Genomic DNA, 57,671 nt, shown 5'->3' with positions numbered 1-57,671 from the left:
AACTGGATCAAGGCTGAACAGCGGAAAACGCCGCTAACGGCCACCTTGGCTGAGCTCCAAGAAGCCGATACAGCCACGGACCATTCGCTTCTTTACCAGGAACTGTTATCAATTCACGATGAGCTCATCGACCGATTTACGCCAGCGCAACAGGAAATTTATCACATGCGCTTTCGCGATGACCTTACCACCAAAGAAATTGCCGATAAGCTGGGCATTTCACGCAAGACGGTTCAAAACCAGGTACACCTTTGCGTTACCAAACTCAAAAAAGCACTTTCCCTATTGTATACGATATTTTAAGTTGTCTTATACCAGTTGAAAAAGCCGGTAACTGGCAGAGAAGCGCAAGCCAACGAAGTATAAACAGGAAGCTTCATTAACACGTCGGCACACGCCACATCCATCGGAAAAGGCGAGGATTCTTGCTGCGCAAATATTTTCCAGCTTCGGGATTTCTGCAGGCCCTGACGCTAAGTGTTCTCCCATTTTTCGCGGAATAATTTTTCCAGCATGCTCAGCTCGTTCTCGTACATTGTTTTCTTCCTTGTACCGAAATACAGGATATTCTCCACCGGCACGTCGCCAGACCATATCCACTTGATCTGTCCGGCATCGATCGCCTCCCGGCAGAGGAACTCCGGGATGATGGAAAAGCCCGTGCCGGCGCTCAGACACCGGATGATAGAGCAGATATTCGGCACGATGTAGTTCGGGCGGAAATCGGGATGCTCGCCGAAATTCTTTAACCAAAAAGTTTTCAGGTGTTCCATATCAGCCGCCGTGCTGTACCACAGCTGGTGCTTGAGGTATTCGGCAACCTCCGGCCACCGGCTATCTTCCAGCAGCACCTCCACCGGGGCGGTATCCGTATCACTACCGGCGACCAGGATGATACGTTCCTTTGAAAATGGTACATACTGCAGGTTTTTCTGGCTTCCTTTCTGCGGGGTAATGATCAGATCCAGCAAACCGTTGTCCAGGTCCCTTTGCATCTGCGGATATTCCCCGAATTTAATGATCAGGTTAAACGGCAGGCTGGCGATATGCTCCTCCAGCGTATACTGGAACGTTTCGAAACACATGCCTACGCTGATCGTCGGCCGTTCGGACTGCGCACGTTTGTGGAAAAACTGTTCGGCCGCTTCCAATTTGCGCAGCGGCTCCAGGATAACATTATAAAGCATTTTACCTTTTTCGGTGGGCACCATGCGACGGGCGGCTCGGTCAAACAGTTTGCTGCCGGTATAAGCCTCCAGCGAATTGAGGTGCAGGCTTACGCCCGGTTGGGAAACGTACAGTTCCTGCGCTGCGGCGGAAAGGGTTCCTGTTTCGTAGATCGCCTTAAAGGTGCGAAACCATTCCAGATTCAATTGCATATCTATAATTATTATGATACAAATATACAATTTAAGTTATTTTAATAATAGACATTACTTACCCATCTTTGCATCAGTTTGTAAAGACATAAAGCATTATAAAGACATCAAGCATGAAAAAAGTATTTATCATAAACGGTGGGCAGCACTTTGCTCATTCCGGCGGGGCATTCAATACAACGCTTACTCAATGGACCGCCGCCCTGCTCAGGGAGCGTGGATACGACGTCCGCATTACCGATATCAATGATGACTATGATCCGATTGCCGAGGCAGCGCACTTCAAGTGGGCAGATACCATCATCTATCATACCCCTATCTGGTGGTTCCAGGTACCGAACCGGCTGAAACGGTACATAGACGAGGTATTTACCGCAGGGCATAACAACGGCATTTATGCCAGTGACGGGCGCTCGCGGAAAGACCCCGCGATCAACTACGGTACCGGCGGACTGATGCATGGCAAAACCTACATGGTGACTACCAGCTGGAATGCGCCGGACACTGCCTTTACGCTAGCGGGTGAGTTTTTCGATCAGACCTCTGTGGATGACGGCGTGCTTTTCGGTTTCCATAAAATGAACCAGTTTACCGGCATGGCACGTATTCCCGGATTCCACTTTCACGACCTCGAAAAAAACGCCACTTCTGAACGGATCGAAAATTACAGCGTACAATACCGGCAACATCTCCACACACATTTTAATGGACAATAGTATGCAAACTGTATTTTATCTTCAGTCATTGCTGTTTGCCATGGAAAGCACCGGAAAGTTTTTTACTGCACCCACGCCAACTTGAGTTGCGGATTCAAAAGGTACTCCGCTACCGGTTACTTTATAAAAAGTCGATCAAACTGACTATCCAGCTGGACGTACCGGACGCCCAGCGACTTGAGGTGTTCAGCTACCCCGCGGTAGTGTGCTGTTGTCTGATTAGTCCTGGCGTTCAACACCCCTACCACCATCACGCCCTGGGCGGTTGCCCACCGGAGGTCTTCCGCGGTGGGGTTGGCAAACAGGTAGTAATGAGACGGATGGTAGTCCGCCCGCTGTTGGTAGGTTTCGATCTGCTGCCGGGTACAGCTGAGCCTAATCTTGCCCCGGAAGAAGTCGGTGACGGCTGCGGAAGGGATGATTAGCGCCGAATCGCGCAGGGACCGCGCCTCGAGCATGCTGACCAGGGCGCGGCATGGCCGCAGGTCATCGCCGCGGATCTTCCAGTCGATCATCACCTGCATGCCGTAACGCCTGCAGGTATCCAATAGGGTCTCCAATCGCTGCACGCGGTTGCCACGGACTGAAACCAACGCGTGGAGTTCGGGCCAGGTCATCTCGCCAACCTCCCGATCACTGTTGAAATACCGCTTCAGATGCCGGTCGTGATGGGCTACTAAGACCGAGTCGCGGGTCATCCGCACGTCCAGCTCGACCATATAATAATCGCGGGCGGCTGCGGCAACCAGCGACGGGAGGCTGTTTTCTTCCAGCGTGTCGTTGACCACACCGCCGCGGTGGGCGATGAGGCGGTATGGCGCATGCTGCGCCTGTAGCAGCGGCACTGCCGCACACAGGAGAAGCAGGCAAAGGAAATGGGTTTTTACGTTCATAGATATAGCGGATTCTGAACTAGCACACCGTAACTTTTGTCAATTTTGATCTGCGGCAGCGGGAGGAAATAATTCCTCGGCCGCTGGAAGTTTATCCGTCCGAAGTCTGCGTGTTACACCGCGTCAGGGTCTTCCAATAGTTCAGCGGTGTCTACCCATCCAAGGCGGTCCCAGCGCACCAAGTCGAAAAACCGCCGGTTTTCGCCGCCAGCTCGAACCTCGTGATCATGTTCGATGTAATCGGCCACGGCATCCTCGGCCACGGTTATCTGGCTAACATATTGATTCGCAAAATACAGCAAACGATCATACAGCAATTCGAACAGCTGCTTTAAGACGCTTTCATCGCCCATATGCAGCGACTCGGCAATAGCACAAAGGGTTTCACTGTCGATTTCCATATCCTGCCGATCAAAATCACCGCAAAGCTAGCATTCGAATATTAAGACAAAATGAAATGTAAGCCCGGTTCCTCCTCCACATTATACATTGGTTGAACCGATTGCCCACTATACGGGCAACGCCTTTCCAAGAACAAGGGAAAATCACACAGTCACTCCCCCGAAATACTCCGCGAACCGAAGGTCAGCAAGACCGCAGACTAATACGGTGACAACAATAAAAAAATCTTATGTTTGAGTGTCCCTTTCGACGGGAGCAAATTGTTATTGGGGTGTAGTTCAAACAATACGTAACCATTTAACAACAACAAAATGAAAGAGTACATTCTTCTTTTCAGGCACGAGAACATGAACGGAAAGGTTTCACCCGAGCAAATGCAGCACTGGATGAAACAACAAATGGAGTGGGTGGATAGCATTGCTGCAAAAAACAAATTTGTGGGCGGTACCGGGCTGTTATTTGACGACGCCAAAGTCGTCAATCACCAAAAATTCGTAACCAATGGTCCCTTTGGCGACATCAAAGAAACGCTCGGCGGCTACATTGTCGTCAAAGCGGAATCGGCAGACGAAGCCGCTGAATTTGCCAAAGGCGCACCCATTCTACAAGGAGAGGGCAATACGGTAGAAGTCCGTCAAATCGTAACCCATTAAAGCCAAAGTAAGCTCCCGATTCTTCGGGAGCTTATTCGTTAAAAAAATGGATAAGACCGATATCATTCCGCACCTGTTCAAAACCGAATATGGTAAAATGGTGGCTGTTCTCAGCAAAACCTTCGGTATGGAATACCTGGAAACCGCCGAAGATGTGGTCAGCGAAACGTTTCTATCAGCACTGAATACCTGGCCATACAAAGGGCTGCCCCCAAACCCCACCGCCTGGCTTTATACCGTAGCGAAAAACAAATTGAAAAACCACCTGACACGAAAACATACACTCCACAAAATCGTAAGCGAGCAATTAGCCAATACCCATCGATTTGATGAGACCTCGATCGACTTTTCGGACAAAAACATCTCGGACAGCCAACTGCAAATGCTTTTTGCGCTGTGTCATCCGGCCATTTCAACGGAAGCCCAAATTTGCCTGGCGTTACGCATACTTTGCGGTTTAGGATTAGGTGAAATAGCAGACGCTTTTCTATCCAACAAAGAAACCATACATAAGCGCTTGCAGCGGGCAAAAGAAAAACTCTATGCCGCCAAGATCAAGCTCGAAATGCCCGATGAACATGAAATCCACAAACGACTCGACAGTGTGGTCCAAACGATCTACCTGTTGTTCAGTGAGGGCTATTATTCGGAAAGCAACAATTCCATTATTCGAAAAGAACTTTGCGTTGAGGCATTCAACTTGGCCTATTTATTATTAGATAACCGGCTTACAAACAACCACACAACCAATTCGTTGATGTCGTTGATGTGCTTTCACGCCTCCCGGTTAGACGCGAGACGTTCGGGAAATGGCGATACCGTTTTATATAACGATCAAGACCGCGCCCGCTGGGATACGGAATTCATCGAAAAAGGATTTTATTATCTGCAGCAGGCATCCCAATGGGATATCTCGTCACCGTATTACATCGAAGCAAGCATCGCTTATTGGCATACCGTTGACAATACCCACCCCGATAAGTGGACCTGCATATTGAAGTTGTATGATGCTTTGTTACTGGTAAAACCCGCTCCGGTTGTAGCGTTAAACCGAATATGGGCATTTTCAAAGGTGCATGGAAACCGGGCTGCCATACCAGAGGCCGAGCAGCTCGGCCTGCATACCAATCATTTCTATTACATCCTGTTAGCGGAGCTTTATAAACCCGTTGATGCAACTAAAACCACCGAGTTTTTGACAAGGGCGCTTCACCTTTGCAAGACAGACACCGAAAAGGAAATGATACGCCATCAATTGTCCATCCGCTCCTTCACTTCATCGACCACATAGCCACTTTTGAAGTACGCATAGATATCCTCCCCCGGGCAGGCTGTTTGCTGGCTATGGTCGCGGTGGGTGGAGATAGCCGTGGGTGATATCTTATATTTTATGCACGAGTCAACCAACAGGTCGATCAGTACCTGCAGGAGCTTCTCGTCCAGCTGTTGCTCGTTGTAATTTCCCAGAAAACAGATGAGCAGGTGCCCTGTGGGATCATAGTCGGTATTCGTTTCCCCCATGGTCAGCGGATTCCGCCCTTCGTATACCGTTCCATCGGCGGCAATCAAGAGGTGGTAGGGTATATCAGCCCAATTGCGGTCGGGCCCCATGCACCAGCGCTGGATATTGTTCAGTCGCTGCCTGGCATCATCCGACGGCATCAACCGCTTTCCCCCTTCGTGGTGAACCGTAATCTGCACCGGTACGTGTTGCTTAAACGGCTTCGCGGGCTGGGCCTCCCAACTGCTTCGCGGTACGATCGGCACCGTGTCTCGCCGGTCCGTAGGCTGGCCGTGGGCCCAGATCGCTACGGCGAGCATCAAAAACAAGGCAACGCTATTTTTCATGGGGCAAGTTACTTTGGCAGCCCAAGGTAACCAATATCAGGCCAAGCTCCAAACGTGTACCGAACAATCTGGCTTATTATCGGTTAACTCATTTGTGAAGCCATCCGATAAACAAGTTGTTTACACCATCGGACATTCCGATCATCTGCTGGACGAATTTATGGCGATGCTGCAATCCTTTTCCATCAAAAACCTGGTTGATATCCGAAGGCTTCCGGGCTCGCGTAAGTTTCCGCAGTTTGATCAGGGTAACCTCGAACGCTCCCTGGCGGAAAGCGGAATAGCTTATGTACATTTAAGCGGACTTGGTGGCAGGAGGAAAGCAAACAAAGACACGCCAAACAACCGATGGCGAAATGACTCGTTCAGGGGTTATGCGGACTATATGGAAACCGAAGCCTTTGAACAGGCCGCCGCCCAACTTGAACGGCTCGCTTTGCAACATCCAACCGCATACATGTGCGCCGAAGCCGTTTGGTGGCGTTGCCATCGCGCTATGGTATCTGACTACCTCAAGGCCAGGGGCTGGACAGTGCTGCATATTATGGGGCCGGACAAATGCCAGGAACACCCATATACGTCACCCGCCAGGATCGAAGGCGATCGAGTTTTTTATTCAGACGAAGATTTGCAACGCCGATAAAAACTCCTCATCGGCGCTGACAAAAAGGTGACTTCGAAACTAGGGCAACACTGGTTGAGGTTCGTACAATGCCTGCATCTGCACGATGCGTTTTGCCACCCGCTGTTGCAGGTCGCGCGGCGACAGCACCTTTATGGCCTCCCCGAAGCCTAACAGCTCACGCTCCAGTTCGAAGTTGAGTACCACGCATATGCAGATAATCGCACCCGTCTCGTCCTGTTTCAACAGCTCCTGCGATGCATGCAGCGGCTTGGTGAGCACATATGGTGCATGGCGTGGATGCACCCACAGCACCACCTTACGTCCGCGGTCGCGCCCCGATTTGGTCACCCCAATCGTATCGGCATAGTAACGTTCGAAATCCACCCCATCGTATTCGACAAACCCATTGGCAGCCATTTCCTGTATATCTACCATACGGTCGAGTGCAAGGGTAGCCAGGGTTTTTCCTTTTTTCGGTTTAGCAATCAGAAACCAGCGGTTCCGGTATTCCTTTAACAGGTAGGGATAATAGACCCCCTGCGAGGGTGCGACCGCCTTGAACGATTGGTATTCGATGAGCAGCGGTATTTTGCGCAAAATCGCTTGATGCAGGGGCGTAATGAATTGCAATCCTTTCAGCTGGCCGTTTCCCTCAAACTGAATATGGCTTCGGCCACCCGTCGAGCGCTGTTGCACGGTATTTTCCAATCGCGCCACCAAATCACTCATGTCTTCGAAATACTGGAACCCATTCAATTGCCGGAGCACCGACACTACCTCACGCATCTTCTCCATATCCGCATCGTTGATGGGCGAGTTGGAGATGCTATAGTTCGCATCGGCATACGTATAGTATTTCCTATCCTTCACCACGATGGGCGCATTGTACCCGAGCTTATCACTTCGCATCAGCTGGATATCCGCTTGGATCGTACGCCGGCTTACGCCGTCCTTGATGCCTTCGTATTCGTACAGTGCATCTGAGACCTTTTCAATCAGGCTGTCCAACGTCCATTTGCGGTAACGGTTACGCAAGCAGTTATCGATGGTCTTATAGCGGATAAGGGCAAGTTTATTGGTCGCCATAGCGAATGGTATTGTTTTCGTGCTTCAAATATAAATGTTCCACTGGCAACTACGCAATACAATTGCGCAGTTACGATCCGCATTCAAATTGATCGACATAAAATTAAATTTATAACATTAACAACCAATCAATTACAATAAAATCAATCCTTTTATCAAGGTACGCAAAAGCACTGCGCAGTACCCCCCGCATCTTTGTACCGTCAGGAATGACAATTGTTCTTTGATAGCGATCCGAGTTGACACGAGGCCCTGGGGCGCACGTTTCACCAGGCGTGGCAGTGTGGCCGCCGATGGCACGTCACATACTGGCCGAGCAAGACCCGGATGGTTCCATTACGCTGCGGACGTGGGTTCGAATCCCACTGCCGGCCGAGGCCGGTATAACTCAAGTGGTTAGAGTACAGCCCCTATGCAGGTTCGAATCCTGCTTCCAAGTTAGGTTTGGAATAGCAAAATGGAAATGCAAGTAATCAATAAGTTGGGCAGGCACGGCATCCGTGGTGCATCGGGCACCGCAACTGCCGTTGAGCCTGCAGCCGGACAACGCAATGGAAGAGGCCCCAGGACCTTGGATGACCCACGTCCGCTGTGCTAACCGTCACGCCTCCGGGCGCCGCGGGCATAACGGCAACACGTCTTTCAGCACGGGGATACGCCAGCGCCGCATCCGGCTCCGCCGCAACGACGGGGACACCCGGCATGCCCAACTTTTTAAATGAATGGATTAATTTAAAACAATAACACCATGAAACGAGTAAACATCACCACCAACACGGTTGGTTTGGTTTTCAAAAACGGCGAACTGAAGCGCGTGCTGCAAAAAGGTGCACACTGGCTCTACTGGGGCGAGCGGGTGCAATATTTTGATATGACCAAGGCATTTGCGCCGGAGCAGGAGCTGCGCACACTGCTCGCCCACGATGCCCTGGCCGCGCTGCTGGAGGTGGTGGATGTCGCTGACAATGAACTGGTTCTGGTCTATCAAGATCAACGCTTTGCCACGGTGCTCACTGCCGGCAAATATGCGTTCTGGAAAGGTGTTGGCGGCTATCGTTTCATCCGTGCCGCCACCGACCAATTGGAAATTACGGAAGCGGTCGATCGCAACCTGCTGAGCAGGCAGCCGCTTTACCAATACGTGCGGGCATACACCGTCGATCCGTTCGAAAAGGGCCTTCTGTTTGTAGACGGCAAGTTTGATCGTGTGCTGGAATCCGGCAATTACGTGTACTGGAAAAACACGATCACCACCACGGTGACCAAGGCAGACATGCGCCAGCTAAGCATGGAAATTCTCGGTCAGGAAATCCTCACCAAGGACAAGGCGCAGCTGCGCATCAACTTCACGCTCACGTACCAGGTGGTAGACCTGACGAAAGCCGTGGTGCACAACAAGGAGTTTGAAAAACAACTATACGTGCTCGTACAACTGGCCCTGCGGGAGTTCATTTCCACCAAAGGCTTCGACGAGCTGATGGAAGGCAAGGAAGCCATGGCTACAGCCGTGAAAAACACCTGCGCCGCCAAGGCCGAAGCGCTGGGCGTGCGGCTCATCGACTGCGGCGTGAAAGACATCATCCTGCCGGGCGATGTGAAAGACATCATGAACCAAGTGCTGGTGGCCGAAAAACGCGCACAGGCCAATGGGATCACCCGCCGGGAAGAAACCGCCGCGATGCGCAGCTTGCTGAACACCGCCAAGCTGATGGAGGACAACGCCATGCTCTGGAAGATGAAAGAAATGGAGCACGTAGAGAAAATCGCCGAAAAAATCGGCGAGATCACTCTCTCCGGTGGCGGCAACATCGTCGGACAATTGAAGGAACTGTTTTTCAAATAACTATAATCACGTATCTTGCCGGGAGAAAAAATGGATACACCAACAAATCACCTCATCAATAGCGAAGAACTGATGGCTTTGGGATACACCCCCGGCCGCGCCTTCGGCATAGCGCTGCGCACCGCCAACAAACACGAGCACCTTGGCAAAAAAATGCTGCTTGCACAGCTTGCCGACGTGCTGGTCAAGCCGCAGGCTTATACGGCCGACGCCACCTTCGGCAAGCTGGCCAAGGCCCTCATCGAAGAAGCTGCGATTCCCGAAGACCCCTACATCCCCCTGCGGGATGCCGATGCCGACTATGCGATCTACGGTGAATCACACATCGAAGCCGGCGCGCGCACGCAAATGGACGTGGCCATGCAGCTGCCGGTCACGGTGGCCGGCGCGCTGATGCCCGACGCGCACCAGGGATACGGCCTGCCCATCGGCGGGGTGCTGGCGGTCGATAATGCTGTCATCCCGTACGGGGTGGGCGTGGATATCGGTTGCCGCATGGCATTGTCTATCTACGATATTCCCGAGGCATTCTTCAATGCCAATCAAGCCCAATTCAAACGGGAGCTCATCGCGCAGACGCGCTTTGGGGCTGGGCACGGCTTCAAGCCCCACGAGCGGGCGGACCACGCCGTGCTGGCCGATGTGGCTTTCGGGATGAATTCCTTCGTAGCTGGTCTGAAAGACAAAGCCTGGGCGCAATTAGGCACGTCCGGTGGCGGCAATCACTTCGTGGAATTCGGTATCATCGAATTTGCCGAGGCCGACGAAGCGTTGGGCCTACCAGCCGGTAGGTACCTGGCCCTCCTCTCCCACTCCGGCTCACGGGGCTTGGGTGCCACCCTAGCCGGCCATTATACCAAGCTGGCCAAGGAGCTGTGCCGCCTGCCCCACGAAGCACAAAACCTGGCGTACCTCGGCCTCGATACTGAAGCCGGGCAGGAATACTGGCAAGCGATGACACTGGCCGGCGACTATGCCTCTGCCAATCACGAGATCATCCACCGCAAGATGGCGGCGGCATTAAGCGCGGAAGTGTTGGCCAGCGTCGAAAACCATCACAACTTTGCCTGGAAGGAACAATGGAATGGGCAGGAGGTGATTGTGCACCGCAAGGGCGCTACGCCTGCCGGTGCGGGCGTACTTGGCATAATCCCCGGCTCCATGACTGCGCCGGGCTTCCTCGTACGGGGAAAAGGCGAGGCTGCATCCATCAATTCCGCCTCCCATGGCGCGGGGCGGCAGATGAGCCGCACGCAGGCCATCAAGACCATCAGCCGGGCAGCCATGAAGGCTACGCTCCAGCATCACGGAGTTACACTGGTCGGTGCCGGCCTAGACGAAGCACCAATGGCCTACAAAGACATTCATACCGTGATGGCCGCCCAGACCGACCTGGTGGACGTATTGGCCACCTTCACACCCCGCATCGTGCGCATGGCCGATGACGGTAGCCGGGAAGATTAAAAATAATTGTCCCAAAAAGCAGGCGGCAGTGGGTTAGCATAAAATATTTATCTTTAACCCGTCGCTGGAGCACGGCCTCGGCAGTATACGAACAATAAACGTCGAAGTATGAAATCCCTCAAGCTGGCCAAAAGCTACCAACGTATCCTGTTATACGGGATGGTGTTGGCCGTGCTCGTGTTTTTCTTGAAATGGATACAGTGGAATTTCCTAATCATCGACCATGCTATTGACATCTACATCGGTATCATCGCCCTCCTTTTTTTGGTGCTTGGCGTATGGGTCGCCAACCAGCTGGGCAAGCCGAAAATCGTTACCATCGAGCGGAAAATTCCCGTTCCGACTGCGGATACCTTCTCGGTCGACGAAGACACCATCAAGCAACTAGGTATTAGCAAACGGGAGTATGAAGTGCTCCAGCTCTTGGCTGATGGGCGCAGCAATGCGGAGGTAGCGGCCGAACTGTTCATTTCGCTGAGCACCGTAAAAACCCATGTCTCGAACCTTTTTCATAAACTGGATGTAAAGAGCAGGACCCAAGCCATTGGGAAAGCCAAAGAACTGCGTATCATCCCCTAATCACACTCGTACTTAGGTACGATTTTCCGTTATCCACCTGCAATTTCATCCTAAAGTATGAACGGCACCGCCCTTACCGCCCCTATATTTGCCATCTAAATCAATTGAAAAAAAGCAATGAAAAGGAACGTACTGTTATTCGGATTAATCATCGGGGTCATCCTGTGTGCCAACATGGTCATTATGGTCAATATGATGTACAGCGACACCGACTTCAAAGGAAACGACGTCGTTGGGTACGCAGCGATGATTATTCTGTTCTCGCTTATATTCTTCGGCGTCAAAAATCACCGCGACAAACAACTTGGAGGTCACATTTCATTTGGAAATGCCTTCAAAATGGGAAGCTTGATTGCTTTGGTCGGATCGACGCTATACGTCGTGGTCTGGCTGTTCTACTACTACCTGTTTGTGCCCGATTTTATCGATGTCTACACCGACCATGTGCTCACCACTTGCTCACCGGAAGACCTGCAAGCCAAGACCGTCCAGATGGCCAACTTTAAGGAAATGTATAAAAATCCGCTTTTCGTTATCCTCATCACCTATTCGGAGGTCTTGCCCATTGGGCTGGTGGTTGCCCTGGTAAGTGCATTGCTCTTGAAAAGGAAGCCGAAGGGAAGTCTGGCTTAATTTTCGTTTCTTTGTAAACAGACCGAATGGTATCTTTTATGAAGAAGGCGGCAGCGACCCGATTAATGATTTTAACGAAAGCTTTCGAACTGATTTACGTCAAGGGTTACCAGACAACAAGCATCGATGACATCATCGCGACCACGAAAGTGACCAAAGGAGCGTTCTATTACCACTTCAAAAACAAGGATGAAATGGGGCTAGCCATCCTGCAGGAAATTCTGAAACCGGCACTTGCCAACAGCTTTATCCAACCGTTGCAGCTCCAAGCAAACCCTTTGGACGCCATTTTCGACCTCGTGCACGCGCTTTTGATGGAAAATGAATTCCTGAAAGTGGAATACGGCTGCCCGGCAGCTAATTTTACCCACGAGATGACGCCTTGGAACGCGGACTTCCGGCAGGTGCTAGACGAGATCACCCAGGAATGGGAAACCGCGATGGTAGCGGCGATCGAACGCGGCAAGGAAATGGGGTTTATCCGAAAAGATGTGAGCGCGAAGCAAGTTACCTTATTCGTGATGTCTGGCTATTGGGGCATACGGAATTTCGGGAAACTGGAGAACAGCAAATCTATTTATTTACCTTACTTAAAGGAACTTAGAAACTACTTAAACAACCTAGCTTAATTTTTCCCGCAAAAACATACCAATTAGTATGTTTTTACATTACCTTTGGCGCAGCAAACAGTAAGTCGTCGAAGCTATGTATCCTACCCTATTGGTACTTCATTCCCTCTTTCGCTGGCTGGTCTTAGCCTGCCTCTTGTATTCCATCTACCGCGCAGCAGTTGGCCTGATCAGAAACAGACCATTCGCTAAGACTGACAATGCCTTCCGGCATTGGACTGCAACGGTGGCTCACATTCAGTTGATGATCGGCATATTGCTTTATACGCAAAGCCCGTTTGTGAAATCCTTTTGGCGTCACCCACAAACCGCCTTTCAGGATTTGAACCTGACTTTTTACGGCCTATTCCACCTCCTTTTGATGCTGGTGGCCATTGTACTGTTGACCATCGGTTCGGCCATGGCGAAACGGAAAACTGCTGACCGGCAAAAATTCCAGACCATGCTGATCTGGTTCTCCATTGCACTTGTTCTTATTTTCGTCGCTATTCCCTGGCCATTTTCGCCGCTCTCGGGAAGGCCCTACCTTCGAACATTTTAATCATGAAAACGTTGCTCACCACCACCATCGGACGCCTAAGGCTCTGCGCCTTCTTAGAGGGCGTTTCCCTGCTTATCCTCGTTTTTGTTGCCGTGCCGCTGAAATACGGTTTCGGCCTCCCGTCGCTGGTCAGTTCCATGGGACCAATCCACGGGGCTTTATTTCTGCTTTTTGTATTCAGTGCACTGCGCGTTGGCGTGGAGCAACGATGGAAATTCCGGGAAACGACATGGAAGGTGCTGTTGGCGTGCATTATCCCCTTTGGGACGCTCTACCTGGATTACATATTGCTGCGAAAGCTGCAATCGCGGGCTACCTAGCGGCACGCTAAGAGAGACCTGGCATCAATGCGTTGCTCCGACTGATAGCCGATCAATCCAACAAGGCCATCAAGCCCCTATAACAATTGCAGCGCCCTGTCGAATCGGTATTGCAATCCGATTTCATGGGTGGTGTTGCTGATGCGCCGGTTCAGCGGCTCATTGCCCGGGTTAAACTGGTAGCTGTAACCCAGCCCGAAGCCCGAGAAGTTGAACTGCGCCATCCCCGCCACCTCACCGTAGCTCCGGATGTTCGCACCGATGCCGAACACCTGCTTGATGAACACCAGCGCCGAGGCCTCCGCCTGCGGACGCAGGCTCTCCGAATACGTCACCAGCACGCTCGGACGGAGGTGGAAGTCCCCGCCCAGACCGAACAGCGCCCCCGCCGTCAGGTGGTACAGGTTGCGGAAGTGGTAGCGGCTGTCGCTGCCCACACCCAGGCTCCCCAGCATCAGGCGCGGAAGCGACAGCCCCACGAAGTACCGCTCCGGGCGGTACAGCACCACACCGAAGCCGATCAGCGCATCCGTCTCCCGCACATCCTCCCGGAACGCCGGATCCATCGGGTCCAGCTGCGAAAAACGGCCGTCCATGTAGCTCAGCCCCGCATTCAGCGATACCCCCACGTACTCCGTCTCCGATATCCGCACGCGCTTGGCAAAAAACGCCGAGGCTTCCGTCAGCTTCTCCACCGCCAGGCTTTCGTGGCGGAGGTTCAGACCAGCCGTCGCCCCGAAGCGCTCGAAGCCCATGTGGCCGCTGCCCCAGAACACCGTGGGCGCTCCGTCCATGCCCACCCACTGCCGCCGGCCGATCACTGAAACCTCGCCCCCCATCTGCATCAGGCTCGCCGCCGGGTTGACCACCGTGCGCAGCTGTCCATGCTGCGTATGGGTAAGCGGCTGCTGGCCATACAGGGCAGTGCCTACCAGTATGCTCCCCAACAAAAGAATCAGATTTCGTTTCATTTTATTGCTGTTTCCATTAATACTTTTCATCAATCACCGCGCCCCCCAATCTTCCACCCCCCGGTTTTACGACTGTTGCAGACACGGCCTAGGAGACGGAAGCACTGCGCCCCGGATCCAGACGTGGAGCAACAGGCGTAAAACCCTTCCACCACCACCCAAAACCAATCTTCCACCCCCCGGTTTTACGGCTGTTGCAGACACGGCCTAGGAGACGGAAGCACTGCGCCCCGGATCCAGACGTGGAGCAACAGGCGTAAAACCCTTCCACCACCACTAATACCGCAGCACGAAGTATCCCTTCCGGTATTCCGTACCGCTGCCCGTACCGATTTCCACGATGTAGAAGTACGTACCCGCCGGAAGCAGCTGCTGCCCGGTGCCAACGCCGCGGAACGCCACCCGGTCATTGTCGTAGCCCGAGGCCTCCCACACCACCGAACCGTTGCGGTTGATTATGCTCACCCGGTTGTCCGGGTAATCGCGGATGCCCTCGATCATCAGGAACTCGTTGATGCCGTCCCCGTTGGGCGACACCGCCTGGTGCACGCACACGGCAAAGTCCGAAGCCGGATCCACCGCGCGCACCGTCACCGTCACCGGTTCGGCCGCTTCGTGGTTCCCATCGCCCGACTGTGTGGCCGTGATCGTCACCGTGCCCAGCCGGAGCACGTTGAGTGCCGTGCCGCTCAACGTCGCCACCTGTTCGTCGTTGACCGTCAGGCTTACCGGCAGCCCGCTGCTGGCCGTTACGTCCAGCTGCACGGTGCCCGCGTCCCGGTTCACTTCCGCCGGGGCGTTGAAGCTGATCGATTGGACGGCTTTGTTTACCACCAATGTCCGGCTGATTTCCGGGCGGCCCGTGTAGTTCCCGTTCTCCGGTACAGTGGCCGATATGGTGGTTTCACCCGCGCCCATGATGCGGATCTGCCCATTCGCACCAATCTCCGCAACCGCCGCATTGCTGCTTGTATAGCTTACTGGCTCTCCGCTGCTGGCCGTGGCGCCAGCATTGAAGTCGTCATCCCCGTAGGTCTTCTCCGGCAGTGCGGGGAAGGCTATTGTGCGCTCAGCCGGTGTTATTGTGAGCTCCGCCGTCAGCACCAGTGTGTCATAATTGTCACCGCTGATCATAGCCGTTACTTGCTGCGTACCCACGTCCGTACGGCTGTTGCCGGTATAGCTCACCGACGTGCCTTCCGGCAGCGTGTCCGTGATGGCTAGTGATTTAGCCGCGCCGTCGTACACAAAGCTGCCGTCCGGAAGCGTAAGCCGGGTGATGGTAGCTTCGGTGACCGCCAGCTCCGCCGTCAGCACCAGTGTCTCATAATTGCTGCCACTCATCGTAGCCGTCACAACCTGGCTGCCCACATCCGTACGGCTGTTGCCCGTATAACTCACCGACGTGCCTTCCGGCAGGCTACCCGTGATGGCTAGTGATTTAGCCGCGCCGTCGTACACAAAGCTGCCGTCCGGAAGCGTAAGCCCGGTGATGGTAGCTTCGGTGACCGCCAGCTCCGCCGTCAGCACCAGTGTCTCATAATTGTCGCCGCTGATCGTAGCCGTCACAACCTGGCTGCCCACATCCGTGCGGCTGTTGCCCGTATAACTCACCGACGTGCCTTCCGGCAGGCTACCCGTGATGGCCAGGCTGTGTGCCGTGCCGTCGTACACGAAGCTGCCATCCGGAAGCGTAATGCCGGTAATGGTGGCTTCGGTGACCATCAGCTCGGCCGTCAGCACCAGCGTCTCATAGTTGCCGCCGCTGATCGTGGCCGTCACTTGCTGCGTACCCACGTCCGTACGGCTGTTGCCCGTATAACTCACCGATGTACTTTCCGGCAGGCTACCCGTGATGGCTAGTGATTTAGCCGCGCCGTCGTACACAAAGCTGCCGTCCGGAAGCGTAAGCCCGGTGATGGTAGCTTCGGTGACCGCCAGCTCCGCCGTCAGCACCAGTGTCTCATATTTGTCGCCGCCGATCGTAGCCGTCACAACCTGGCTGCCCACATCCGTGCGGCTGTTGCCCGTATAACTCACCGACGTGCCTTCCGGCAGGCTACCCGTGATGGCTAGTGATTTAGCCGCGCCGTCGTACACAAAGCTGCCGTCCGGAAGCGCAATGCCTGTAATGGTAGCTTCGGTGACCGTCAGCTCGGCCGTCAGCACCAGTGTGTCATAATTGTCGCCGCTGATCGTGGCCGTTACTTCCTGGCTGCCCACATCCGTACGGCTGTTGCGCGTATAACTCACAGACGTACCTTCCGGCAGGCTACCCGTGATGGCCAATGATTTAGCCGTGCCGTCGTACACAAAGCTGCCGTCTCTCAGTGTAATGCCGGTGATGATACCGTTGAACTGGAGACTCAACATATCCGATGCATCGTTTCCGTTGTTTGCTATATTAACCGCCGCATCGGCAGCAATCGACAGCTGAACGCCACCATGTACGGTAGGTGTAACCAAAAACGTGTAAGAACTATTATCTATTGTCTGCAAATCGCTCAATGTGCCGTTGGTAACCGTAATGTCACTGATCGTAAATCCAGCGACTGGCTCGCTGAACGTTGCAGTCACGGTAAATGGCTCGTTCACGGGCGATGTGGCTTCCGTAGACAAGCTAACCGAAGGCTTCACCGAGTATACGAAGACTTGATCTGTCGGTGGCACACCCTTTAACGCAAGCAACGCATCGTTGCCCGCATTATCTCGGATGGCTCCTCCGTTCGGATTGATTGTTCCACCAAGGACAATGCCGTTTAGATCCAAATCTGCCGCCTGCACGGTATAACTGAACGTGAGCGCATCGCCGCCGGAACCGCCGGTATAGATTGCTTGCACGGTTGCCGTGCCGATGGTCAGTGCCAGATAAGGGCTGTCACTGCCGGTATTCACCAACACATCATCGTCCATCCGTACCGTAACTGTCAGCGCATCCCCTTCCCGGTAGTAGCCGTTAGCCGGTACATCTACGGAAGTAACCGTTGGGGCCACCCCATCGATGACGAGGCTGTGTTGCCCCCCGATTGAATGGGCACCGCCAACGGCAGGCAGTGTCAAGACGGCATCTTGTCCGGAGGCGCTCTGTATCGTGGCGCCATTACGCATTAATGCCGCGGTCGATTGGTAATCCAGGTCGGCGCTCACATCGCCCGCCTGCACGGTATACTCAAATGCGAGCGTATTGGAGCCCGATCCGGATATATAGGCCGCTTCCCGGTCTGCGCTACCGGTTTCCAGCAGCAAGGAAGGTAAAGTGCCCGATCCAGCCACCGTCACCGCCTGGTCGAATGAGACCGTCAGGGTGATGTCATCCCCTATTTTGTACAGCCCGTCTGCGCTGGTTGCGTTCACCGCGGTGATTACCGGATGGATCGGGCTCACCGTGATGGCAATGACATCCCTATCCATCTGCGGGCCGCCAGACCCGGTCAATCCCAGGTCGTCGGTAACAACCTCAAGGCTTGCCGCGCCATTGTAGCCGCTTGTCGGTGCAAACGTCAACCCGTTGAGCGCGGTGTTGATGTCGGCGATGGAGCCTTCAAAAATCATGGTACCACCGCCAACCCCACTGCCGCTGATGAAAACCAGCCCCGTAGTGCTTCCCAAGGTGATCAAACCGTTCACAGCCGTCAGCGTGCCCCGTATGATACCTCCCCCGGCATCCACATCCGAAACGGAAATCGCATTGCCGTTGCCCGGGCTGAATACCAGTACCCCGTCCTGATCAACGGTCTGCCCTGCCGGTACCGTGTTCACGGGGGCATCGTTTACCGCCGTTATTGACAGGGTTATCGTTGCGGTATCCTCCAGGGCCCCGCCCGTTCCTGTATTGCCGTTGTCGTTGATATTTACCGTCAGGGTCACCGCTAAGGTCGCATTCATCGCGGTGGTGAAACTAACGCCGCCGGCTGCCATAAACGCATTGATGTCTGCTATCTTGCCGTTGAGACTCAACGTTCCCGTTCCCGATCCGCTCACCGCCACGCCACTGCCCGATGCAGCGGAAAGTGTGCCGCTTCCCACCGAGAACGCGGCGGTGACATCCCCGCCGTCGGCATCCACATCGGCAAAGCTGATGCCCGTAAGTCGGGTTGATACGTCCTCATCGACCGCGATGGAGGCCGGTGCCGTAATCACAGGAGCATGGTTTACCGCAGAAATCTGCAGGACCACCGTCCTGAAATCCTGAAACGCTCCACCTTCGCCCGTGTTACCATTGTCGTTTATTGACACCGTCAGTGCCGTACTTCCCGACGCATTCAGCGCCGGCGTGTAGGCCAAAGCACCCGAAGCCATGAAATTGTTGATTCCTGCAATCGTTCCGGTCAATGTGAGCACACTGCTGGTTCCGCCAACGCTAATACCATCGCCGCTAGTCGCTGACAGCGAGCCAATCGGAACGGCGTATGTCGCCGTTACCATGCCGGATCCCGCATCTGCGTCAGCGAAGCTGATGCCCGTAAGCGGGACGGTCTCGTTCTCGGTAACGGCTATTGAGCCGGGAACCGACACAACCGGAGCATCGTTAACCGAAACCACTGCTACATTCCTGCTCACCGGTTCGCTACCGACTGCCCCTTCGCTCACGACAAATTCGATGGAGCGGAGCTGCGTACCGGGCATGTCCGATGTATTGGTATACGTGATTGCGCGCAACGCTTCCTGCCACTCAGCAAGGGTAGCTGAAGCACCGGCGGACGTCAGCGTCAGCACACCCGCAGCCGCATCGTAGCTACTTGTAATGTTGCCCATTGTGCTGCCATTGTTGCTGAACGCCAGCAAATCTTCCTCAGGCATGAAATTATTCGTAATCTGCACTACGGCGGATGCCAGGGTAGCATTACCCGGGTGGGATACGACCAGTGCTTCATCCACGATAATAGGCACAGAAGCCCCACTTCCTGCTTCCGTAAACGTGGCCATACCCGAAGAAATCGTGATCACAGGCACATGTGCAGCGCGAACCCGTATGGCTTCTGTATTGCCTACGTTGTTCACCGATTCGCTTTGCAAGGGATTACCGGCCAGATCTGCAATAAGGGCGCCATCCGCCGCATCCAGATCGCCCACCTCGATACCATCCATGTCAATATCTCCCGCCTGCACAGCATATGCAAAAACCAATTCTGCTGTGCCCGAGCCCGACCGGTAACTGGCCTTGCGGGTGGCGGTGCCAACAATCAGTTCTAACGCTACCGGGCCGGCATCGGAATCCACATTTACCGGTTCGCGCATCCCGACGGTAAACGTTAATTCATCGCCCTCCTCGTAAAGACCATCTTCCGGCACCCCAACGGAGGTGACAATCGGCATTACATTATCAATCGCATAAGCTAGTGGAACTACCGTACCCGAACCCCAATTGTCGCCATAATCCCGAAAAGACACATCTTCTACGGAAATCTCATTGATTGCCTGTTCAACATTCGCCGTCGGCCGGAACCGCGCCGCATAAACGGAGGCACTTTCTCTCCCTTCCCAATCGCCCAGCGTACCATTCTCCCACGTAATATTCGTTTGATCGAAAGAAACAATGGGTTCGCTAAACCTGAAAATTACCCATGATACGTTTGTAGCAACATTGAATGTGCTGTGTTCCATTTCGACCGACAAAAGCTCCGGAACGACCGTATCGACGATGTAAATAGGCGATTGGGTTATTCCCGCGCCCGGGTTGCCATTGGCATCGTAAACACCTGTGTTATTCAGCACAATCACGTTCGTTCGATTCTCGGTATCCGCCGCAGGCGTCAGCGTCGCCGTCCAGGTCAATCCCTCGTCCGAAGACGACAAGTCACTCAGCATACCGCTGCCCACTGTGAAATCGCCTACAGTCAGCCCCGATACCGCCTCACTGAAAGCGATGGTGACGGCTGCCGTTTTGTTGAAATTAACAATGATGTTTTGATAGCTGTTCCGCCAGTCATTGATGGCAATTGAAGCCGTGGGGGGAGCTGTATCAATGGCATAATCATTCGATTTCGACGATCCAATCCCTGGTACGCCGGCGTCATTAACAAAGCCCGTATGGTCAAGCGTAATGCTGTTTGCGGTGGCTTCCCTATCGGGCGTTGGAGTCAGCGTGGCCGTCCACGTGATTCCACCGTTTTCTGTCGCCAATTCGCTCAACGTGCCATTCTCCACGGTAAAGTCGGTAATTTCCAGTCCAAAAACCGCCTCACTGAACGTCACGGTGAGTGTCGCGGTTTCACCAACCGTCAATTGCGTATCGTCAACTTCCATGTGCGCGACAACCGTAGGAATCACAACCCAAGAAAACGACTCCGTTCCCGAACAACCACTTGCATCCGTCACCGTGACTTCCACATCAAACGTTCCGCTCTCCGTTGGCGTCCCCGAGATCGTACCGTTTGGCGATAAGGTCACCCCATCGGGTAATCCGCCATCGGTAATGGTGTATGCATGCGTTTCTAAGGCGCCCGTTTGTGTCAGTATGGCGTGGTACGATTGTCCGAGTGCCGCATCGGGCAAGGTGCCACCAACCGTGATTGCCGGACAGTCATACGGCGTGTAGACCACCTCATCCAAACCAATGTACTCCGAATTAATTCCCACAGGCCCTCCGTCGGTCACGAAATACCGGAACGCCATCCGACCCGACGTTGGTTCGGAAAGGCCCGTCACCGTAACGGTGTATTGCGTCCAGGTTTTCGGATACGCATGGTGTGCCAGGGCCGGATTGATACTCAGCAGCAATGTGGTAAAATCGCCTACACCGGCAGCGGTTGTGCCTACATCCGTGCTGGCGCCATTTGTACTCAACCGCACTTCCAATCGGTCCACCCGGTCGAGCTCAAATTGCGGTGTCCTTGCGCGTGTGTAAAACGTAATGACATCTCCGTTTCGAAACTCCCTGTTTGGCGATATCAGCCAGTTGCTGATGGTGGCCGCCCCACCGCGGGCGCTTCCCTTTCCTACCCCAATATACGCCCCAGGGCTTCCGTTATAAGCGCTAAAAAGCCCCGCATTACCCTGAGCCCAGCTTTCCGTTCCAAGCAGTTCGCTGTTGTTTTGCATCGACCATCCGTCGGCATTGAGTGTGGTCACATCATCAAAACTTTGCGAAAACCCGGTATTCAGGTCTGATTGTGCCATAACATGGCATGTAGTAGTACATAGCAAGATGACCATCAAGCCATGCCCTAGGCGGGGTAGACGATTATTCATTGTAACTGGTAAATGTTAACGTGGGTATAACGCTTCTTTGATCAACAAAGGCGCTCTTTAGTTGGCTACCGGCACGAGTCCGTACTGCAACATGATTTGTTTCATGCGAGCCAAATCCGGCGGGCCTCCGGCATTCAGCACCTGGAGGAGGTCTTTGAAATAATGTGCGGTGAATACACCCGGGTTGGCATACGCCAGCATTTCTGCCGGTTCGCTCGTATCGTTGTGAAAACTATGCACCCTGCCTCTTTTTATAAAACAACAATCACCTGGATTTAAGCGCATGGTTTCGTCGTCTACGGTCAGCGTGAGCGATCCCTTCAATCCGTATAGCGTTTCATCAAAATTCTCATGGTAGTGTGCCGCAGGGACTTTCGCGTTCGGATGCACCACCACTTTAAAAAGCGTAAACTGAGCGTTAGTATCTCCTGCATCGAGGCAGAAATGAATTTCTACCCCGTTTCCCAATTCAATAATTTCCGAAGGTTTCATCGTGTATCTATTAATTCGCACAAAGAAAAGGCGGAATTTCGAATAAAAAGTTGACGCGCGACAAGAAACGACTATAAACGCACATTTCTTTTCCGGATGCGGCTTAATGTTTCGGGTGTTACACCCAGGTAACTGGCAATGTGGTATTGCGGCAACCGATTCACCCAATGGGCATTCTCTTTCAACATGCGGCGGTATTGTTCATCGGGTGTTTCCGTACCGATATTGCTGATCATGCTTTTGAGCCATGCCACGGTACGGCTCCTGTTTTTGATTTGGTAGAGCGCGTAATCGGGAATATTCCGGGTGGCGTATTCCCACCGTTCCCTGTTGATGGAGAGCAACATGCAGTTCTCCAGGGCCTGCATGCTTACGATAGAAGGGTAGCTATGGATAAAACTTTCCATCTCGCCGCACCACCAGCCCTCCTCGGCAAAAAAAATGTTGCGTTCGTAACCATCAACTGTCGTTTGGTATTGCCTTAGGCAACCTTTCATCACAAAGCAAAGCTCCTTTACGACGGTATCCTGCGTAAAAAGCAGCTCGCTTTTAGCCAGTGAACGAGCTTCAAAAAGAGATAGCAATTGCTGAAACGACTCATCAGAGAAATCGGTTACTTCTTTTAAGGTTTTAAACAGTAAATGCTCCTTCATTAGCGTGTGTGTGGCTGTATTTGTTAAGTCGCTATAAAAATAGCGATTTTTTCAAAAGCAATGGCGTTCGCACCACTTAACTGCGTTTGGGGGCGCTCCGCTTCGGTCTCCTAAGCCGTGTCTGCAACAGACTTAAACGGCAAAAATCACCTACCGCCAGTCATCGGCTTCCAATGCGAATATGTCGTCTACCGTGGTATCGAACACATTAGCGATTTTCAGGGCCAGCACTGTAGACGGCACGAACTTTCCGATTTCGATGGAGTTGATGGTTTGCCTGGAGACGTTTACGCGGTCGGCCAGCTCGGCCTGTGTAATGTTGAGTTTGGCGCGTTCTACCTTGATTGTATTTTTCATCGCTGTGCGCTACGCGGTATACAACCGGATGTTGTAGATGATAATGGCCAATGCAAATACCAGGATCAGGAAATGATTGATGGCTACAAGCTGTACGTTAATCACCTGGTGATCGTAGAGATTGGCACTCAGCAACGAGACTGCATACCCAATGATCAGCGCCAACTGCGTGGACGATGCCTTCAGCGATGCAGACCGCTCGTCTTCCTTTACCTCGTGGCTGACCAAGAGAATGAACAGCCCTGCAAGCAGTGGCAGTTCCGCACCGCGCGTTTCATCGATCATCCATACAAAAATACCGGCTATTACAGCCAAAAGACCCACTACTTTGATGGTCCGTTTAATTAATTTGTTGCCTAATTGCATTTCAATGGTTTTAATTGTCGTGTTTACTTATACAAAGGTAAAACATATTATTCAAAAAGACAAACAAACTTTACATTTTTCTAACGAGAGCAAAATGACCGATTTTCTTATGTTTGTAGCATGCACCAACGAGAATCCGTAGAGAGGTTCCTTGCATTGCACGGCCGGGAGCCCTCGCCTGTCGAACAGTTCGATGTCTATGAGCGGGGCGGCTTTTCCTGCGCTGCAACCTCCCTCATGAGCAATCGCCGGGATTTTTATAAGATATCGCTGATTGTGAACGGGTCGGGTATCTTTACCATGGCCGATCGTGCCATCGACATCGACGGCAATGCCCTGCTTTTCATGAATCCCATGGTACCCTATGCCTGGGATCCCACTACCGAGGAACAGACCGGCTATTTCTGCCTTTTTACCGAACCCTTTGTAGATACCTCCTTCGCCAACGGCAAGCTCGCGCATTCGCCCCTATTCCGGGTAGGCGGCGACTTTGTTTTCTTTCCCGATGAGCCTACGATGCAGTTTCTAACTACGCTTTTTGAGCGGATGCATGTCGAAAAGGCATCCGCTTATGCGGGCAAATATGAAGTCCTTCGCAACTATGTGCAGCTTATTATGCACGAGGCACTGAAATTGAATCCTGCGGATGGATTTTACAAACCTGCTAATACCCACGAACGCATTTTTGCCCTTTTCATTGACCTGCTTGAAAGGCAATTTCCCATAGATGCGCCCGGCCAGGTGGTTCAGCTCCGTACCGCCAACGAGTATGCCCGGCAATTGAATGTGCATACCAATCACCTCAACCGATTGCTGCGGGAGCGGACGGGCCGTACCACCAGCGCGTGGATTGCCGAGCGGATCGTTAAGGAGGCCAAGGCGCTGCTCCGAAACAGCGATTGGGACGTTGCCGAAATTGGCTACACGCTCGGGTTTGAACACGCTTCCAATTTCAATAGCTTCTTCAAGAAGCATACGGGTCAACCCCCCAGCCAATACCGGAAGTTGCCTGTTTGATTGCCATAACCATCTGTTTGAAATGCATACTCGCAAATCGAGGCTTCGGAGTAATTTCGCACCGAGATAACACCGTATCCAACACAGCGAACATGAAGAAAACAGCAGCGCCCATTGTATTACTAGCCATCCTCGTATGCGCGGTTTCCTGCGCCGACCGAGCCCCGGCGAAGAAAATTACCGATTTCGTTTACCAATATTCTATCATGGACGCCTTGCTGGCCGGCGTATACGACGGCAACATGACGTTTGGTGAGCTCAAAAAGCATGGTGATTTTGGTTTGGGCGGGTTCAACACGCTGGATGGCGAATTGATTATGAACCATAACGAAGTGTATAAAATGCGGTATGATGGAAGTATCCACGCTATACCCGATGCAGACCGTACCGGCATTGCATTTGTCAAGTTTTTCAGGCCAGACTCGACGTTTGCTGTCCACGCTAAGGGCCTGACCTATGACATGTTGAAGGATAGCATTTCCAAGCGGATCGCCCGTAATTCCATCTATGCCATACGCATTACCGGGAAGCTGAAGGCCATTCAAGCACGAGCACCCCATCCGGCAACCAAGCCCTACCCGCCCCTCGCGGAATACTTGGCAACCGGTGGTCAGTACAATTTTGATTTTGAGAACGTTTCCGGAACACTTGTCGGGTTTTACATGCCCGATTACATGGAAAAAACGAATATCCCGGGCTTTCATACCCATTTCATCACCGATGATCGAAAGCAGGGCGGGCATATATTCGACTTTGTGACCGATGAGCCGTTAACCGTAGAAGTTGACCAGGCAGAGGGCATTACCATCGCGGAAAATACCCACCCGGACTGGCAAAAGTTAAACCTGAAGGAAAACCGGCAGAACGAGCTGCATCAGGTTGAATAGTTCATTACGATGCAACGCGCTGCTCGTTGATATGCTTCACGATTCCTTCAATGATCATTGCCCAATCGGCTCGATGCAATTCGTGCCCGGTGCCGTCCAGCAACATCCGTTTGGAACCTGCTATTTTCTCCAATAAGAGTCGGGAGTTTTCAACGTGCCAGATCAAATCATCGGTACCATGGATCACGAGCGTAGGCTGGTATATTTCCTCCAATCGGTTGTAGTACGCCATGCCGCCCCCTAAGGTGGCATGGTTAAACATGCTGATGTAGTTGTTCGCCCGGGCAAATTCCGAGCGTACCAGCTTTTCACCCCTCGCTTTGTCGAAAGGCTTTCTTCCGCTCATCAGCTGCGCACCTTCGAGCATATAGCTCACCACCTCTTCCTCACTGGTCCAATTTACCGCTGCGGCTTTCCCATGAAAGTCCAAAATACGCTTATCCATTCCCGGGATGGCGGTGTCCGCTTCGGCCCACGGGCCGGTGGCCATCAGGGTGAGTGAGCTGACCCGCTCCGGATGCCGTATCGCCGCGATCTGAGCGATTAGTCCGCCCAATGACATGCCTACGAAGTGCGCCTCGGCCAGCTGATAACCATCCAGAATGGCGATCGCATCGGCTTCCAGGTCAAGGATGTCGTAGTTGGCCGATCTCGGCTCGTAGTGGGTAGACTTGCCCACATCCCGGTTGTCATAGCGGATTACGTAGTATCCGCGAGCTGCCAGTTCGCTGCAGAATTCCTCATCCCAGTACAACATGGATACCGTTGCCCCCGCCAGCAACAAAACCGCGGGATCTTTGGGATTCCCGAAACTTTCGGTGCAGATTTCGACCCCGTTGTTGTCAATCATTTTTTCTTTACCATTCACCGAAGCATCATCCATCGGTGTAATAATCGTCATTATCGCGCTGATTAAGTTATTCATGCCGCAAAATTAACGCCACCATCCCGATCAAAATTGGACAAAATCGACTTTTAATTGCGGTTAACAATCGGTACTTTCGTCGTTCCGACCAGGTTGGTTAGCTACCATGCAGTATAATAAAATATATCCCGCTGATGTTATCAAGCACATTGTCTGCTTCTTCTGGGAGTTTGAGGGAAGCTTCACCGAATCGGAGCCTTACGCGCATGGGCTTACGGCGTCTGTCAATCCGAAGCTGGCCTTCCAGTACAGCGGATTGATGCACATCCAGCACGATAATGATGCATCGCCATTGTTCCAAAGCGGGTTCCAGTGCCAAACCAGCGCTCACCTGACCATTTCGGCCACCCAACCGGTCGGCATATTCGGCACGTATTTCTACCCCTTCGCCATCCCGCTCTTGTTTGGCGTCCCCGCGCATGCATTAACGAATTACAATATCGAAATATCAGACGTATTGGGTATTGAAGGCGCGGAGTTGGCGGAGCGCATAATGACCTGCCGGAATACGGCCGCACGGGTGGCCACGATGACATCATTCTTAACGAACAAGCTCAGCAAGGGCCTAGATTCGCCGAAAGACATGATTGCTACCGTCAATTACATAACAGCCCGCAGTGGCAAGGTGGATATCAACGAGCTCGTAAACCGGAACTTCTTATCGCAACGGCAATTCGAGCGCAAGTTTAAATCGTGGATCGGATTCCCTGCCAAATTGTTTACGCGGATTGTCCGCTTCGAAGCCTGTTTGGCTAGCGCCGCAGCCAGCAGCCAATCACTAGTCCAGCTTTCGTTGGATTCAGGCTACTACGATCAGTCGCATATGATCCGTGACTTCAAGGAATTTTCGGGCACCCATCCCCGGAGTTACTTAACAGAAAACCATTCGTCGTTCTTTGAATGAAGGGTCACTGCGTTTTGATCGGAAATGCGTAGTTTCTTACTATAGATAACATCTGCGAAACCTTCCACTTCTTGCTGAAAGCGGAGAGTACCCACATCAAACTCCTACATAAAAATGTAACATATTTCAATAACTCGTACATAAAAGTGTTGCTCACAACAGGGAGTCCCTGAGGCCATTACATCGCTCAAGTATTTCCATGAAAATGCGCCAAAATAAATCGTGCCACGTATACGCCTACTTTGGAATTTAATACCAGCCCAGTTGGCCAAGGAAAATATAAAGGTCATCTACGGTATTATCCGGCAGGGCGCACGATAAGCGGAAAGTAGGATAATTCTCTAAAGAATCGACTACTGGCGCGGTTCTGAGGGCAACACATTCGGAATGGTTTGGGGAATCATCCGGAATTGCTGCCCCAACAGGCTGATCAGGCTGTCGGGCGGTATCGGAGATGTCGCTTTAAAGTCGATATCTACCAACGCATCGTCGACGTACCAGGCACCGGGTGTTCCGATGAGATCGACGATGCGCTGCAGATTCGCCTGACGCACATGCACCGTATCGATGCCCGCCTCCTGCCGAAAAATCCGAATGTGTTCGGGCTGTTCCGAAAACGCGTACTGGGTCACGACCAATGAATACTGCGGTGAATGGGAGTCAATGACTGTTGCCCCATGTATAGAAAGGGTTACTGGAACGATAATCACCGCGTTGAATACCGCATGCATCAGTATAGACCACCGTAAGCCGTGTTTCAAACGGAGGTAGGCCATCAGGAATCCACCAACGAGCTGGGAGCCGACGATAACCGGGGCAAACAGGTAAAACAGTACTTCATGGTTGTCGTAATTGCTCATGTGAACCAGTGCGAAGAGCACGCTGGATCCGTAAACAGCTATTTTCAGCACCCGGTTGCGCGCAAATTTCAACGGATAGCGAAACAGCAGTTCCTCGACGACAGGAACCATAACTAAAATGACGATGACCAGAAACCAGAGCGGCATTTTCGCGGGCAGCGGGCCACCCTTTAAGGGCAGCACATGCTGATCAATGAGCAAAGCCAGCGGAATAATAACCAGGGCGGCGAAGGCAAAATTGATAGTCAAAACCACCATCCATGAGTGGAAAGCGCCATTTTGAGGACCATCCACAATTTCTTGGGGGTTTCGCAGGAACTTCTGGAAATCTTCGATAAAATGTCGAACTACTTTTCTCATGGTAAAAGGAAAGTGGTTTTTTTCATGTTATAAGCGGATTACAGACGACACTGGATTGATTTTACGCTGCAAAGTAAAAAATAGCCGGTTAATGGGCAAATTCCTTTTGCAAAGGATAATTATTTAATAACCATTAAATTTGTACATTTACATACAATCGCAGTAATTATGGAATGGATTTTAGCCCCCTGGCCGTGGTACGTAAGCGGTCCACTGATTGCCTTTACGATGTTTGTCTTACTCTACTTGGGCAAAACCTTTGGCCTGTCGTCCAACCTGAAGACGATATGCACCTTATGCGGCGCGGGCAAAACCAGCGACTTTTTCCGTTTTGACTGGAAAGCGCAGCGTTGGAATCTGCTGGTCATTACGGGGGCCATCGCAGGCGGATTTCTGGCATCGCAGTTCCTGTCGGTCGATCAGGTGCCTGCCCTCAACCCGCAAACCGTAGATCAGTTACACACATCGGGGTTTGCGAGTGCCGGAACGGCTTATGTCCCAACCGAATTGTTCGGTAGCGACGCCTTTTCTTCGCCAAAAGCCTTACTGCTGCTTTTGATCGGCGGATTATTGGTGGGCTTCGGCGCCCGTTATGCGGGCGGATGCACTTCGGGGCATTCGATATCCGGCATCAGTAATCTACAACTTCCATCGGTCATCGCAACCATCGGCTTTTTCATTGGCGGGCTGCTGATGATTCACCTTTTATTTCCATTGATTTTCTAGCTCATGAAAAGTATCGTATACCTGATTATCGGAACCTTTTTTGGCATCGTCATGTACAAATCTGAAGCCGCATCCTGGTTCCGGATCTATGAAATGTTCAACTTCCAGTCCATCCATATGTACGGGTTGATGGGGTCGGCATTGATTGTAGGCATCCTTATCGTGCAATTCATCAAACGGAAAAAGCTCAAAGACGCCCATGGGAATCAAATTGTTATTGCAGCCAAAGAAAAAGGCATTGCCCGTTATTTAATCGGGGGCATTGTGTTCGGGCTGGGCTGGGCACTCGTCGGTGCGTGCCCTGGGCCTATGTTTGTGCTGGCCGGTGCCGGTTATTTGCCTATTGTGGTGGTCATCTTCGGAGCCGTGTTGGGCACCTGGCTGTACGGGTTGATCCGAAGCAAGTTGCCACACTAAGGCATTTACAAGCTGGGATAATTACTTAACACTATTCTCATAAAAAATTAGCATACCAGATTTAACTTTGAGGAGCAGAAAAAACTGCGCTAGGAGATCCTTCGCTGATGAATTTGTCCTCATATCATTCGCTAGATGACGTTAATCTTGTTGCCCGGTTCCGAAACGGCGATCAAAAGGCGTTCGCTGAAATTTACAGGCGATATGCCGAGCCCGTCTACCGCCATGTTCTCAGCAAGATACGCTCTCGTGACGATGCTCGGGATATCATACAGGAGTTATTCGCATCGCTATGGTTGCGACGCGCGGAATTAGCCGTTGACACCCAGATCTTGGCATTGCTATTTACCGCTGCCAAATACCGTGTAATAAACTACATCAATCAGCAGCAATATCGCAGGTCGGTTCTTTCAGCCATCGGCGATCATCTCCCTTTGCATGCCTCCGATACCGACCACCTTGTCCGGGAGCGGGAGCTCGGTACTTCCATCGAAAATGCCGTATCCAATCTCCCCGCTAAAATGCAGACAATCTTCCGCATGAGCAGGCAGGAGCAACTGAGCCACAAACAAATAGCTAAAAACCTAAATCTATCTGAAACTACCGTTAAAAAACAGGTGGCCAACGCATTGAAAATACTGAAACCCAAGATCACCGGCTGAAGGTTAACTACCAACGCTTAATTTTTTCAATTTTATCTACTCCCTGCGGTACCTCCGTTTGATTATAGAGACAACCACAAAGATGGAGAGATAAGTTCGATGTCAGAAAAACAGCCCACAAGCGAGCTATTGCAACGCTATCTCGACGGCACCTGTAGCGATGCCGAGCGCAAGCTTATCGACGATTGGTACCAACGGCTCGATAATGAAGATTATGCGACCTTATCGGATCAAGAGATTTTACGGGACCTGGATCACGTACAGAAAAAAATAGGGTTAGCCAAGCCGGGCGTACCTCGCTGGTTATATTATGTGGCTGCCGCGACTGTCCTCATCGCCATGGGTGTCTTCCTCAGACTGGCGTGGGAACCGTCAACGTCCCCGGATCATGTAACGGGTGTCCCGTTGGCTGCCAAAGACATCCTTCCCGGGTCCGATCAGGCAACGCTTACGTTGTCGGACGGACGGATCATTACCTTGGATGAGACCAACGAACACCCTATCAAAGGCGAATCAGGGGCGTATACGATCCAGCATGTTGCCGATGGTATCCGTTATGACAAATCCGGCAGCCCGGTACCAGCGGACCCCCTTACGCCTCAGTACCATACACTGGAGACACCTATCGGTAAGCAAGTTCGGCTTACCCTACCGGACGGGAGCAACGTTTGGCTCAACGCCCGTTCATCGTTGACCTATGCGGCGAACAATTTTGAGGAAGCAAGGACGGTTCGCCTCGAAGGAGAAGCATACTTCGATATTTTCCACGATACTTCCAATCCATTTCGCGTGGTTACAGAAGAGCAGATCATCACCGTGTTAGGCACCAAGTTCAACGTCAACAGTTATCCAGATGAATTGGGAACCACCACCACGTTGGTATCCGGAAAAGTGGAAGTGAAACCGCAAAATGGTGCAGGGCTGGTACAGCTTTCCTCCGGTCAGCAAGCATTCGTCGATGCCGATGGAATGACCACCCATGTGCAATCTGCCCATATCGACGCGGCAATCGCTTGGACAATCGGATTATTTAAGTTTGAAGGAAACACGATTGACGAAGTCATGCGGCAGTTGGGCAGGTGGTATGACGTAGCTATTGTCTTTGAGGGGCCAAAGCCCTCTACCAAGCTTTGGGGGGAGGTGCATCGCAACGCCCCTGCAGAGATACCACTGAAGCTTCTTGACTTTTTCAACTTTAAACATGAGGTATCCCTGGTCAATGGGAAACCGCGTATTGTCATTTTCAATCAACTAAAAAAGGAGGTTAAGCAGTAGTAACTTTTTCTGAAGCACACCAAATCGACAAGCGGAGTAAAAGCGTCTTCTGACGGCAATCAGAAGACGCGGATTGAACGAGCTCCCATTTTAACAAATTCCGTAATAGGCTAAAATTGTATGAACTCTAATAGTACAAATGTAATGAAATTCGGACGTTTTGCAATAACGTCCAACATCGGGTGCAAAGCCCCCAACCGAATTAAAATTCTCATCATGCGCTTTTGGTATACCGCATTATTGTTGACTTGTATTTTTCTGCAGACTTCCCTGGCGGGAGTCGCACAGCGCATCACCTTACAGGCAACCAACGGCAAGCTTGCTGATTTGTTTCAAACGATCAAAAAGCAGACTGGGTTTGTCATTATTCATGACAGCCCTGAACTCGGATCGTTGCGCGCAAATGTACACCTCACCGATGCCAGTGTGCAGGAGGCGCTCGAAACCATACTGCTTCACAAGCCCTATACGTTTTCCATTGTCGATCGCAATATTTTTATCCGCTACGACGCAAAACGCATAGCACCTGAAACCAAACAGCCCGCTGCCCGCCAGCAACGGACCATTTCCGGTACGGTCACTTCAGATAACGGCGAGCCGCTGCAGGGGGTAACGATCAGGCTATCCTCAGGAGCCACTGCGGGCGAGACCAATCAGCAAGGCAATTTCCGGATCCAGGTCGACGCGGGCGATGATCTCCTGCAATTTTCGATCATCGGCTATGAAAGTCAGGTCGTGAAATTAGGCCAAGCAAACTCCATCCGCGTCACGATGCCCACCGTAGTGAGCAATATGGAAGAGGTCATTGTCGTTGGCTATGGACAACAAAAAAAGATAAACCTTACCGGCGCCGTCGAGTCGGTCGGCAGCGAAGTCTTTGAAAACCGTACGACGGCCAATGTAACGCAGGCTTTACAGGGGGCTATTCCCAACCTGAATCTTTCCCTGGAAGACGGCAAACCCACACGATCTTCATCATTCAATGTGCGGGGCACCACATCTATCGGACAGGGCGGGAGTGCCCTGGTGTTAATCGACGGAGTTGAAAGCAACCCTTCGTTCCTGAATCCGAATGACATCGATCGCGTCACGGTTCTGAAAGATGCAGCTTCGGCAGCAATTTACGGCGCCCGGGGCTCTTTCGGCGTGGTATTAATTACCACTAAAAAGCCCAAAAAAGGGCGGACGTCCATCAACTACACGGGCAACGTCGGATTCCAAAGCCTTACCCAGACGCCCGAATTTGTGACCGATGGGGTCACTTGGCTGGAGCATTTCAGGATGGCCTATTATAATCGCCAAGGCACCGTGCCCACCTCCATCAACAACAACACACAGTTTTACAGCGATGAGTGGCTAGCGCGTATGCGCGAATGGAAAGCATCCGGCGAAGGTGAGAAAACGGTTGTATTGCCAGACGGCAATTACGAGTACTATAGCAATACCGATTGGATGGGCATGCTGTTCCAGGATCGGGTACCCACCCAGGACCACAACGTAAGCATTTCCGGCGGCAATGAGAAAGGCGACTTTTATGTTTCGGGCCGGATTTACGATTTTGGCGGTCTTTACAATTTTGACCCAGACAAATACCGCTCTCACCACCTTCGCGCAAAAGGCTCGTTAAAAGCATACGACTGGCTGGATGTCTCCAATAACATGGAGTTTTCAAACAACAGTTACCACATGCCCTATTCCGCGCTGGGCCGAAGCGCTAATATCCAGCGATATATCGAAGTGAGCGCCTTCCCCACCCTGCCGTTGTATAACCCTGATGGCACCTATACCCGGGGAGGAGCTTCTACGTTGGCGGCGTTTATCGACGGAAACAACTACCAGAATACCTCGAGAAGCTTATTCCGGAATACCGTTGCCGCAGCCACCAACTTTTTTGACAACACCTTTCGGGTCAATGGCGATTTCACGTTCCGCTACGACAACCGTGATTTCTTCTGGAAACGTGTCAAAGTTCCCTATTACCAGAATGCCAATGCTCAAGCCCCGACTTACCTGGGCGACATCAATGGCACTATCCATGAATGGACGAGCCACACCATGTACACGGCATCCAACCTATATGCCGAGTACGAAAACACCTTTGCTGATAAGCACTACCTAAAAGCCATGGTCGGCTGGAACTACGAAACATCGGGTTATAAGGCATCCAGTATATCCCGTAACCAGCTGCTGCTTGAAGATGCCGAGAGCGTACAGCTAGCCACAGGTACTTCCATTACCCCGGGAGCAAGTGCAACCAACTGGCGGATTATGGGCAATTTTTTCCGATTCAACTATGCCTTCCAGGATCGTTACCTGATCGAAGTCAATGGCCGGTACGATGGTTCTTCGCGGTTCCCTACCAGCCAGCAGTGGGGTTTCTTCCCTTCGGTATCCGCCGGTTGGCGCTTGTCCGAAGAGCCTTTCTGGAATGTCAGCAAAGCCATTTTTTCAGATATCAAATTCCGCGGATCGTACGGGTCATTGGGCAACGGCAACATCTCGCCGTACCAATTTTTGGAGCTGTTAACCGTCAACAACTCGGGCCGGGTACTGAATGGAGGTCTTAACAAACGGACGAGCGCTCCAGCCCCGATCCCTGATGGCCTGACCTGGGAACGGGCTACCACGACAGACATCGGGCTGGAGTTCGGCATGGCAAACGGCAAGCTCCGGTTCAACGGCGACTACTACATCCGTAAAACCACCGACATGTACGTAGCCGGTCCTACCCTACCCGATATTTTCGGAGCGGCTTCACCCAAGGGAAATTATGCCGATATGACCACCAAAGGTTTTGAGGTTACCCTCGGCTGGCAGGATCAGGTTATGGTTGCTGGCAAACCTTTCAACTATCACGTGCGTGGCGGTTTGTTTGACTATGTATCCCAAATCAATAAGTTTAACAACCCCACCAAGCGGTTCACGGACCATTATGACGGGCAGATCATCGGCGAGCTTTGGGGTTTTGAAACCGATGGCCTGTTTCAGTCAGATCCCGATCCCAGCGAATACATCAACACCCTATTCAACGCGTCTGCCGATGCGGTATGGCGTGCAGGCGATCTGAAGATCCGTAACCGGGATGGCAGTGCCGACAACATGATCACCAAAGGCGAACAGACCGTAGACAACCCGGGCGACATGACGATTATCGGCAATACAGAACCCCGGTACCAATACAACTTCACCTTTGGTGCAGACTGGGCCGGCATCTTCTTTTCGGCCTTCTTCCAGGGAGTCGGCAAGCAAGACTGGTATCCAGGGCAGGAAACGGCATTTTGGGGTCAATATAACCGCGGTTACAACCAGATACCCGCTTGGCACCTCGGCAACTACTGGACGGAAGACAACCGGGACGCTTACCTGCCTCGGTATTCGCAATACAACGGAACCTTGGGTTATACCAACAACCATGTTCCGAATGACCGCTATCTGCAAAGCATCGCGTACATCCGCCTGCGGAACCTCCAAGCGGGTTATACGCTCCCGATTGCGTGGGTATCCAAAGCCGGATTCAGCAATGTGCGTGTATACATGAGCGCGGAAAACCTGGCCAGCTGGTCGCCCCTATATAAGCGCGCCAAAAACTTTATGGATGTAGCTTCCGTTACCGGTGATAGCGACTCCGACCTGAATTCGAGTTATATCCAGGGCGCGGGCAACAGTTACCCGCTGATGAAAACGATTTCTTTCGGGCTTTCCATAACGTACTAATTTTCAAAGCAAAGAACGATGAAAAAATATCTTGTATCCATATCCGTGTTTGCGCTGCTGTTTTCAGCCTGCAAACTCGACGAATCGCCTGTTACGCAGATCGAAAAGACCGCTATATTCAGTTCAGAAGAGGGTTTACAGGCCTATTCCATCTCCTTTTATGATATGTTGCCCAACGCAACAGACCAAGCAATTGTCGAGCAAAACCTGGTCGACTATGGCGCTACCAATACGCTCTCCGGGTTTACTTTGTTGAACGCGTTCAGCGAAAACAACTCCTCGGGTTGGAACTGGGCAGACCTCCGCAACATCAACTACTTTATCGCCAACTGCACCGATCCGTCCATCCCCGAGCATGTCCGAAATAACTACATCGGGCTTGCCCGCTTTTTCCGGGCCTGGTTTTATTACGAGAAGGTCCGCCGCTTCGGCGATGTCCCCTGGGTAGGCCGGCCGCTGGATCCTGCCGATACCGACATTTTATACGCCCCGCGCGATTCACGCGAGGTGGTGATGGAACATGTGTATGAGGATTTGCTATTTGCGGCCGAACACATCTCGCGGACGTCCGATGCACAACAGAGCTCCCTCATCACGAAATGGGCGGCCTACGCGTTTGCCTCGCGCGTTTGCCTATTTGAAGGAACCTTCCGGAAATACCACAACCTCAACTTGGTCACGCCCGCTGAAACTTGGCTGAAACGAGCCGAAGACGCCGCCTACCAGGTCATGCAGCATTCGGGTAAATCGCTGCATAACAACTACCGGGCATTATTTACGAGCGATGTCCCGCCGCCGTCCGAAACCATCCTGGCCATTGCGTCGAGTGCATCACTGGGTGTCAGGCACAATGCCAACTGGCGGTGGACCTCCGAGACATTTGGCACCGGGTTAAACCTGATCCGTTTGTTTGTCAACACCTACCTGCAGCAAGATGGCACGCCGTATACTTCGCGCAGCGGATGGCAATACGAAAACTTTTACGAAGAGTTCCAGAATCGCGATACCCGCCTGCTGGCTACACTGCGATACCCGGGATATATGCGTGAAGGTAGGCGGGCCCTTCCTGTATTCAACGGCTACGCACGCCTGGGTTATCAGCCCATTAAGCTCAGTGTAGACGCGACCATCGGAGACAGCCAGACGGAAAGCACCCACGCCCTCCAACTGATCCGGTTTGGCGAAGTCCTGCTCAACTATGCGGAAGCGAAAGCTGAACAGGGAACACTCACAGATGGCGACTGGGCACAAACCATCGGCGCACTGCGGGCCCGTGCGGGCATCACCGGAGGCATCCATGGCAAGCCTACCATCGTTGACACGTATCTTCAGGAAAACTACTATCCTTCCATCAACGATCCGGTCATCCTGGAAATCCGTCGAGAACGGGCTACCGAACTTATCTTCGAAGGCTTCCGTTTTGACGACGTGCGCCGCTGGAAAGCGGGCGATCTCTTCAAAAAGAGCTGGACAGGAATGTATATCGACGGCATCAACCAGCCTTTGGATGTAGACCATGATGGCACACACGATGTCGTGTATTATACGGATGCGGCCGGCTTAGCTGCAGCCGAAGCGAATTCGAACAACGGCTCAATGGCCAAAGTGCAGGTTAGCCAGGACCCGACAGCCGAAATCATCCAGGTTCATCCGGCGGGTGACGGCAAGGGGTATTACCTGGCCTGGTTTACCCATAACGATTCGAAAAAAGTGTGGGGCGAAAAACAGTATCTGTACCCCATCCCGGTGAACGCTTTGAATCTGAATCCCCAATTGGCGCAAAACCCCGGTTGGGAAAATGGTGCCGCCAATGATGGCAATTAACTTGAACCAGTAACCTAATAACCCCCTGCTTTCTGCAAGACACGCTGGAAGCAGGGGGTTTTAACAAACACTTCGCGAAACATTGCACCCTTTCCGGCCGGCCGTAAACAGCGGCATGTGGCCCTGGCCCGCCTGAAGTGGTTGGGCAGCGCGACGTTAGGGCATCCTTCCTGGCGCAACGAATCTGGGGGGGGATTGAAATGAAAGGCGTGTCCTTGGTCGTGCGGAAAAGACTAAATCCCCCCGCGGGAAGTGGCCGCAGGGGAATTCGGATTATTGCTCGGCAGTGGTCGACAGCTTATTGTTGATGATTTGGAATTTCCTTATAGGACGCTACTCGAAATGCCTTTTTCTCTGTAAACCACCGCCCGAACATATCTTTCACGCGTATCTCCAAAGTGTGGTCTCCCATCAGATGGACAGGCGGCAAGGTAGCCACCCACAAGTGGGAAGACTTGCTCGCATTGGAAGGCCTTCTACCCGCCAGTAGGGTATCACTACGGTCCCATTCCTGAAGCAAGCCCAGGTAGTGCGGATCGTAATCGACTATGCGCTTTAATGCGGTCCACGGCCCCTCGTTTATCCGATACCAAAGGCTATCGGCTTCGCCGCCAAGATAGTAGTTTACATACACCCTGGCCGAATTGAAACGACCGTGCGGAATCCGGTCCGGCAATACCTTGGGCATATAAATCCCCATACGATGATCTGAGTTCCTTCCCGCCACTTGATAATCAAGGACATATTGGTTACCGGAAAAGGTCGCATACGCGTATCCCCTTGGCGTACCGTCGCTCATGGTGGCATCGGGCATGCCGTGTTCATTCATTTTCCCGGAGTTCCAATTGCCGGAGGCTGCGCCCACATTATACTCATGCAATACTCCCTGACCTTTCCAGCCGTCTTCCTCGGTATAAAAATACTGCCGTTGCACATGGGTGTGCCCCGAAAGTATCAACCGGTTGGGGAAAGGCTCCAGCAGTTTGAAAATCCGCTGCCGATCCGAGTCTCGAAGACCGGCCAGTGGAACGTGGAACGCCAAAACAACCAGTTTATCATGGTCTACCCATTGCAAGTCGTTGTGTATAAACTGAAACTGGTCTTCCCGAAAGCCTGCGCCACCGCCCTGGCCATCCGAATAGGCTGGAAACATCAGGTTATCCAAAAGCACAAGGTGCACATCGCCAACGTTCAAGCTGTAGTTGGCAGGACCGTAGTACGACTCGAACGTCTCATCCGCTACCTCATCCGTCCGTGCATCCTGATTGGCGTCGTGATTACCCACAATGTGATATACCGGTAAACCTATCTTCCGGATTAACTGCAGATATGGCCGGTTCAAGTCCAAATTATCACTAACATTATCGCCCAGAGTAATGGCAAACCATGCTTCCTTGTTGCCCTGCAATTCTTCAATCACACTCTTATCCAAGTAATAAAGTTCATCAGTACCCCGGGGTTGCGGATCTGCCAAAATCAACATGCGCAGGGAATCCGGCTCATCCTGCGGCACCAGCGCAAAATCGACAGACTTGGGCAGCTGACCTGTGGGGGCCACTCCTTTATACTTCAGATAGGTGGGCGACCCCTTCGGTTTATGGATGTAATAGAATTGGGGGAGATTATTCGTGTCCGTTGGCACCCGGTATCCCGCGGGCTTGATGACAAACAACACATTGTCGTCGCCCACCGGCAGTTCATACCGGCCTTCTGCGTCGGTTTCAGCCACCTGTATCCCGTTAGATACCTGTACTTTTGGTACCCCAGGTTCGGTGGCCTCCCTTAAGCGGTTGCCGTTGGTATCTTCAAAGACATACCCGGTAGCCATCTCCTGGGCCGCACTATTCAATGCGCAACTGAGTACCAGTAAGCACCCCACCCATTTTTCCATCGTCAATTTTAACATTTCGTTATTTCGTTATCAATAGCCGTCATTTTGTACCAGCTCGCCATTCAAGTCAATCTCGCGTTGAGGAATTGGCCATAGGTAATTTTTTGACGCATCGAATATATTGGTACTGATTACTTGAAAAATGGTTGTTTCATTGTTATAAACCGGCTTGCCAGCCGCGTTAAATGAAGGAACGACAGGATCATACCAGTGTTCTTTCGTGCGGCGGCCGAGCATATTTCCCGGAAGCACTTGTTCGGCGATCCTCCACCGGCGGATGTCAAACAACCGAAAGCCTTCCCCAGCAAGTTCCACCGTACGTTCATAGCGAACCAGCTGGCGCAATTCTTCCTGGGTAAGCGACAACGTTGCCGCCGGCATGTTTACGCTGGGCCGTTGCCGCACGGCATTGATGGCGTCCACCACCGTCTGGTCAATTTGGTTCAGTTCAATTTTGGCTTCGGCATAGGTCAGCAGCACTTCGGCATAGCGTATCAGCATGAAATCAAGTGTCGAGCGCGTTACATTTGCAGGAAGATCCGCCTCGTCAAAGTACTTCTTCCAGATATAGCCGGTAAACGTAGCATATGCATTGGTCACTTCCAAGTTATTCACTGTGCTGATTACACCGCCCACATTCCTTTCGGTGGTCCGCGCATCAGGATGCGTTTGGAACAGGTAGCCGTTGTACCACATGCCCGGCCGGAGAATGGATTGATCCAGGCGAGGATCACGGTTGTCATATGGATTAGATGCATCATATACGGCAGACTCATCAATTTGTTTTCCATCGGTGGCTTGATACCTATCAACCATGGTCTGAGTAGGCACGATCACCGAGTAGCCCGGAGCGCTACGTGTCCCCAGATACCGCGGTGTCTGTACGGCTTGTACTTCCAATAAAAAAGGCATGTTTAAAATGGCTTCCTGCGAATGCTCGCCGGCATACTTAAACAGGTTTCCATAATCGGGGTAAATGCTGTAAATATCGGAAGCAATGACCTCTCCGGCCGCCGATGCCGCCGTCTTGAACAGTCCCTCATACAATGCCGTCCGTGCCTTTAGGGACAACGCCGCGCCCCGGGTAATCCGCCCTTCATCACTGCCAGTCCAGGCATCGGGCAGATGTGCCGCTGCGAAGTCCAGGTCAGCGAGCATCTGTTCAACCACGGTAGCCCGTGCTGTTTTCGGCATCTGCGCTTCATCCAGTTCCAGCATGCTGGTTACCAGCGGCACATCGCCGTATAGGTTAACCAAGTAATGGTAGGCATACGCCCTCAAAAATCTGGCCTGTGCTTCGATCTGCTGGTAAAACGTTTCCGAAACCCGTCCTTGCGCGCGGTGCATATTGTCCAGGATATTGTTACAGCGGCTTATTGCCTGATAATAAAATGACCACGTGCTGTTAAACATGGTCGTTTGCGGCGTAAACTGACCCGATTGGATCACCTGCATATCCACATAGGCTCCCCTTATCCACACCAAGTCGGTCGCGCCGTCGAGAAATAGCTGGTTGGGCACATTATCTCCCGATAGCCAGTACAACGTGCGATAAGCGCTGTTTATGGCCATGGTCAATTCCTTTTCATTAGAGAAAAATTGGGAACTGGCAGGGCTATCAAGCGGATGCTTCGTCAGGAAGTCGTCCGTACAGGAGTTAGCTACCGCCACTAAAAAAATCAAAGAGCTAAAAAAGCGAAGTTTCATGGTTCAACGTTTAAAAAGTTAGTTCCAGTCCGACCAAAAATGTAGACGAGACGGGGTAGTAAGAAGGGTTGCCATTAGGCCGTTCCGGATCCCACCCAGTGGGCATGTCGCTCCAAGTAAAAATATTATCACCGGTGGCATAAACCCGAAGGCGTTCAAAGGGCAACCGGGCATTTCGTACGTTTGAAAACGTGTAGCCCAGTTGCACATTCTTGAGGCGTGCATACGCCGACCGGTACACCCAGTAACTTGAATTCTGAAAGTTATTATGGCTGGTTTCGGCAATCAACCTCGGGTAAGTCGCGTTAGTATTCTCCGGCGTCCAATGATCCAATTGCCATGTTTGGATCTTTGCGTTGTTATACAATGCCCAAACCACATTTTGGTTAAATAACGCATCTTTTTTCCCTACGCCCTGCACCAACACGCTCACGTCGAAAGCCTTATATTGCGCGTTGAGCGTCAACCCAAATGTATACCGGGGAATGGGGTTTCCGATGGGCATACGGTCTTCCGCACCAATAGCGTTATTACCGTCTACATCCCTGTACCTGATATCGCCGGGCCCATAAATACCGAACTGACCGGGCGAGGAAGAAACCTGTTCATCGTTTTGGAAGAGGCCCATTGCCTGATATCCGAATAACGTATTAATGGGATATCCCTCTTCGATCAATTCGAAGCCGTTAATGATCGGGCCGGCACCTTTCAGGTCAACGACCTCATTGTGCACGTTAGAAAGGTTAAGGCCCGCCTGGTACCGGAAACTGCCGTGGTGCCCCTGGTAGTTTACGGCTAGGTCCCAGCCGGTATTTTGTACCACCCCTGCGTTTTGATAGGGCTCGGACAAGCCGATGATCGAAGGCACGGGAAGCTGCAGCAGAATACCCGTTGTATTGCGGCGGTAGTATTCGCCTGATAGACTCAGGCGGTTATTGAACATAACAGCATCCAAGCCGAGATTTCCGGTTTCAGTCGTTTCCCATGAGATGTGTTCGTTGGCCATCAGCTTCTGTGATCCACCATCCGCTGGCATACCGCCGAACACAAAACTCCGGCCCAACTCAATCACCGACGAAAACGGATAGGTGCCAATCTCCTGATTGCCCAACCTACCCCATGAGGCCCTCAACTTCAAATCCGAAACCCAGCCGACCCCATCGAAGAAGTCCTCGCCGGAAATGCGCCATCCAGCCGAAACTGAAGGAAACACCCCATACTTGTTACCCGTCGGAAAACGCGATGAACCATCGGCCCGCATGTTAGCTTCCAATAAGTACTTGTCAGCCCACGAATAGTTCATCCGGCCGAAATACGAACGCAGCGACCATTCCGATCCCGACCCACCGTTGCTCCAATTCACTACAGATCCGGCCTCAAGCTGTTGATAATCGGGCAGGGGGAAACCCTCTCTGCGCGCCCTGAAATCATCCGTCCGGAAAGCAACCTGTTCAAAGCCCGCCAACACCGAAAACCCGTGCTGCCCCAATTGCTTGTGATATCGGCCCAAAAGGCGTAGTGTATTTTCCCATGTGCGTACATTGGAACGCACCAGGCTGCTCACGGCAGGCTGGGTAAAAGCCGGCGTTTCCATACTTGGATCAAACGTCTCGATGGCCCTATTGAACGTTTTGCCATCCCTCCCCCTTAATTCGGGCGAATAACTCAATTCTACGTCGGCACCTTCAAATGGCTGGTAGTTCAGCTGAGCTGTTATCCGAAACTGATCAGACGTATTTTCAACCAAGCCGCCATCATTGGCTTGGGCAATTGGATTAAAACCATTTGAGGCAACGCCCCACCGCCCATCGGCCAGCCGCGCTACATAAATCGGCGGATTACGGTTTACGGCATTCTTGATGTTACCTTCGTTGGTGGGCACCGTCGTTGGACTGGTCCTTCCCATGAGCAACACCGTTGATTGCAGGTTTTCTTTGATGTTCATTCTGGCGTTCAGGCGAAACGAATACCGTTGCGACCTGAAATTGGGTATCAAGCCATCCTGATCTTGGTAGGCCAGCGAGCTCATCACATTCACTTTTGATCCACCGCTGATGCTTACATAATGATGCTGGTTCATTCCCGGTCCGGTATACAGTTCCTTCTGCCAATCCGTATCGGGATACGTATCCGGGTCTGTATCTTTATAGCGCAAGTAATCGCCCAGGTACGCTTCGTCGTACAACGGTGTTCGTCCCATATTGGCATACGCCTCATTCATCTTCAGCATGTAGGTATAGCCATCTACAAATTCGGGCTTTTCCGTAAAGCGTTGGAGCCCCACATAGCCGTTGTACGTCAACTTCAATGTGTCCGATCCCGATTTTTTGGTCGTCACCAAGATCACACCATTCGCGGCGCGGGCACCATAGATGGCAGCCGAGGCTGCATCCTTTAGTACCGATACCGAAGCGATATCATTAGGGTCTACCCCATCTAGGTTACCACTCACTCCATCAATCAGCACCAACGGATCGGCATTACCGAGTGTACCGATACCGCGGATGCGGATGTTGGCGCCATCGCTGCCGGGCTGTCCGGACAGTTGGGTCACCGTAACGCCGGGCATCAGCCCCTGTAAAGCGGAGGTTGCCCGCATTACCGGCCGTTTCGCAAGGTCAGCACCATCGACGGTGCTGACCGAGCCCGTGAGGTTTATTTTTTTCTGCACACCATACCCCACCACTACCACCTCATCCAATGCACCTTCATCCGCCTGCAAGGTAAAATTCACCGTAATGTGCCGTCCCTCTTCCACTACTACGCCTGTACGGTGCTGCGCTTGATAAGACAAGTACGTCACATCGAGGGTGTAGGTTCCCGGCTTCACGTTTAACGAAAAACTGCCGTCGGCACCTGCACGGTAGCTATTTCCCAATTCCACGATTCGAATGCTTGCACCTCCCAGTGGCTCATCTTGCTCACCCACAACGCGGATGGTTATGCGGCCGGGTTGCTGTGCACGCGACAACACGATGGCACCTGCCACCTCGTTAAACGCGATGTGGTGCGGAGAAAGCAAGGCCGCCAATACATCGCCCAGCGGACTGTTATTAAAATTAACGTCCTTCACGGCAAGCTCCTCCAGTTTAAGTTCCTTGGTAAATCCGAAATCCACCCGAGCTTGCCGTTGTAGGTCTTCAACTACCTCTTGTAAGGTAGATTGCTGATAATTGACGGTGATCCGCTTCTTCAGTACCTGCGCATGTACGGGCGCGGCGTGCAACAGTGGAGCGGCCACGGCCAAAATAAAATAAAGTAGTGCTGTAATTTTCATATACCACTTCCAATGCGGTAAAAAGTTCATATATATGGATATAATAACCCCATATTCAGGGATATTCCCTACTTTTGGGGCGTTGGTCAATACTTTGTATAAGCTAACACGGGGGGCAGCGCAGGGGTCCAATCTGTCTACTGTTCACCCCATCTTAAACAGGTGCCGCACTTTGCGGCCCTGATTTTTAATCAATAAATGATAATCCGGTTGCCCTCCTTTCTGTATTTTTTCTTCAGCATTTCAGATAGCTGTTCCATTGTCTGCTCCAATGTTCGGGTAGCGCGCATGGTGAAATGAAATGACGATGTGCGGACTTGAGGGTCTGTACTTTCGAGTTGCACGCCATAGCGATTGTATAACACTTGCGCCAACACCGCAAACGGGGCGTCTGCCAGCACATCGACGCCTTCCCGCCACAAGGATTTAGTAGTTGGTTGCGCTCGTGTGTACTGAAAATCAGCCGTCTGGCGGTTATAAGTTATCCCCTCTTCAGCGTGCAACAAGCCAAGCGTTCGCTTTGCATCGGCGACCTGCACCCTACCAGAGCCTACCGTTACTTCAATATCGGCCAGCGCGGCGTAAGCGCTCACATTGAATGCCGTGCCGAGAACCGTCACCTGCAAATCGTCTGCTGTGACGATAAATGGCCTCGTCGAATCATGTTTCACTTCGAAATACGCCTCGCCGACGAGTTTCACTACCCGATCATCGGCTCCAAAATTTGCCGGCAGTTGCAGGGAAGTATTAGCATTAAGGTACACCACGGTACTATCAGGCAGTAGCAGTCGTTTCACTTGGTTGACACCCGTTACGCTGGTTTGCACCATTTTCTTCTGGGCAGGGTCTGCCTTGTTCGGAACTTGCCGGAAGTAAAACAGTATGGACAATGAAACGGTGCAAAGTACGAGTGCCGCAATCGCCCATCGTATGCGTGGGTAGCGGTTTCGGGGCTGGTGCGCCTCGCCCAGCACCCGAAAGAGTAATTCTTGTTGAAACGACGACAGGTAGCCGGGGTCATCAAGTGCTTGGTTCCGATCGCCCGCTTTTTGAAGCGATTCGAGCCAGCAATCTACCACGTAGCGCTCGGCTGATGTAGCCTTTCCACTTTGATAGCGGTTAATTAATTCCTTGAGTTTGGAAGATTCCACAGTATGCCCTTTATGAAGAAAGGGACATAACCGCCGGAAAAGTATATTAAGGAACTATAAAGAGATCGTTAATTTTCCATCAGCCTAGCTACGATAAGAGCTAGCAGGGAGTGGCTGATATCAGGATGCCGCGCCAGCACAGCCTCCCGGATGCGGCGGTTGAGTTCGCTGTGGTAGCTTTTTACCGTCTGCTCGGCAAGGCCAAGCGCCTGGGCGATTTCCCTGAGCGTAAAATCTTCACTACGCAGGTAAAATATTTTTCGCATGTTTTCAGGCAGACGATCTACTGCGGCAGATAGTGTTTGCTGCAGGTCCGACGCGTCCATTGCATCCAAGATAACATTCTCCATCTGATCGATCCTTTGCAGCAGGTGGGCCATGGCTTGCTCATGCAGGTTGCTACGAGCAACCAACCGGAGAAACCGATGTTTCAGCATGCTATTGAGGTAAGCGTTGAGTGACGTTGTTATTCTGAGTTTACCCCGGCGCTCCCATAGATCCATAAAGATGTCCTGTACCAAATCTTCTGCCTGGCATTGATCTTTGGTATACCGGAAAGCCGATTGCAACAGTTGTCGAGAATATGTGCGCACAACGAAAGCGAAAGCATGGCGATTGCCTGCACTCAGTTCATCGATTACCTGCTCACTGCTCCAATTCTTAACAATCTCCATGGCGCGGGCAAAATTAAACAAAGGTGCGACACCTATTGCCGCTGGCATGTTATGAATTGGTTAATTATCTGGATCAATCGCATGGTTTTAGCTTATTGCTGCACGACTGAACCCGGGGCGCTACGCGACCGTCTCCTATGTCGTGTCTGCAATGGGCTAAATAAAGCCCACCCCGTTATTGGCATAATAGCGACTGATTCGAGCTAATCGAACAATGAATCTAATATCTCCCATTGCCACTGGATAATATCTTCCATTTGTAATGGATGATTGTTGTATTTGCTATGAATTATTTTATACGCATACCACTATCTCAGCCAACCCCTTAACTAATTCACGATGTCACTACGATTCAGAAAAAACCTGGAAAAGTTTATAACCTTTACCTACGATTACCTACGTTTCCACTTATCGCTATCGAAGTACTTTCCAATTTCCTTAGCGCCTTCTTCGATCTTTTTCACTTTTGCTTTCCATTCCGGAGATTCAAAGTATCTTTCGATACCTTCCGCACTCTTTTCCATTTCGGCGATTTGTTCTTTCCATTCCGGCGATTCAAAATAGGAGGTGATGTTATCCATTTTGGATTTCCATTCTTCCGAATTGAAATACGCATTGAGTTTAGCCGCCTGGTTTTCGACTTCGGCCACGTGCCGTTTCCATTCCGGAGCATCCAGCTGTTTCTGTAATTCCATGGCGTTTTTCTCCAACTTCTTTATTTCAGCACCTATCTTTTTGGGCAACCTTGCCGTATCGGGTACTGCCGGGACTTTCGGCACGATGGTGTCAGCAGGTGGCACGGCCGGAACCGGGGGTGCCGGCTTAGTCGGGCGTTTTGCATCAACTGGTGGTACTGGTGGTACTGGTTTAGCTGGCGCCACCGTGTCAGTATTCACTGCGACGACAGCGTTCCCAAACGCTGCGGCATCCATCGGCGCTAAGGCCATTTCCCCTGCATTTGTCGGTTGGGCAGGGATGAGCATCGCGATGGTAAAGAGCGCCAGCGAGCTGGCAACAACGGCAATTAGCTGTTGCTTGATGTTTCTTTTATTCGATTCCATGTTGGTCATTCGTTTTATTCGTTGGAGTAATTGGTTTTTCGCTCCCGTTGCGGCCATGCTCAGGGCTGGAGCCCTGGCCATCCGCAGTTCTTCCAGCGTTACGAGGGCACGGGCATAGTGCATCGGCGTACCAAGCTGTTGCAATACGCTATCGTCACACGCATGCTCACGCTCGCGTGCTATCACCCTGGATAGCGCCCAGATAAACGGATTGAAGAACAGGATGGTTTCGATGGCTACCTTGAATAAGTTACACAGGAAATCCTGTCGTTTGATGTGTACCAGCTCATGCAACAGGATGGCTTCTACCTGATCAGCGTTCAGTCGGTTTACATACGCGAACGGAAAGAGCACGAATGGCCTCACGAACCCGATGGTTAGCGGCACCGCAATATGGCGTGACAGGTAGATGGAAACCGCTTTTTGAATGCCCAGCTTCCGTCTGGACTGTTCAAACAGCTCGATCCAGGGTAAAGGGATGGGACTCAGCCCGGTGTGTTTCAACGTCATCAGCCGTACATAGCTACTGGCCAGCAGCAGCATCTGCACCGCCAGGCCGATGAGGTAACCTCCTGCCAGGTACGGGAAGAGGCTTTCCAGGCTGAATGGCTTTCCGCGGTCCGCAATCACCTGCCGGATCATTTCTGCTGGCCCTAACCCCTGCGGGATTTCAACCACGCTGTATTTGCCGTAGTAATACACGAAACTAGCCACAAAGCCAACAAACACGACGATCTGCATACCCAATGCTGTATTGTGTTTCGCCGCAGCGGACTGCCGCGTGTTAGCCAGCCGCAGCATACCCAGGGCCACGTAGCAGCACGCACCCAGCCCCAACGAATGGAACATACTCCATCCAAGGGCTTGTATCAGATTATACACGTTGATTTCCATGACTACTTATTTTCTTCCAGGTTCTTTAAAAATTCCTTGATTTCTTCCAGCTCCTGCCGGCTGGCCCGATCGTTTCCCAGCGCTTGCATCACCAGCCGCGCGGTCGATCCGTTGTAAACCGCATCGATCATCTTATCCAGAAACTGCCCTTGCGTGTGCTCTTTTTCCAGCGCCGCCTTGTATTGATGGGTTTTCGATGACGTATCGCGCACTACCATGCCTTTATCATGCATGATCTGCATGAGTTTCAATATCGCGGTATAGCCCACCTTTTTCTTGTCTAAGGTTTCATAGACTTCTCGTACACTGCTCTGGCCTTTTTCCCAAAGCACCTGCAGGATTTCCATTTCGCTATCTGTCGGCTTTATCATTCTACTTTCATATTACGAATTATTTCGTATTCAAAACTACGAACATTTTCGTAAACTCCAAATTATTTGGATATTTTTAACATTTCGGGATGCGCATTTAAGGCATCATCATCGCCCAGGCGGGTCGCATCTTCCAGTTATTACTACAAAATGAAATATTTATCGGTTGGACGAAGCGTTTAGCGCTATGATGCAATTTTTAAGCTAAACTTTTGCCTTAATCCGCTAGTTAATAGCGAAATCAGTTCTGTCATTATACGACTAACTTTTTCTCCAAGTCCACTATTCCCAGATACCGGATTCTAAAGGACTTCTCCTACATGGCATACAAAAAAACCGGTATACGCTTACGTATACCGGCCAATGGATAGGGAAGTGTATTTTGATCCTACTTTCTCCTTCCCCATCGTTGCAGCAACCAGCTTACCACGAAGCTCACCGTTGCACCAATGGCGGCCAACACGGCCGTTTTCAGCACATCATGCAGGCCCAACTGGCCAAAGACGCTCAGCACCGTACCGCCCGTTGTGCCGATGCCCAGCCGGTGGTCAATCTTCATCTTCCCCTCCTTTCGTTATGCCGTTTTCTACGGCCTCCAGCACGCCCAGCGCCAGCGCCAGGTACTTGGCGACCGCCACGACTTTCGGTGGCAGCTTTAACGGCGATGCGATGATAAAGTGGCTGGCTACTGCCAGCGTCTCCTTTACTTGTTCGTATATCGATTGTTTCTTTTCCATTTTTGTTGCTTTTTTAGTTATTAAAAAATTGTTAGTGGGTGCCGTTAGCCAGCCCAACGAAACTGCAATGAGTGGGGGCGCCAGTTATCCAGCCCAATGAAACTGCAACGCTCCCTGCGGTCACGCCGCTAGGTTTCTTGTGGGCTGGCTAAACTGCTTGGGGGAATTGGGGTGTTAAGCCTGCTGCAGAGCCAGCCTTGGAGATCCTAGCGTACCGACGGAGATCCAGATGGCGAGTGAGGTGCAGTTATCCAGCCCAATGAAACTGCAACGCTCCCTGCGGTCACGCCGCTAGGTTTCTTGTGGGCTGGCTAAACTGCTCGGTGAGTAGTAAAACCCTCCCCTCACTCCTCGTTTTCGATTGCTGCAGAGCCAGCCTTGGAGATCCTAGCGTAGCGACGGAGATCCAGATGGCGAGCAACCTTCCCCTTCCCAAGCACGTTTTCGATTGCTGCAGAGCCAGCCTTGGAGTTCCTAGCGTAGCGACGGAGATCCAGATGGCGAGCAGCAATCGAAAACCTCCACCTTATCATTCCCCTTTTCAATCTCTGCCACCAACAGCGGGTACGCGTGCTTGTAGGCTGCGGCCGAGTGCAGCACGCGGTAGTCGCCATCGAGCAGTTGCCAGTACGAACCGGTAAGCAAGCATCCGGCCGTGTCGGTGTGGTAGTTGCCCACATGGAAGAACACTAAGCTGAAGTTCGGTATGCCGCGCACCTCCACCATCCCCCGGTGCATGGCAGCATAGCGGCTGCTATAGCTGCGGTTCATTCGCGCAGTGGCGTTGAGACCCAGCGTATATTCGCCGGCTGGAATGGCGGTCTGCCCCGGTATCTTTCGATCACGCACCGCATCTTCGAGGATGTAACAGCAGAACAGACCGTTGATGTATAAGTGGCCGAGGGTACTGTGCTTCGCCTGGGCCACGCGGATAATCTTTATGTTTCCCATCATTTGTGTGGCTAAAACTCACCTAAGTAGCAGCTATTCGACCACCTCCGCTCGGCGCGATCATGCACCATCAAGTAAAGGTGCACGGGCTTATCCGCCAGCAGTGGTGGCAGCTGCAACGATACCACGCCGTCGTCTCGCCTGCGAGGTTCTTCATTTATGCCCGCCACCCGCTGTTCCGGATGGTATGCGCAAAGGATTAGTTGGTCGTCCCAAGATTCATTCATTCCCTCGAGGTCAGCTCCTATCGACGCTACCTCAACGTTAATCAACCGCCCCTGGCGCGTTACTTCTACCAGGGCGGGATTCAGCAATACTCCTTCACTGAGGCGCACCTTAGCCGGGTCGACGTACTGGTTGGGATAATCGCCCTCTACCGCCCGGAGCAACACATAGGACATTGCCCTGCCAAAGGCGGTCTTTCCCTTTCGTTTGGTCGCGAAACCGCGATGGATCAGCCGGCGTACTGGCATCAGGAACTCGCTAGCCAGCTTAAAGCGCTGGCGCACCGCCAAGCGCCCGTCTACCTCGCTGCTCAGCTTCCGATCGGGCCTGTTTGATATAATGTTCATCGGTTTCTTGTTTCGTTATGAAATCAGTTAACGGAGCCGCCCACACTCCGCGGCGCGCGGGCGGCTTCCAGCTTCTGCCGTTTACGCCAGCGCTACCTCACCGAGGTACACACTTCGCGACACGTTGCGCCCTTTCCGATCGGCCGTAAACAGCCACACGTGGCCCTGGCCAGTCTGGAAATGGTTGGGCAGCGTGATGTCAACGGTGCCATCCATTCGTTGGGGTGGCGTGGGCGGGGTCAGGAACTGGTCGATACCCGGATGGTATAGCACGATGTACACGCGGTCGTCCGCGCGTTGCTCGTACACCTCATTCTGTACCGTATCCCAGGTCACGGTCAGCACGCCTGCTTCCGCACTGGCGGATTCGGTACTGCCACCGCTATAGCCTTCTGCGATCCGCACCTGGCTATAATCCAGCGCATAGTCCGGATAGTCGCCGGCGATTGACCGGTTGATGTTGTCCTGAAACGCCACGTTCATCGGCGTGTGCGTATCGGTTTTGCGCTGCCCGTAGCCGATGCGCACAAACACCTTCAGTGGCAACAGGAAACGCATCAGCAGTGTAAATTTGGCCTGCTGCATCAACTGTTCTTCTGTAGCCGGCTTAGTGCGTTTCTTGTACAGGCCCTTGATGTAATCGATGCTCTTCCAGCTGCTGCCGATCACGCTACCTGCTTTTCCTTTGAAGCCACCGTTGGCTCCTCTTCTGATTACTCCCATTTTCTTAATTCCTTTTTTTTAAATTTTAATCATCATTTATTTGTTCACCCGCCCGCCTGATCAGTTGCTTACGGGTTCACCTGTTTACTCCATACGCAATGCTGCGATACCGGTATGCGTTGCGTCATGGCGGCAAACATAGGGTGCTGCAAATCAAAAAACTAAGGCTGGAAGACGGTTGGCGGGGATGTGGCGGGGTTTCATCGGTAAATTGGCGGGGATGTGACGGGGTGGTCGTTATAGCCCGTTGCTCCACGACTGGGATCCGCGGCGCTTCGCTAGCGTCTCCTAGGTCGTGGAGCAACGGGCTATAACTTTGGAGTTAGTGGAAAGGCGATCTGCGGCGCTTCGCTGGCGTCTCCTAGGTCGTGTCTGCAACGGGCTATAACTTTGGAGTTAGTGGAAAGGCGATCTGCGGCGCGGCGCGTGTCAACAGTTATCGGTTTTGTATATACGAGGTAATTTGTTTAATTTTGTTATATCATCGCGATTATTATTATGGTACAACTTACAGATATATAGGGTTTGCCTGTTGCTGAGCGGATTGCCATGGCAGAAGCTATATGGGATAGTATCGAAAAAGAAGAAGTTTCGTTATCCGCAGCTCAGCTTGAGGAGCTGGATTATCGTATGGCGATCCATGATAGCGCGGAGATGCCTTACGTAAGCTGGGACGACGTGAAGGCGGAATTACGGAACCGAAGATCGTAATGATTCAATTCAACCTATTCATTTCCGATGCTGCCCGACTGGACATCATAGAAGCCTTCGATTGGTATAATGAAATTGACAGCCATCTGGCTGATTCATTAGAAATATATATTGAAGCCGGTTAACTACCATACAGCACAACCCAAATCTGTTTCAAAAGCGTTACAAGAAAATCCGGGTTCACTTCATCAAACGATTCCCCTACACATCTTGAAGTCAAAACATACAAAATCCTGCAAATTAAACGTTTGCGGGCTTTTTGGTTTTTACAGCATCATGATTCATTCAATTATTTGCATAAAAACAGTGAGTAATTCAGTGAGTCAATCCCTAACATACCGCTACTCACTGAAAGCACATTAAGTTGTTGAATGACAACCCGTTCAATAACTAAACATCTTGACTACCATAGGCAGCAAGGCTAATTTTGCATCACTGAAATCTGTTTTTCAGTGGCGATGCAGAGCTCGCCGCTATGGCGGCTCGGTTTGTTCACCATAAATGATGTATTATCATGAGTACAAATTACTCCTTGCTCTTCTACTTGAAGAAACCAAAAAACTATGTGGGTGGTATGAAACCCATCTACATGCGTATCACCGTGGTCGGTGACCCCAAGGAAGTGTCCACCGGCCGTGAGTGTGACCCCTCACGGTGGAACGCCAAGGCCACCGTGCCAAGGGCACCAAGGAGGACATACGTGGCCTGGATGCCTACCTCGACACGCTGGAGCGAAAGGTGGCCGATGCCCACCTGCAACTCGTAAAGGACGGCACGGAAATCACCGCCGAATCGCTGAAACTGAAATACCTCGGCAAGGACGCACAACGGCGGTATTTGATGGAAACGTTTACCGAACACAACCGGAAGATGGAAGCGTTGCTTGGGAAAGGTTTCAAACCCAACGCGCTGAAAGGCTACAACACTTCTGTTGCACACCTGACCTGCTATTTGGAAAAATGCTATGGTAAAACGGACATCGAGATCCGGCACATCGACCATGCGTTCATCACAGGTTATGAGTTTTTCCTCCGCTCTGACATGGAATGCAGGGCGGTGTCGGCGGCCAAGTACATGAAACACCTGCGTAAAATCATAAACTAGTGTCTTGCACACCGATGGATTACGGAAAACCCCTTTGCGTTCTACAAAACGAAGGCCAAGCCAAGGGAAAAGGAATTTCTCACGCCCGATGAACTGGACAGGATAGCCCAAAAGAAATTTTCCATAACAAGGTTGGCACATGTGCGCGACATCTTCGTGTTCTGCTGCTATACGGGGCGCCGATGTACGGAAACTGCAAAAGACGGACATCGCCAAGGGCATAGACGGCAGGTTGTGGGTGTTGACCAGCCGGGAGAAAACGGAAACCTCCTCCAACATTCCCTTGCTGCCGCAAGCCTTGGAAATCATCGGGCGCTATGCGAACTATCCCTCATGCGTGGCAAAGGGGCTGGTGCTTCCGGTGTTGAGCAACCAGAAGATGAACAGCTACCTGAAAGAGATTGCCGACCTGTGCGGCATCACCAAAAAGCTGACATTCCACATGGCGCGGCACACATTCGCCACCACAGTGACACTGGCCAACAATGTGCCTATCGAAACGGTATCCAAGATGTTGGGGCATACCAACATCAAGACCACCCAGCACTATGCCAAGCTGCTGGACACGCGGATCGGCAGCGACATGCTAACTTTACAGCGGAAATTGGCAGGAACTTAATTTGCCTATATCTCTTATCCGTTTGGGGACTTGAAATATCCTCAAACGGATATAAGAAACATTACATAAACCCAAAATACATTATATTTGAATCATGGCCAAAACAACACAACCGACAACAGGAACTTACATTGACCCGTTAACCGATTTCGCATTTAAAAAGCTCTTTGGAAGTGAGCCGAACAAGGACTTACTGATTGACTTCCTCAATGGCGTGTTCCGTGGGCGGAAACACATCGTGGATTTGGTATACAACAAAAACGAGCATCCCGGCGAAACGGTAAACGAAGGGAGTGCCATATTTGACCTAACCTGTACCGGAAACGATGGGGAGCAATTCATCATAGAAGTACAACGGGGAAAACAGGGCAACTTCAAGCAACGGGCAATCTTCTATACCAGCCGCTTGGTCACCGAGCAAGCTCCCAAAGGAAAGCGTTCCGAATGGGGATATAATGTGAAAGAAGTGTATCTCATCGCGCTCTTGGAAGATTTTTCCTTGGATGCGGGTAATGAGCAAGAGTTTCTGCATGATATTTGCCTAAGTAACAGGGAGACAAGTAAAGTTTTTTACGAGGGGCTGGGGTATATATTCATTGAATTGATTAAATTTGTAAAAACGGAAGCGGAGCTGGATACCGACCTTGACAAATGGCTCTATGTTTTGAAGAACATGAGTAGCATGGATAAGATTCCGGTATATCTGCGCAAACCGATTTTTGAAAAACTGTTTAATATTGCTGAATACAGCAATCTGACAAAGGAGGAAAAGACCATGTACGATACAAGTCTGAAACGCAAATGGGACAACAAAGCTGTGTTGGACTATGCAGTAAATGAGGCGGCAAAGGAAGCAGCAAAGGAGGCCAAACAAGAAGAAAAAATGGAAATTGCCCGTGAAATGAAAAAGGACGGCATTTCCGTTGAGCAGATTGCCAAATTTACCAAGCTGTCCATCGAGGAAATCGAGAAGCTTTAATGTCCATCAACCATAAAAACCTAAAAGACCTCTATCCGCAGAATTATAAAAGAAAACTGCAGAAATCAAACATGTAGTTCATAGGACGGATACGATAAATCACACTAACCCCACCCTTTCTCCCGCCTTTTTCCCGCCATCTCGCGGGGCTGATGCGGGGCGTATGCGGGACGTATGCGTAAAAAGGTTACATACACGCCGCATCCGGCACGCGTACGGCTCGCATTACGGCAGAACAATGGCAGAAGAATGGCAAAAGAAGACGTGGGGGAAAACGGTGCTTCAACCCGATAGCTGATTTTGATTAGCTCCTGAAACTTTTTGGAGCAAGATGCATCTAACAAATGAAAACTTCTTATGAATTAATGATTTATAAACACTATTGTAACCTTAGGAATTTATGTTTATCCTGCCGATATTTATCGGGCAAAAACATACATCAATCCTAAATGCTTATGGACTTCATTTTTGTTGTGAAAGATTTTATTGAACCGGCCCTGAATGCTGCAAGGCTGACCGGAAAGACAGAAGTCCGCTTGTTATTGCTGAAAGAAAAATCCATATGAAAGCTGCTATCTATAAACGTTATGGCAATCCCGATGTCGTGCGTATCGGGGACATGCCCAAGCCTGTGCCCCGGAGCAATGAGGTGCTTATCCGTGTCCATGCCAGTACGGTGAACCGTACGGACGCCGGATTCAGGAGTGCGGAGTACTTTGTTTCCCGGCTGTTCAGCGGACTGTTCAGCCCTAAAAATCCGGTATTGGGCTGTGAGTTTGCGGGCGTTGTTGAAGTGATTGGGAGTGATGTCAGCGGCTTTAGGGTAGGAAACCGGGTCTTTGGTTTCGATGATGACGGTTTTGGCGGACACGCCGAATACAAGGTTATCCGGGAAGATAAGGCACTGGCGCTCATACCCGACGGAATGGACTACACAATTGCTGCGGCACTGACCGAAGGCAGCCACTATGCCCTGTGCAACATACGTGCCGCCAAGGTCAAACAGGAAGACACCGTGCTGGTCTACGGCGCAACGGGTGCCATCGGGTCTGCTGCCGTTCAACTGCTAAAGCACATCGGGGCTTATGTGGTGGCGGTCTGCAATACAAAAAACGTTGGATTGGTAAGATCGCTCGGGGCCGATGAAACAATCGATTACCAGACGCAGGATTTCACGACAACGAGGCACCGTTTCGATTTCGTTTTCGATGCGGTGGGAAAAAGTTCGTTCGGACAGTGTAAGCCGCTGATGAAAGATAAGGGTATCTACATCTCGACGGAACTGGGCAAAGGTTCTGAGAACATTCGGCTGGCATTGACAACACCGCTGCTGGGAGGTAAAAGGGTATTGTTCCCGTTGCCCGTTATGCGCAGGGACGATATCCTTTACCTCCGCGATCTGGCCCAACAGGGTTCGTTCCGTCCTGTTATCGACAGCAGCTATGCGCTCGATGACATCGTAGCGGCGCACCGTTATGTGGATTCGGGTCAAAAAACAGGCAACGTCATCATCCAAATCTTATAGGCTTGACAATGGGTTCCAACTATCAACAATTACAGGAGGTGCTGGACAAGGCGGTCGACCGGAACAAGGTGTTCGGAACGTCCTTCTGCATCCGACACGGGGGAAACGAATGGTGCGGTGCCTCTGGCGATTTGGAGGTAAACCAGCAGTATTTCATTGCCAGTACGACCAAGCTGTTCGTTACGGCCGCCATCCTGAAATACCGGTCTGTGGGACTGCTGTCGCTGGACGATGGTATCGGCAAGCACCTGCCGCAGCACATCATCAGCGGTCTGCATGTGCTGAAAGGGAAGGATCATTCAGAGGACATCACGATAAGGCATCTATTGGCGCACACCTCCGGCCTGCCCGATTATTTTCAGGGGAAAGATGGCGGCGGCGACAGCCTGGAGAAGCTCCTGAAGACGAATACGGATAAGCAGTGGGATTTTGAAAAGGCGCTGGAGCGCAGTAAAATGCTGACGCCGCCGTTCGCTCCGGGTCAGGCAAAAAAAGCGCATTATTCGGATACGAACTTCCAGCTGCTGGGGCGTATTATTGAAGCGATCTCCGGCAGGTCTTTGCAGGAGGTTTTCATTGAACTGATCTTTACGCCATTAGGATTGGAAAACACGTATCTGTATGCCGACGCCAAAGACCGGAGGCCTAAGGCTTTCTACTATAAAGGTCTCCCGCTCCATATTCCTAAAGCGATGACCTCTTTTGGTGCGGATGGGGGGATTGTGTCGACTTCCGGAGAGATGATGGTGTTCTTAGAGGCATTTTTCAACGGGAGGCTCTTTCCTGTGGAATACATTGAGGAATTGCAAGTCTGGAACAGGATTTTTTTTCCCATGCAGTCCGGTATCGGAATTCATCGCTTTAAGCTGTTGCGTATTTTCGATCCTTTCGGTAGAATGCCTGAACTTATCGGTCACTCGGGACTGTCAGGGGCGTTGGCTTTCTGTAATCCTAAAAGGGGGCTTTATGTGACAGGAACGGTCAATCAGCTGGCTTACCCCGATACCTCGTTCAGGCTGATAATCAAACTGATCCAGCGAGTGCTGAGAAGGTAATGCGATTGATGTGCTGGTGGCCAAGGGTCTGACGCCGTGCGGTAAACAAGGGGCTTATATCGGCCCCTCATTGGAGAGATAAATGAGGACTCATATATGCATCGTCCATCCACATATAAAGATATGACGATAAAAGAGGCTTTTGAGGTTTCTGCGGGCAGGGTGTTTATGGAGTTGGCTAAAAAGATAGGTAGAGAAAAATACCTTCATTATCTCGAAGCATGTGGTATGGCAACCGAAATGTTAATGATGAAGATAAGGAAGATGAGGAACCCGATTTTCAAAAATGCCGAATTGACATAACAAGAAATGCTCTTAAAGAAATCGGGGTGTTTTAACCCCGGCTAACAATGATGAAAAAGAGAAAGAAAAGTCGGGTTATTAGAACTGCAATATGGCTGTTTTCCATAGTTGCGGTGCTATGGGTGTCAAACTATACTATTGTCGGATATTTCTT

The 57,671-nt window shown here is 51.6% G+C and carries 54 protein-coding genes and 1 pseudogene (1 of these 55 running past the window's edge); 30 read left to right on the top strand and 25 right to left on the bottom strand.

What is annotated here, in order from left to right; all coding sequences use genetic code 11:
• Nucleotides 1–303 carry the 3' portion of a sigma-70 family RNA polymerase sigma factor gene (locus ACFOET_RS08535; protein ID WP_379021569.1) on the top strand. Its footprint begins 282 nt before the window's first position, so the window shows 303 of its 585 coding nt (coding positions 283–585); its start codon lies beyond the left edge, outside the window; it ends in the stop codon at nt 301–303.
• Nucleotides 304–473: 170 nt separating this feature from the next.
• Here the strand turns inward: ACFOET_RS08535 and ACFOET_RS08530 are convergent, their stop codons facing one another.
• Nucleotides 474–1,379: a LysR family transcriptional regulator gene (locus ACFOET_RS08530; RefSeq protein ID WP_379021567.1), complete on the bottom strand. Its 906-nt coding sequence runs from the start codon at nt 1,377–1,379 to the stop codon at nt 474–476.
• Between the two features lie 113 nt (nt 1,380–1,492).
• On the opposite strand from ACFOET_RS08530, the gene ACFOET_RS08525 reads away from it, so the two are divergent.
• Nucleotides 1,493–2,095, top strand: coding sequence for an NAD(P)H-dependent oxidoreductase (locus ACFOET_RS08525; RefSeq protein WP_379021565.1), 603 nt, complete (start codon nt 1,493–1,495; stop codon nt 2,093–2,095).
• A 116-nt stretch (nt 2,096–2,211) separates the two neighbouring features.
• Here the strand turns inward: ACFOET_RS08525 and ACFOET_RS08520 are convergent, their stop codons facing one another.
• Both ACFOET_RS08520 and ACFOET_RS08515 read right to left on the bottom strand, forming a co-directional pair.
• Nucleotides 2,212–2,988: a glycerophosphodiester phosphodiesterase gene (locus ACFOET_RS08520; RefSeq protein ID WP_379021563.1), complete on the bottom strand. Its 777-nt coding sequence runs from the start codon at nt 2,986–2,988 to the stop codon at nt 2,212–2,214.
• Nucleotides 2,989–3,101: 113 nt separating this feature from the next.
• On the bottom strand, nt 3,102–3,389 hold the full coding sequence (locus ACFOET_RS08515) for a hypothetical protein (protein WP_379021561.1): 288 nt from the start codon (nt 3,387–3,389) through the stop codon (nt 3,102–3,104).
• 312 nt (nt 3,390–3,701) lie between these two features.
• Between ACFOET_RS08515 and ACFOET_RS08510 the strand changes: the two genes are divergently transcribed.
• Nucleotides 3,702–4,043 carry a YciI family protein gene (locus ACFOET_RS08510; protein WP_379021559.1) on the top strand — a complete coding sequence of 114 codons (342 nt, stop codon included), beginning with the start codon at nt 3,702–3,704 and terminating at the stop codon, nt 4,041–4,043.
• A 46-nt stretch (nt 4,044–4,089) separates the two neighbouring features.
• Nucleotides 4,090–5,334, top strand: coding sequence for an RNA polymerase sigma factor (locus tag ACFOET_RS08505; RefSeq protein ID WP_379021557.1), 1,245 nt, complete (start codon nt 4,090–4,092; stop codon nt 5,332–5,334).
• On the opposite strand, the gene ACFOET_RS08500 is transcribed toward ACFOET_RS08505, so the two are convergent.
• Nucleotides 5,295–5,891: a peptidoglycan recognition protein family protein gene (locus ACFOET_RS08500; protein ID WP_379021555.1), complete on the bottom strand. Its 597-nt coding sequence runs from the start codon at nt 5,889–5,891 to the stop codon at nt 5,295–5,297. The two genes, ACFOET_RS08505 and ACFOET_RS08500, sit on opposite strands and share 40 nt — an antisense overlap.
• Between ACFOET_RS08500 and ACFOET_RS08495 the strand changes: the two genes are divergently transcribed.
• Entirely contained in the window at nt 5,890–6,534 is a 645-nt protein-coding gene (locus ACFOET_RS08495; RefSeq protein WP_379021553.1) for a DUF488 domain-containing protein, read from the top strand. The genes ACFOET_RS08500 and ACFOET_RS08495 overlap by 2 nt on opposite strands.
• Before the next feature lie 39 nt (nt 6,535–6,573).
• Here the strand turns inward: ACFOET_RS08495 and ACFOET_RS08490 are convergent, their stop codons facing one another.
• The gene (locus ACFOET_RS08490) at nt 6,574–7,602 is read right to left on the bottom strand and encodes a helix-turn-helix transcriptional regulator (protein ID WP_379021551.1); all 1,029 of its coding nucleotides are present in this window, start codon (nt 7,600–7,602) and stop codon (nt 6,574–6,576) included.
• Nucleotides 7,603–8,059: 457 nt separating this feature from the next.
• Between ACFOET_RS08490 and ACFOET_RS08485 the strand changes: the two genes are divergently transcribed.
• The 8 genes from ACFOET_RS08485 to ACFOET_RS08450 all read left to right on the top strand — a co-directional run bounded on the left by ACFOET_RS08485 (nt 8,060) and on the right by ACFOET_RS08450 (nt 13,611).
• The gene (locus ACFOET_RS08485) at nt 8,060–8,200 is read left to right on the top strand and encodes a hypothetical protein (RefSeq protein ID WP_379021549.1); all 141 of its coding nucleotides are present in this window, start codon (nt 8,060–8,062) and stop codon (nt 8,198–8,200) included.
• 150 nt (nt 8,201–8,350) lie between these two features.
• Entirely contained in the window at nt 8,351–9,445 is a 1,095-nt protein-coding gene (locus tag ACFOET_RS08480) for a slipin family protein (protein WP_379021547.1), read from the top strand.
• Between the two features lie 30 nt (nt 9,446–9,475).
• Nucleotides 9,476–10,909 (top strand): RtcB family protein, encoded by a 1,434-nt coding sequence (locus ACFOET_RS08475; RefSeq protein WP_379021545.1) that lies wholly within the window; start codon nt 9,476–9,478, stop codon nt 10,907–10,909.
• Between the two features lie 108 nt (nt 10,910–11,017).
• Entirely contained in the window at nt 11,018–11,488 is a 471-nt protein-coding gene (locus ACFOET_RS08470) for a response regulator transcription factor (protein ID WP_379021543.1), read from the top strand.
• Between the two features lie 117 nt (nt 11,489–11,605).
• Nucleotides 11,606–12,121 (top strand): DUF4199 domain-containing protein, encoded by a 516-nt coding sequence (locus tag ACFOET_RS08465; protein ID WP_379021541.1) that lies wholly within the window; start codon nt 11,606–11,608, stop codon nt 12,119–12,121.
• Nucleotides 12,122–12,186: 65 nt separating this feature from the next.
• On the top strand, nt 12,187–12,750 hold the full coding sequence (locus tag ACFOET_RS08460; protein WP_379021539.1) for a TetR/AcrR family transcriptional regulator: 564 nt from the start codon (nt 12,187–12,189) through the stop codon (nt 12,748–12,750).
• Between the two features lie 76 nt (nt 12,751–12,826).
• Nucleotides 12,827–13,291: a hypothetical protein gene (locus tag ACFOET_RS08455; protein WP_379021537.1), complete on the top strand. Its 465-nt coding sequence runs from the start codon at nt 12,827–12,829 to the stop codon at nt 13,289–13,291.
• Between the two features lie 2 nt (nt 13,292–13,293).
• Nucleotides 13,294–13,611, top strand: a complete 318-nt coding sequence (locus tag ACFOET_RS08450) for a DUF3817 domain-containing protein (protein ID WP_379021535.1) — start codon at nt 13,294–13,296, stop codon at nt 13,609–13,611.
• A 77-nt stretch (nt 13,612–13,688) separates the two neighbouring features.
• Here ACFOET_RS08450 and ACFOET_RS08445 read toward each other — a convergent pair whose 3' ends face one another.
• From ACFOET_RS08445 to ACFOET_RS08420, 6 genes are all read right to left on the bottom strand, one after another.
• A complete protein-coding gene (locus tag ACFOET_RS08445; protein ID WP_379021533.1) occupies nt 13,689–14,582 on the bottom strand; it encodes a PorP/SprF family type IX secretion system membrane protein in 894 nt (297 codons plus the stop codon).
• 276 nt (nt 14,583–14,858) lie between these two features.
• Complete coding sequence (locus ACFOET_RS08440) at nt 14,859–21,701, bottom strand: Ig-like domain-containing protein (RefSeq protein ID WP_379021531.1); 6,843 nt, start codon at nt 21,699–21,701, stop codon at nt 14,859–14,861.
• A gap of 129 nt (nt 21,702–21,830) precedes the next feature.
• On the bottom strand, nt 21,831–22,265 hold the full coding sequence (locus ACFOET_RS08435) for a cupin domain-containing protein (protein ID WP_379021529.1): 435 nt from the start codon (nt 22,263–22,265) through the stop codon (nt 21,831–21,833).
• Between the two features lie 71 nt (nt 22,266–22,336).
• Nucleotides 22,337–22,918 (bottom strand): Crp/Fnr family transcriptional regulator, encoded by a 582-nt coding sequence (locus ACFOET_RS08430; RefSeq protein ID WP_379021527.1) that lies wholly within the window; start codon nt 22,916–22,918, stop codon nt 22,337–22,339.
• Between the two features lie 150 nt (nt 22,919–23,068).
• Nucleotides 23,069–23,275 (bottom strand): helix-turn-helix transcriptional regulator, encoded by a 207-nt coding sequence (locus ACFOET_RS08425; protein WP_379005807.1) that lies wholly within the window; start codon nt 23,273–23,275, stop codon nt 23,069–23,071.
• Between the two features lie 9 nt (nt 23,276–23,284).
• Nucleotides 23,285–23,641 carry a hypothetical protein gene (locus ACFOET_RS08420; protein ID WP_379021525.1) on the bottom strand — a complete coding sequence of 119 codons (357 nt, stop codon included), beginning with the start codon at nt 23,639–23,641 and terminating at the stop codon, nt 23,285–23,287.
• Nucleotides 23,642–23,761: 120 nt separating this feature from the next.
• On the opposite strand from ACFOET_RS08420, the gene ACFOET_RS08415 reads away from it, so the two are divergent.
• The gene (locus tag ACFOET_RS08415; RefSeq protein WP_379021523.1) at nt 23,762–24,658 is read left to right on the top strand and encodes a helix-turn-helix domain-containing protein; all 897 of its coding nucleotides are present in this window, start codon (nt 23,762–23,764) and stop codon (nt 24,656–24,658) included.
• A 92-nt stretch (nt 24,659–24,750) separates the two neighbouring features.
• The gene (gene budA, locus ACFOET_RS08410) at nt 24,751–25,545 is read left to right on the top strand and encodes an acetolactate decarboxylase (protein WP_379021521.1); all 795 of its coding nucleotides are present in this window, start codon (nt 24,751–24,753) and stop codon (nt 25,543–25,545) included.
• A 4-nt stretch (nt 25,546–25,549) separates the two neighbouring features.
• Here the strand turns inward: budA and estT are convergent, their stop codons facing one another.
• The gene (estT, locus tag ACFOET_RS08405; RefSeq protein WP_379021519.1) at nt 25,550–26,470 is read right to left on the bottom strand and encodes a macrolide hydrolase EstT; all 921 of its coding nucleotides are present in this window, start codon (nt 26,468–26,470) and stop codon (nt 25,550–25,552) included.
• A 106-nt stretch (nt 26,471–26,576) separates the two neighbouring features.
• Between estT and ACFOET_RS08400 the strand changes: the two genes are divergently transcribed.
• Nucleotides 26,577–27,374 carry a helix-turn-helix domain-containing protein gene (locus ACFOET_RS08400; protein ID WP_379021517.1) on the top strand — a complete coding sequence of 266 codons (798 nt, stop codon included), beginning with the start codon at nt 26,577–26,579 and terminating at the stop codon, nt 27,372–27,374.
• A 353-nt stretch (nt 27,375–27,727) separates the two neighbouring features.
• On the opposite strand, the gene ACFOET_RS08395 is transcribed toward ACFOET_RS08400, so the two are convergent.
• Nucleotides 27,728–28,594, bottom strand: coding sequence for a CPBP family intramembrane glutamic endopeptidase (locus ACFOET_RS08395; RefSeq protein WP_379021515.1), 867 nt, complete (start codon nt 28,592–28,594; stop codon nt 27,728–27,730).
• A 168-nt stretch (nt 28,595–28,762) separates the two neighbouring features.
• Here ACFOET_RS08395 and ACFOET_RS08390 point away from each other — a divergent pair, with 168 nt between their 5' ends.
• From ACFOET_RS08390 to ACFOET_RS08365, 6 genes are all read left to right on the top strand, one after another.
• Nucleotides 28,763–29,320: a YeeE/YedE family protein gene (locus ACFOET_RS08390; protein ID WP_379021513.1), complete on the top strand. Its 558-nt coding sequence runs from the start codon at nt 28,763–28,765 to the stop codon at nt 29,318–29,320.
• A gap of 3 nt (nt 29,321–29,323) precedes the next feature.
• Nucleotides 29,324–29,737: a DUF6691 family protein gene (locus tag ACFOET_RS08385; RefSeq protein WP_379021511.1), complete on the top strand. Its 414-nt coding sequence runs from the start codon at nt 29,324–29,326 to the stop codon at nt 29,735–29,737.
• Between the two features lie 107 nt (nt 29,738–29,844).
• Nucleotides 29,845–30,399 carry an RNA polymerase sigma factor gene (locus tag ACFOET_RS08380; RefSeq protein ID WP_379021509.1) on the top strand — a complete coding sequence of 185 codons (555 nt, stop codon included), beginning with the start codon at nt 29,845–29,847 and terminating at the stop codon, nt 30,397–30,399.
• 99 nt (nt 30,400–30,498) lie between these two features.
• Nucleotides 30,499–31,674: a FecR family protein gene (locus tag ACFOET_RS08375; RefSeq protein ID WP_379021507.1), complete on the top strand. Its 1,176-nt coding sequence runs from the start codon at nt 30,499–30,501 to the stop codon at nt 31,672–31,674.
• 216 nt (nt 31,675–31,890) lie between these two features.
• Nucleotides 31,891–35,388 carry a SusC/RagA family TonB-linked outer membrane protein gene (locus ACFOET_RS08370; RefSeq protein ID WP_379021505.1) on the top strand — a complete coding sequence of 1,166 codons (3,498 nt, stop codon included), beginning with the start codon at nt 31,891–31,893 and terminating at the stop codon, nt 35,386–35,388.
• 18 nt (nt 35,389–35,406) lie between these two features.
• On the top strand, nt 35,407–37,212 hold the full coding sequence (locus ACFOET_RS08365; RefSeq protein ID WP_379021503.1) for a RagB/SusD family nutrient uptake outer membrane protein: 1,806 nt from the start codon (nt 35,407–35,409) through the stop codon (nt 37,210–37,212).
• 298 nt (nt 37,213–37,510) lie between these two features.
• On the opposite strand, the gene ACFOET_RS08360 is transcribed toward ACFOET_RS08365, so the two are convergent.
• The 12 genes from ACFOET_RS08360 to ACFOET_RS08305 form a co-directional block, all read right to left on the bottom strand.
• Nucleotides 37,511–39,118 (bottom strand): calcineurin-like phosphoesterase C-terminal domain-containing protein, encoded by a 1,608-nt coding sequence (locus ACFOET_RS08360; RefSeq protein WP_379021501.1) that lies wholly within the window; start codon nt 39,116–39,118, stop codon nt 37,511–37,513.
• A 15-nt stretch (nt 39,119–39,133) separates the two neighbouring features.
• Nucleotides 39,134–40,810 carry a RagB/SusD family nutrient uptake outer membrane protein gene (locus tag ACFOET_RS08355; RefSeq protein ID WP_379021499.1) on the bottom strand — a complete coding sequence of 559 codons (1,677 nt, stop codon included), beginning with the start codon at nt 40,808–40,810 and terminating at the stop codon, nt 39,134–39,136.
• Between the two features lie 10 nt (nt 40,811–40,820).
• The gene (locus ACFOET_RS08350) at nt 40,821–44,087 is read right to left on the bottom strand and encodes a SusC/RagA family TonB-linked outer membrane protein (RefSeq protein WP_379021497.1); all 3,267 of its coding nucleotides are present in this window, start codon (nt 44,085–44,087) and stop codon (nt 40,821–40,823) included.
• 191 nt (nt 44,088–44,278) lie between these two features.
• Nucleotides 44,279–45,238, bottom strand: a complete 960-nt coding sequence (locus ACFOET_RS08345; RefSeq protein ID WP_379021495.1) for a FecR family protein — start codon at nt 45,236–45,238, stop codon at nt 44,279–44,281.
• 68 nt (nt 45,239–45,306) lie between these two features.
• A complete protein-coding gene (locus ACFOET_RS08340; protein WP_379021493.1) occupies nt 45,307–45,960 on the bottom strand; it encodes an RNA polymerase sigma factor in 654 nt (217 codons plus the stop codon).
• 344 nt (nt 45,961–46,304) lie between these two features.
• Nucleotides 46,305–47,867 carry a M56 family metallopeptidase gene (locus ACFOET_RS08335; protein ID WP_379021491.1) on the bottom strand — a complete coding sequence of 521 codons (1,563 nt, stop codon included), beginning with the start codon at nt 47,865–47,867 and terminating at the stop codon, nt 46,305–46,307.
• 2 nt (nt 47,868–47,869) lie between these two features.
• Complete coding sequence (locus ACFOET_RS08330) at nt 47,870–48,238, bottom strand: BlaI/MecI/CopY family transcriptional regulator (RefSeq protein WP_379021489.1); 369 nt, start codon at nt 48,236–48,238, stop codon at nt 47,870–47,872.
• 388 nt (nt 48,239–48,626) lie between these two features.
• Nucleotides 48,627–48,797, bottom strand: a complete 171-nt coding sequence (locus ACFOET_RS08325; RefSeq protein ID WP_379021487.1) for a hypothetical protein — start codon at nt 48,795–48,797, stop codon at nt 48,627–48,629.
• Nucleotides 48,787–48,975, bottom strand: coding sequence for a hypothetical protein (locus ACFOET_RS08320; protein ID WP_379021486.1), 189 nt, complete (start codon nt 48,973–48,975; stop codon nt 48,787–48,789). The genes ACFOET_RS08325 and ACFOET_RS08320 overlap by 11 nt, the downstream gene beginning before the upstream one ends.
• Nucleotides 48,976–49,449: 474 nt before the next feature.
• A complete protein-coding gene (locus tag ACFOET_RS08315) occupies nt 49,450–49,929 on the bottom strand; it encodes a DUF5675 family protein (protein WP_379021484.1) in 480 nt (159 codons plus the stop codon).
• A gap of 8 nt (nt 49,930–49,937) precedes the next feature.
• Nucleotides 49,938–50,498 (bottom strand): DUF6266 family protein, encoded by a 561-nt coding sequence (locus tag ACFOET_RS08310; protein ID WP_379021482.1) that lies wholly within the window; start codon nt 50,496–50,498, stop codon nt 49,938–49,940.
• 81 nt (nt 50,499–50,579) lie between these two features.
• Nucleotides 50,580–51,221: a DUF6266 family protein gene (locus ACFOET_RS08305; protein WP_379021480.1), complete on the bottom strand. Its 642-nt coding sequence runs from the start codon at nt 51,219–51,221 to the stop codon at nt 50,580–50,582.
• Nucleotides 51,222–51,746: 525 nt separating this feature from the next.
• Between ACFOET_RS08305 and ACFOET_RS08300 the strand changes: the two genes are divergently transcribed.
• From ACFOET_RS08300 to ACFOET_RS21380, 8 genes and pseudogenes are all read left to right on the top strand, one after another.
• On the top strand, nt 51,747–51,932 hold the full coding sequence (locus ACFOET_RS08300; protein ID WP_379021478.1) for an addiction module protein: 186 nt from the start codon (nt 51,747–51,749) through the stop codon (nt 51,930–51,932).
• Nucleotides 51,933–52,446: 514 nt separating this feature from the next.
• Nucleotides 52,447–52,698 carry an Arm DNA-binding domain-containing protein gene (locus ACFOET_RS08295; RefSeq protein WP_379021476.1) on the top strand — a complete coding sequence of 84 codons (252 nt, stop codon included), beginning with the start codon at nt 52,447–52,449 and terminating at the stop codon, nt 52,696–52,698.
• Nucleotides 52,587–53,036 carry a phage integrase SAM-like domain-containing protein gene (locus ACFOET_RS08290; protein ID WP_379021474.1) on the top strand — a complete coding sequence of 150 codons (450 nt, stop codon included), beginning with the start codon at nt 52,587–52,589 and terminating at the stop codon, nt 53,034–53,036. Before ACFOET_RS08295 ends, ACFOET_RS08290 begins: the two co-directional genes overlap by 112 nt.
• Nucleotides 53,037–53,175: 139 nt before the next feature.
• Nucleotides 53,176–53,655 carry a site-specific integrase gene (locus tag ACFOET_RS08285; RefSeq protein WP_379021472.1) on the top strand — a complete coding sequence of 160 codons (480 nt, stop codon included), beginning with the start codon at nt 53,176–53,178 and terminating at the stop codon, nt 53,653–53,655.
• Between the two features lie 94 nt (nt 53,656–53,749).
• Nucleotides 53,750–54,634, top strand: a complete 885-nt coding sequence (locus ACFOET_RS08280; RefSeq protein ID WP_379021470.1) for an Rpn family recombination-promoting nuclease/putative transposase — start codon at nt 53,750–53,752, stop codon at nt 54,632–54,634.
• Between the two features lie 562 nt (nt 54,635–55,196).
• The gene (locus ACFOET_RS08275; RefSeq protein ID WP_379021468.1) at nt 55,197–56,159 is read left to right on the top strand and encodes an NAD(P)-dependent alcohol dehydrogenase; all 963 of its coding nucleotides are present in this window, start codon (nt 55,197–55,199) and stop codon (nt 56,157–56,159) included.
• An 8-nt stretch (nt 56,160–56,167) separates the two neighbouring features.
• On the top strand, nt 56,168–57,214 hold the full coding sequence (locus ACFOET_RS08270) for a serine hydrolase domain-containing protein (RefSeq protein ID WP_379021466.1): 1,047 nt from the start codon (nt 56,168–56,170) through the stop codon (nt 57,212–57,214).
• Nucleotides 57,215–57,307: 93 nt separating this feature from the next.
• Nucleotides 57,308–57,439, top strand: a pseudogene (locus ACFOET_RS21380) (penicillin-binding transpeptidase domain-containing protein); the annotation flags it as partial.
• Nucleotides 57,440–57,671: the final 232 nt, after the last annotated feature.

The sequence above is a fragment of the Parapedobacter deserti genome, from assembly GCF_042646065.1.
GTDB classification, from domain to species: domain Bacteria; phylum Bacteroidota; class Bacteroidia; order Sphingobacteriales; family Sphingobacteriaceae; genus Parapedobacter; species Parapedobacter deserti.
Note: the sequence above shows the minus strand (reverse complement) of the source record. Positions and strands in the feature narration are given on the sequence as shown.

Bases quoted from the DNA above. Each gene is read 5' to 3' on its own strand.
- ACFOET_RS08430 (WP_379021527.1), bottom strand. From the start codon at position 22,918: ATGAAGGAGCATTTACTGTTTAAAACCTTAAAAGAAGTAACCGATTTC.
- ACFOET_RS08285 (WP_379021472.1), top strand. From the start codon at position 53,176: ATGTGCGCGACATCTTCGTGTTCTGCTGCTATACGGGGCGCCGATGTA.
- ACFOET_RS08310 (WP_379021482.1), bottom strand. From the start codon at position 50,498: ATGAACATTATATCAAACAGGCCCGATCGGAAGCTGAGCAGCGAGGTA.
- ACFOET_RS08455 (WP_379021537.1), top strand. From the start codon at position 12,827: ATGTATCCTACCCTATTGGTACTTCATTCCCTCTTTCGCTGGCTGGTC.
- ACFOET_RS08425 (WP_379005807.1), bottom strand. From the start codon at position 23,275: ATGAAAAATACAATCAAGGTAGAACGCGCCAAACTCAACATTACACAG.
- ACFOET_RS08280 (WP_379021470.1), top strand. From the start codon at position 53,750: ATGGCCAAAACAACACAACCGACAACAGGAACTTACATTGACCCGTTA.
- ACFOET_RS08370 (WP_379021505.1), top strand. From the start codon at position 31,891: ATGCGCTTTTGGTATACCGCATTATTGTTGACTTGTATTTTTCTGCAG.
- ACFOET_RS08445 (WP_379021533.1), bottom strand. From the start codon at position 14,582: ATGAAACGAAATCTGATTCTTTTGTTGGGGAGCATACTGGTAGGCACT.
- ACFOET_RS08330 (WP_379021489.1), bottom strand. From the start codon at position 48,238: ATGATAAAGCCGACAGATAGCGAAATGGAAATCCTGCAGGTGCTTTGG.
- budA (WP_379021521.1), top strand. From the start codon at position 24,751: ATGAAGAAAACAGCAGCGCCCATTGTATTACTAGCCATCCTCGTATGC.
- ACFOET_RS08275 (WP_379021468.1), top strand. From the start codon at position 55,197: ATGAAAGCTGCTATCTATAAACGTTATGGCAATCCCGATGTCGTGCGT.
- ACFOET_RS08420 (WP_379021525.1), bottom strand. From the start codon at position 23,641: ATGCAATTAGGCAACAAATTAATTAAACGGACCATCAAAGTAGTGGGT.
- ACFOET_RS08450 (WP_379021535.1), top strand. From the start codon at position 13,294: ATGAAAACGTTGCTCACCACCACCATCGGACGCCTAAGGCTCTGCGCC.
- ACFOET_RS08340 (WP_379021493.1), bottom strand. From the start codon at position 45,960: ATGCCAGCGGCAATAGGTGTCGCACCTTTGTTTAATTTTGCCCGCGCC.
- ACFOET_RS08375 (WP_379021507.1), top strand. From the start codon at position 30,499: ATGTCAGAAAAACAGCCCACAAGCGAGCTATTGCAACGCTATCTCGAC.
- ACFOET_RS08415 (WP_379021523.1), top strand. From the start codon at position 23,762: ATGCACCAACGAGAATCCGTAGAGAGGTTCCTTGCATTGCACGGCCGG.
- ACFOET_RS08270 (WP_379021466.1), top strand. From the start codon at position 56,168: ATGGGTTCCAACTATCAACAATTACAGGAGGTGCTGGACAAGGCGGTC.
- ACFOET_RS08485 (WP_379021549.1), top strand. From the start codon at position 8,060: ATGGAAATGCAAGTAATCAATAAGTTGGGCAGGCACGGCATCCGTGGT.
- estT (WP_379021519.1), bottom strand. From the start codon at position 26,470: ATGAATAACTTAATCAGCGCGATAATGACGATTATTACACCGATGGAT.
- ACFOET_RS08315 (WP_379021484.1), bottom strand. From the start codon at position 49,929: ATGATGGGAAACATAAAGATTATCCGCGTGGCCCAGGCGAAGCACAGT.
- ACFOET_RS08365 (WP_379021503.1), top strand. From the start codon at position 35,407: ATGAAAAAATATCTTGTATCCATATCCGTGTTTGCGCTGCTGTTTTCA.
- ACFOET_RS08380 (WP_379021509.1), top strand. From the start codon at position 29,845: ATGAATTTGTCCTCATATCATTCGCTAGATGACGTTAATCTTGTTGCC.
- ACFOET_RS08460 (WP_379021539.1), top strand. From the start codon at position 12,187: ATGATTTTAACGAAAGCTTTCGAACTGATTTACGTCAAGGGTTACCAG.
- ACFOET_RS08350 (WP_379021497.1), bottom strand. From the start codon at position 44,087: ATGAAAATTACAGCACTACTTTATTTTATTTTGGCCGTGGCCGCTCCA.
- ACFOET_RS08475 (WP_379021545.1), top strand. From the start codon at position 9,476: ATGGATACACCAACAAATCACCTCATCAATAGCGAAGAACTGATGGCT.
- ACFOET_RS08325 (WP_379021487.1), bottom strand. From the start codon at position 48,797: ATGAAGATTGACCACCGGCTGGGCATCGGCACAACGGGCGGTACGGTG.
- ACFOET_RS08500 (WP_379021555.1), bottom strand. From the start codon at position 5,891: ATGAAAAATAGCGTTGCCTTGTTTTTGATGCTCGCCGTAGCGATCTGG.
- ACFOET_RS08510 (WP_379021559.1), top strand. From the start codon at position 3,702: ATGAAAGAGTACATTCTTCTTTTCAGGCACGAGAACATGAACGGAAAG.
- ACFOET_RS08355 (WP_379021499.1), bottom strand. From the start codon at position 40,810: ATGAAACTTCGCTTTTTTAGCTCTTTGATTTTTTTAGTGGCGGTAGCT.
- ACFOET_RS08295 (WP_379021476.1), top strand. From the start codon at position 52,447: ATGAGTACAAATTACTCCTTGCTCTTCTACTTGAAGAAACCAAAAAAC.
- ACFOET_RS08465 (WP_379021541.1), top strand. From the start codon at position 11,606: ATGAAAAGGAACGTACTGTTATTCGGATTAATCATCGGGGTCATCCTG.
- ACFOET_RS08530 (WP_379021567.1), bottom strand. From the start codon at position 1,379: ATGCAATTGAATCTGGAATGGTTTCGCACCTTTAAGGCGATCTACGAA.
- ACFOET_RS08385 (WP_379021511.1), top strand. From the start codon at position 29,324: ATGAAAAGTATCGTATACCTGATTATCGGAACCTTTTTTGGCATCGTC.
- ACFOET_RS08520 (WP_379021563.1), bottom strand. From the start codon at position 2,988: ATGAACGTAAAAACCCATTTCCTTTGCCTGCTTCTCCTGTGTGCGGCA.
- ACFOET_RS08470 (WP_379021543.1), top strand. From the start codon at position 11,018: ATGAAATCCCTCAAGCTGGCCAAAAGCTACCAACGTATCCTGTTATAC.
- ACFOET_RS08495 (WP_379021553.1), top strand. From the start codon at position 5,890: ATGGGGCAAGTTACTTTGGCAGCCCAAGGTAACCAATATCAGGCCAAG.
- ACFOET_RS08395 (WP_379021515.1), bottom strand. From the start codon at position 28,594: ATGAGAAAAGTAGTTCGACATTTTATCGAAGATTTCCAGAAGTTCCTG.
- ACFOET_RS08525 (WP_379021565.1), top strand. From the start codon at position 1,493: ATGAAAAAAGTATTTATCATAAACGGTGGGCAGCACTTTGCTCATTCC.
- ACFOET_RS08305 (WP_379021480.1), bottom strand. From the start codon at position 51,221: ATGGGAGTAATCAGAAGAGGAGCCAACGGTGGCTTCAAAGGAAAAGCA.
- ACFOET_RS08490 (WP_379021551.1), bottom strand. From the start codon at position 7,602: ATGGCGACCAATAAACTTGCCCTTATCCGCTATAAGACCATCGATAAC.
- ACFOET_RS08390 (WP_379021513.1), top strand. From the start codon at position 28,763: ATGGAATGGATTTTAGCCCCCTGGCCGTGGTACGTAAGCGGTCCACTG.
- ACFOET_RS08360 (WP_379021501.1), bottom strand. From the start codon at position 39,118: ATGTTAAAATTGACGATGGAAAAATGGGTGGGGTGCTTACTGGTACTC.
- ACFOET_RS08400 (WP_379021517.1), top strand. From the start codon at position 26,577: ATGCAGTATAATAAAATATATCCCGCTGATGTTATCAAGCACATTGTC.
- ACFOET_RS08320 (WP_379021486.1), bottom strand. From the start codon at position 48,975: ATGGAAAAGAAACAATCGATATACGAACAAGTAAAGGAGACGCTGGCA.
- ACFOET_RS08435 (WP_379021529.1), bottom strand. From the start codon at position 22,265: ATGAAACCTTCGGAAATTATTGAATTGGGAAACGGGGTAGAAATTCAT.
- ACFOET_RS08440 (WP_379021531.1), bottom strand. From the start codon at position 21,701: ATGGCACAATCAGACCTGAATACCGGGTTTTCGCAAAGTTTTGATGAT.
- ACFOET_RS08480 (WP_379021547.1), top strand. From the start codon at position 8,351: ATGAAACGAGTAAACATCACCACCAACACGGTTGGTTTGGTTTTCAAA.
- ACFOET_RS08505 (WP_379021557.1), top strand. From the start codon at position 4,090: ATGGATAAGACCGATATCATTCCGCACCTGTTCAAAACCGAATATGGT.
- ACFOET_RS08515 (WP_379021561.1), bottom strand. From the start codon at position 3,389: ATGGAAATCGACAGTGAAACCCTTTGTGCTATTGCCGAGTCGCTGCAT.
- ACFOET_RS08335 (WP_379021491.1), bottom strand. From the start codon at position 47,867: ATGGAAATCAACGTGTATAATCTGATACAAGCCCTTGGATGGAGTATG.